Below are 57,671 nucleotides of genomic sequence, written 5' to 3' on the forward strand. Positions count from 1 at the left end.
GTGTCCCTATCAGCTGTCATCGAAAGTCCTGGCACCCGGCGGCAACACCCCCCGGATTATGGAAACTACAGGGCAGGTAAGCCATACCGGGACCAGCGACTATCCCCATTATCGGGGACACTCACAAGGTAACGGGCTAGTGCTCGGCCACGGCCCCTGGCGCTCGGGGCTAGTGCTCAGCCACGCCGCCTCGCGGCTCCGGGGCCGCGCCTGGCAGCTCGGGGACCACCGCTGGCATGGGGCGGCGCTCCGTCCTCAGCGCCCACGCCAGCACCAGCCCGGACATCACGCACACGACCACAGCGAACATCGGTACGCCGGGCCACGGCGCGGCGATGTTGACGTCCAAAACCATGAACACCGCCCCAACACCGTAGGCCACAACGAAACTACCCACCGCAGCAACAACGCACGCCCGCGTCCCCCGCGCACCGGAGACCGCGCCCAGTGCGGTGCCTGCCACCGTGCCCATCAGGAAACTGAGGAACACGCACAGTCCGGTCAGCGCAAACGTCCCCACCGGCATGCCGGGGCCGTCGCTGGCGTAACGCACGCCGTCGGCAACCTCGTAACCATGCGCCTGGACAGTGAAGGAAGCAAAGTCCTGGTAGAAGGTCGGATTCCGATCCGCCACAATAATCATCAGCGTGACCAGGACCGCGGCCAGAAGCGACACCACCACAGCAGACACGGCCGCGGAGCGCACCCAGCGGGTACTGCTCACCCCGAAATCGCGCAGCCGCACCGAACGCGCGGCCGTCACCGCGAACAGCACCGCGAGCACGAGAATCGCGAGCATCGCGTTCTCCGTCCCGCGGGAGACAACCAGGCCGCCGAAGCCGGCGAGCAGAATCGCTCCCGCGCTCACGCCGAGGAAGGTCCGCGGGTTCGTGGCGCTAAAAACTCCGAGTGTCATTGTGCGCTCCTTTCGATATAAGCGCTGGTACTGGCCAGGTCGATCAGTTCCGCGGGGTCGAGGTAGCTCACCTCAACGCCGAGAGTGCGCGCATGCTCGGCAGCCGACGCGCTCAGCGGTGCGGCGAGCACGAGCTCGCTTCGGTCGCCCAGGGTTTTCCGCGAGAAGACGGGCAAGTCCGCGGCGATCCGCCCCACCTGCTCCGTGAGACCCCGCAGCACCGGGTGGCGCGTGCGGAGGTGCTCGACGTCGAATGGGCCGTGCGGCTCGTGGTTATGGATGACGATCAGCGTCTCCACCAGGCCCGCGAGGTCCTGGGAGTGCTGGGAGGTCAGGACGATCGTCCGTTCCGGGGCGGTGGTGGACGGCGCTGCGTCCGTAGGTGGCGCAGCGTCCGGGGACGGGACGACGTCGATGTCGGCGTCGTCGGTGTTGGCGGTGCCGGTCGCGGCGTCGGCGATGATGTCGTCGTCCGCGATGGCGTCGATGAACATGCTGCGCAGACGGTTGCGGAACTCGACGTCGAGGCCGTTGAAGGGCTCGTCGAAGAGGAGGGCCGGTTGGCCGGAGGCGAGGGCCGCGGCGGTGATCACCATCTGGCGTTGCCCAAGGCTGAGGCTCTTCATCGGGGTGGTGGCCGGGAAGTCGAGGAGGGATTCGGCGCGGCCGATATCGAGCTCTGACCAGCCGGTTTTCGCGATGGCGAAGTACTCGCGCGGGGTGGCGCCGTAGAGGGCGGCGTCGGGGGCGGCCTGGGCTAGCGCCGTGCCAGGGTTCTGGCTGAGGGTGCGCAGGTAGTAGGTCTTGCCGGCACCATTCGGGCCGATGACTCCGTAGATGCTCACTTCTCCTCCTTCAGCATGGCGATGATCTCCTCGAGCGAGAGGCCGAGGGCGGCGGCTTCGTTTTTGAGGGGGTCGATGTAGGTGCGTTGGAATGCGCCTTTGCGCTCGCTGCGGATGCGCTCGCGGGCACCCTGGGTGACGAACATGCCGAGCCCTCGTTTCTTTTCGACGAGCTTTTCCTGTGAGAGTTCCGTCATGGCTTTGGCAGCCGTTGTGGGGTTGACCTGGTAGAACTCCGAGAGCTCTTTCGTGGATGGGGCCCGTTGGTCGATGGCGAGCTCCCCGGACAAGATCATGGACTTGAGGTCCTCCGCGATCTGTATGTAGATCGGGCGAGGATCCGCTGGATCAGTCTGCATGACCACCTCCCTGGTTATGGGGTTTACCATGTAGGTCATAAACCTACGGGTAGGTGTGGGCTGGTGTCAAGGTTTTGCGGCAAAACCGCGCGTTGACGCAGGTCGCAGTGAAGCGCAGCGCAGCGGCTCGGGGCCGGGTGGCCTCGTGACCGGGGCAGGCTGGGCTTGCCGGCCCCTATGCCCGTTTTGGGCTGCAGAATGTCACAAAACCCGCGAAAAGTGGCACGCCACAGCCCAAAACCAGATTCGTGGCCACCACCTGTTCCGAACGCATCGCGCAGAGCCCCGTAAAACTCACGCCCCGTGGCCCAATCCCATGACCCAGCGCGGCCGGGGCCGGGGTCTACCCCTGGTGGGGCGTGCTGAACCCCTCCCGGCCCGTTTTGGGCCGCAGAATGTCACGAAACGCGCAAAAAGTGACACGCCACAGCCCAAAACCGGGCTCGCGGCCGGGGTGGGCTCGGGGCTGGGGTGGCCCAGGGCCCCAACGCACGTTTTGCAGAGTGTAATGCCGCTTTTCGCCCGATTTCCGGCATCAAACTCTGCAAAACATGAATGGGTGTGTGGCACCTAGCCCTGGCGGCCCTCGGCCTGCGCCTTGATCTGGCCCTCCAGCGCGCCCTGCATCATGTCGTGCAGCGGCGTCGGCACACCAACGCGCGCAGCCATGCGGCGCACCGCGCCCACCTGCGCATCCAGCTCATTCGGCAGCCCATCGCGGATATCGCGCTGCATCGAGCTCGTCGCGGAATCCGGCTGCTTATCAGTGAGCGCCATCGTCTTTTCCACGATGTCCTCCGGCAGCCCCACGCCGTGCGCCCGCGCGGCCGCCTCGTACTCCCGCATCAGACCCTCGAGCGTGCTACGCAGCCCCGGCTTGCCCTCAGCACCCTCTTCCCGCAGGAAGCCCAGCGGCTGGTGAGCCAGCGCACCCAGCGCACCCGTCGGCGTCACGAACATGGCCTTGGACCAGATCTCCACGAAGATGTCATCCCAGACCTCGGACTTGAAACCCGCCTTGACCAGCGCCTCGCTGAGCTCGCAGGCCACCCGGTAAGCGTGGCTATCCTGCGCACGATCGAAAGTGCCGATGTTCAGCACCTTCATCCCCGGCAGGAACTGCGCGGTCGCCGGCCCCTTGTGCACGAAGTAGCCGCGCACGATGCCCGGAATCACGTTCTCCTCGCCGTACTGCTCCGCGACCAGCTGCGGCACCTCCACCGAGTTGTGCAGGGTCACGATCGGCACCTGCTTACCGTCGGCGGTCTTGATGCCGGAGACGTCCGGGAAGGAGTCGTTGCCCGGCAGGGACTTCGTCGCATTGATAATGACGTCCAGCCCGCCCATCGTCTCCGCAAGTTCCTCGAAGCTTTCCGCAGCGGCGACGTTGGAGACCACCGAGGTCTCCTCATTGTCATCGATGAGCGTTAGGCCCTTGGTGCGTAGCGCGTCGAGGGTTTCGTTGCGGGCGACGAAGCCAACCTCCTGGCCCGTCTCGGCCATGCGACCGCCATAGTATGCGCCCAGCGCACCGGCACCCAGAAAACCAATCTTCAAAGCCACGCCTCCTCAAGGCTCGCGAAAACAGTTGCGAGCCCCACCATACTTCGGTGGCATGAGCGGTGGCGCGGGCGGGCAGCCCCGCCGGCCCAGGCCAGACCCCTGCTCCCAGCCCGGCCGAGGACTCCGGCCCCCTGCGCCCATCCCAGCGAGGCCCCAGCCCAGCCAGCACCCCAGCCGGGCATAGGCTCCTACCCCTCTCGGTCCAAGCTCCTATTCCCGCTCAGCTCGGCAAGTACCCCTAGCTCGTCCAGCCCGGCCGAGGACTCCGGCCCCCTGCACCCAGCCCGGCGAGGCCCCAGCCCAGCCGGGCGCCCAGCCGTGCCTAGGCCCCTAATCCCGCTCAGCCAGGCCCCGACCTAGCCCCCGCGCCCGGCCCAGGCAAGACCCCCTAGTTCTCCACTTCCTTGGTCTCCGCGATGGAGTCCAGGATGTACTGCTTCACACGCTCAGCGTCGTTCGGCAGGTCAACCACGTGGCGGTCAGCGTCCATAATCCCGGCGAAGCGCTCCGGAACCTCAGGGACCTCCCCGATGGCCTCCTCGATGGTCTCCGCGAACTTCACCGGCAGCGCCGTCTCCAGGACCACGATCGGGCCCTCAACCTGGTCACGCCACTGCTGCGCGGCCTTCACACCATCGGCGGTGTGCGGGTCGATGATCACGCCCAGGCGCTCGTGCAGATCCCGAATCGTCGCCACGCGATCCGCATGCGAAGAGGTACCGGACGCGAAACCGTACGTCGCCGCTGCCTCCGGGAACGCCGGATCGTCGGCCAGGGAGAACCCGCCCTCGCGCACCTTCACACCGAACAGGTCCGCCACCCGATCGGCGTCCCGACCCAGCAGGTCGAAAACGAAACGCTCGAAGTTCGAGGCACGGGAAATATCCATCGAAGGGCTGGAGGTCTTCAGCGTCTCCGCGGAGCTGCGCACCCGGTACTCGCCGGTGCGGAAGAACTCATCCAGCACGTCGTTTTCATTCGTCGCGACGATCAACCGCGCGATCGGCAGGCCCATCTGCTTGGCGATGTGGCCTGCGCAGATGTCTCCGAAGTTGCCGGTCGGCACGGAGAAGCTGATCTTCTGGTCATTCGACTCCGTCAGCTTCAGCCAGGAGGAGATGTAGTACACGACCTGGGCCATCAGGCGCGCCCAGTTGATAGAGTTCACCGCACCGATGCGGTTATCCCGCTTGAAATCCGCATCCGCGGACACGGCCTTGACCACGTCCTGGCAGTCATCGAAGACCCCGTCCAGGGCGATGTTGAAGATATTCGGGTCATTCAGGCCGAACATCTGCGCCTGCTGGAAGGGCGTCATGCGCCCGGCCGGGGTCAGCATGAACACGCGGATCCCCTGGCGGCCACGCATGGCGTACTCCGCCGCCGAACCCGTGTCACCGCTGGTTGCGCCCAGGATGTTCAGGGTCTCGCCGCGGCGGGCCAGCTCGTACTCAAACAGCTCGCCGAGCAGCTGCATGGCCATGTCCTTAAAAGCAGCCGTCGGTCCCTCCGAGAGGTGGCCCAGGTACATGCCATCCTCGAGCTCCGTGACGGGGACGATTTCCTCGTGCGCGAAAGCCTTCGTCGTATATGCCCGGGCCGTGATGGCCTCCAGGTCCTCGGCCGGGATGTCGTCCACAAAAATCTTCAGCACCTCGGCAGCCAGCGCGGCATAGCCCTTCTCCGCGAGCAGCTCGCGCCACTCGGTGAGGGTCTCGTCGCTCAGCTGCGGGTACTCGGCGGGCAGGTAGAGGCCGCCGTCCGGGGCCAGGCCGCCCAGCAGGATGTCCGAGAACTTGGCGGGGGTACGGGAAGAATCACGAGTCGAAATGTAGTCCACGTCTCAACATCCTAGAGCACGGTCCCGACATCGGGTGAGACCAGCCGAAACAGGCTAGACTAACCTGCGTGAAACAGCCCCAGCCCACCCCCCGACGCGAATCCTTGCGGGAGACGTCTGCGTCCAACGTGGCGTCCTCCAGCACTTCAGCGACCACCGGGGCGGTGTCCGATGGGGCGCGTTCCGGTGCCACAGCGACCAACGGGGCGGTGTCCGACGGAAGGACGTCCAACGGGGCGACGTCCGGAACAACGACGTCGCGAGCAGTCACGGCGAGTCGGAAGGTCACGGCAGAGCGTCCGGCGACGTCGGGGCGGTCGGTTGCGGAGTCCCGTCCGGCGCGGCCGGTCTACCAGTCCCCCATCGCGGTGTGGGTCTGTTGGCTGCTGGCCAATATCTTCCAGCTGTGGATCGTGGTCACCTACCGCTGGGGCACCGAGGACCTGAGCTACTACCGCAACGGCAGTCTGCTCTCCGGCCCGTTCGGCGAACACATCGTCGGCATCGGCGGCAGCCCCACGCCGTTGAGTGAGTACCCGGACGTCGGCGTGTGGCCCATCCGCGCGGTCAAAGCCGTCGCGGACGTGCTGGCGCCCGGCAGCGAGAGGGCATTCTTCCTGATCTTCGCCCTCGCCTGCTGTCTGCTCGGGGCGCTGTTCACCGGGTATCTGCTGCGTCTGGGGCGTTTCCTCGGGGCGTGGACGTGGGTCGGCGTGAGCTTCGCGATCGGGCCGATCCTGCTGACCCGGCTGGACCTGATCCCCGGGCTCGCGGTCGGTGTGGGGGTGGCTGTGGTGGTCTCCCACCCGCGGGTCGCAGGCGCCTTGTTGGCCTTCGCCACCGCGTCAAAGCTGTGGCCGGGGGTGTTGGCGGTTGCCCTCGTGGATCGGTGGGACGCGCGCGGCACGTGGCAGCGGCTGGGCTTCTTCGCCCTCACGCTCGCCGTGCTGGTGGGTATCACCACCGCCACCGAAGGCTTCGAGCGCGTCATCAGCCCGCTGACGTATCAGGACGTCCGCGGCCTCCAGGTGGAGTCGGTCGCTGCGACGCCGTTTACCTTCCTCTCTGCCTTCGACGATCGCTGGGAGATCAACCTCTCCTCCTCCAAGAGCTACGAGGTCACCGGGCCCGGGGTGGAGTTGGCGATGCACGCCGCCACCGCCGTCATGGCACTGACCCTGCTGCTGGGCGTGTACATCGCGCTGCGGCACTTCCTCCGCGGCGGGTGGAACACCGAACGCGCCCTGGCTGCGGCAACGATGCTCGTGGCCCTGCTACTGCTCGGCAATAAGGTGTTCTCCCCGCAGTACGTGCTGTGGCTGGCGCCCCTGATCTGCTTGGCCATGCCTGCAAGGATTGGGCGGCGCGGTGTGCGCGGCGAGGATGCCCGGTGGCGGGACGTACTACTAGACACCAGCGAGGGCGCTCCCCCGGTACTCGGGGTGCTCATCGTAATCATCGCGGGTCTAAGCTTCCTGGTCTTCCCCATCTCCTATGGTTGGCTGGTTTCCTCCGGCCCGGCGGGGATCCCGGCAAGCATCCTCGTGGTCCGGAACCTGCTGTGCATCCTCGTGGCGGTCATCGCCGTGCGCTGGTGGCTGCGGGTTTCCCGTCCCGGCGCGCGGGTTGCGTAGCCTCAGCCTTCCGCGCTGAAGACACGGCGTCGGCGTTCCCCGGCGCGCGGGCTGTATTTGGTGCGGCTTGGGCGCGTGTCGGCGAGACTACGGCGTTCCCCGGCGCGCGGGCTGCGTAAGCCCCGAGGTCCTTCACACCGACCCGGCATGCCCAGCAGGACGCCGGCTGGTGACGTCCTGAAAAAGAAGAAGGCCTACTCCCCCAGCAGGAAGTCCACGGTCCCGTGGGGATCAGCGAAGAACTCCGCGAGCGCGGTGAAGGCCTCGGTCTGCTCCAGCGCGGTGGTGCGGATGCCGCGGTCACCGATCTCGTAGATCGTGGTGCCGGGGAAGGCCATGAGGATCGGCGAATGCGTGGCGATCACAAACTGCGCGCCCTGGCGAACCTCCTCGGCGATCTGGCCGAGCAACGCCATCTGACGGATAGTGGACAGGCCGGCCTCGGGCTCGTCGAGGAGGTAAAGCCCGGCGCCGTCGATGTACTCGTGGAAGATGTCGAAGATCGACTCCCCATGGGAGCGGGCGGTGATGTCCCAGTCTGCCTCCAGTCGGTTTCGGCCCGCGGCCTCCATCGGCGACTGGTTGTGCAGCACCTGGGTCAGGTGGCTCTCCGCGCGCAGGAAATAGCCTCGGAGCAGCGGCTGCGAAAGATCCGCCACGAGGTCGCGGACCAGCGGCGACTCGGTGCCCGTGCTCGCCTGTTTGAACGGATCGTCCAGGCGGCCCCCGGTGGCCCCGAAGCCCAGTTTGAGGGCGAGCGCCTCCAGGAGCGTGGACTTTCCCACGCCATTTTCCCCAGAGAGCACGGTCACCGGCGAGGGGAACTCCAGCCGGCCGCGCTCACGAAGATCAGCGACGACCGGCATCTGGTGCACCCAGGAGCTGGGCTCGCGCAGCACGTGGCGCAGCCGGATGGAGCGCAGCGGGAGCGTGGATCTCATGGGCTTAAGCTTAGCGGGAGGCGGATGGCGGGCTGCGGGTAGTGGCTAGAGCGCGAGGCTGCGGTGCACCGCCGTCATCGCCTGGCGCACATAGGAACCACCGAACACCGCGACGTGCAGGAAAAGCAGGTGCAGCTGATGCAGTGGCACGCGCTGCCGCCACGAGGAATCCCAGCCCGCGGCCTCCTGATACGCACCCAAGATGAGCTCCTGGTGGGCGATGCCGAACAGCTGCAGGGCGGCCAGGTCCGTCTCCGGGTGCCCGCCGTGTGCGGCCGGGTCGATGAGTACTGCGCCCTCGGGGCTCCACAGGACGTTGCCCGCCCACAGGTCGCCGTGGCAGCGGGCCGGGGCCTGGGTGCCAAGGGCGTCGAAGTCCCCGTCGCGCAGGAGCTCCAGCAGCGTACTGACAGCCTGCTGGTCCTCGTTCGACAGGCCACCCCAGGCGGGCTCGATCAGGGGCTCTAAGAGGTTCGCGTAGAACTCGCCCCAGCTCTCCCACTGCCCCAGCGGCAGCGGCAGAAGGTGCTCGTTCGGGCCTTGGTAGCCGCTCCCCTCCCAGGGCTCGCCAGCGGCGTTCACGGGGCCGGCGCCGAAACACGGGGCGCCCGCGGCGTGCGTGGCGGCTAGTTCGCGACCAAAGGCCTCCGCGGCCTCCGGGGTGGGTCGGGTCTCCTGCACCCGCTCCAGGACGACCATGTCCGGGGTGCGCTCCACGACGCCGACCACCCGGGCGCCCTGAGCGGCACGGGGCCCGTCACCGTCCCGGGCGACTCCGCCACCGTCCTTCGCGGCGGCCCCGCCACCGTCCCGGGCGGCAGCCAGCCACTCCAACCCGGCAGCCTCCCACGCGCCGGTGCGCCCCGGATTGTGCTTGGTGAACGTGCCCATCAAATCACTCCCTGACTCACTGCCCGCTGGCGGGTGTTGTGCTTGCCTAAAGCTTTAGCCGACGACCTTCTCCGGATCCCCCAAGCGGTCGCCTAGCCCCACCAATACCGCGAACACCACACCGAGTGCCAGCGCCAGCCACACCCACACCTTGTGCCAACGCGGCCCCATCTTCACCGCAAAATACGCGCCCAGGAACGCGCCCAGTGTGTTGCACCACCAATCGTCCACCGAGGTACGCCCCACCGAGAACACGTACTGGCAGACCTCGATACCCAGGCTCAGCAGGGCCGCGATCCACACCGCCCGCCACACGGGCCGGTTCACCCCGAAAAACACCACAACCAGCAGCATGCCAAGGGGAACGAAGAAGGCCACGTTGCCCACGTAGTCGAAGACCACCCCGAAGATCGTCGGGGACTGCCCGACCAGCTCAAAAGGAACCAGCAACAGCTCGCGCACCCGCTGATTCTCCGGCTTCCACAGCAAACCGATCTGGTAGAAGCTCTTGCCCACCGTCAGCGCCAGGACGACGGCCACGTAGGCGCCCAGTGCCGTCAGCTGCAGCGCGCGGGCTGGCCGGGCTGGATCGTGGGATGTAGTGCGAGACATGCCACCGAATCCTAGCGACGCGGCCGGGTGGCCACCACTCCAACCAGGCCCAGCGCCCACACGCCGAGCACCACGAACCAGCCGAAGCGGAACTCCGCCCAGGTGTAATCCCCGTTCGGAGCAGCCAGCGTCAGGTAGATCCCCATCGCCTGGTTCGCGGCCATCCCGGCCAGCCAGCCGCCCATGTTCGCCAGCCCCGTCGCGGTAGCCACGAACTCACGCCGGCACTCCTCGCGCACCGAATCGAAACCGATATTCGCCAGCGGCGAAACCACCCCCATCACCACGTTCATCACGAACGCCGCAGCGGCCGTCCGCGGTTCCGGGGAGATGAAGAACAGCAGCCACGCGGCCGCACCCAGCGACGTCCCCACCACGATGGCCTTCCACCGCGACCGCCCCAACCGGGCGGACAGGAAGCCCACCAGCACCCCACAGACCGCCATCGCGAGCGTGGAGGCAGAAATCGCCCACCCCGCGGTGGCCTTATCCATGCCCATGCCCAGCGTCATGATCGGCATGCCCCACAGCAGAGTGAACACCACCAACAGGGACAGCCCCGACCAGTGGATGAAGAAGCCGTGCCAGGCGGTGCGGTTACCCAGCGCGTACTTCACCGCCACCATCGGCGAGGGGCCCGGTCCGTCTTCTTGATTGTCGACGCCGCCGCGTCGGCCGCTCGTCAGCTCACCCGGCGTATCCCACACGACGACGAAGGCCACGATCCCTACGAGCAACCCCACCGCACCCAGGGACACAAAACCGATGCTCCAGCCCGCGGAACCAACCAGCGCGAGGAAAGGCACCGCGGAGAGGAACTGACCCAACTGCCCCACCGCCCCGGTGGCCTGACCGAACAGTGGCGCTGTGCGCAGCGGGAACCAGGCAGGAATGATCCGCATGACGGACAGGAACGCGGTGGCGTCCCCCGCACCGACCAGCACGCGGGCAGCCACGGCCACCGGGAAGCTCGTCGTGAACGCCAGCAGCACCTGGCCCACGGCCATCAGCACCGCCCCGTAGAGCATCATCTTCCGCGGCCCCAGCCGGTCCACCAGCAGGCCGGCGGGGATCTGGGCGAAGGCGTAGGTCGCCAGCTGCACGGTGGTGAACACCGCCAACTGCCCGGCGTTGATCTGGAACTGGTCGAGGGCATCCACGCTGACCACGCCCAGGGAGGTGCGTCCCAGCACCGCCATGACGTAGACGAGAACACCCGTAACCCAAATTCCCACCGCCCGTGGGGTCACGGTGGTGGGAATGGGGCTGTTACTGGCAGAAGTCACGGTTTACGCGTCGCGTTCCTCATTCTCAGCAGCTGCGGCAGCGCCAGCGCCCTGCAGCTCCGGATCGTCCTCTGGAATCTCGATGCCCTTGACCCGCGATGCCAGGCCCTGGACCACACGGCCCACGGCCATATCGCCGGTGACGTTCGCGGCGGTGCCGAAGGAATCCTGCGCCAGGTACAGGGCGATCATCAGGGTCAGCATCGGCTGGTCGAAGCCCAGCATGGACTCCAGCACGCCCAGCGCGGTCATCACCGCACCACCCGGGGCGCCTGGGGCGGCGACCATCATGATGCCCAGCACCAGGATGACCGGGATCATCTGGCCGACGGAGATCATCTCACCGTGAGCCAATGCCCACACGGCCATGGAGCAGGCGGTGATGGTGATGATGGAGCCAGAGAGGTGAATATTCGCGTTCAGCGGGATCAGGAAGTCCGCGAAGCGTGGGTGCAGGCCCGCCTTCTTCGCCGAGCGCAGGGTGACCGGAATGGAGGCCGCAGACGACTGGGTGCCCAGCGCGGTGACATACGCCGGCAGCATCGTGCGCAGCATCGTGAACGGGTTCTTGCTGGAGACCGCACCAGCGATGCAGTACTGGAAGACCAGCATGACCCAGTGCAGGACCAGCACCATGATGAAGACCTTCGCGAAGACCGCGAGGATGTTCGCCACCACACCGGCGTAGGTCAGGTTGCCGAACACGCCCATCACGTGGAACGGCAGCAGCGGGATGACCACGGAGCTCAGCAGGCGCTCGATGATCTGGCGGAAATCATCCGTCAGCTGGTACATCGTGCGGTCGGTCAGGCGGGTCATGCCCAGGCCGACGACGAAGGCGAGGATCAGCGCGGTCATGACGTCCATCACCGGCGGGATCTCGATGCTCGTATACGCCTCGACGAGGGCGTCCTCCGGGTTATCGGTTTCCATCAAGCCCTGGGCGCCGTCCAGCAGGAAGCGGAACAGACCGAAGGAGGTCAGCAGCGCCAGCAGACCCGCGATGACCGTCGAGGTGTAAGCAACGCCCAGGGACAGGCCCAGCAGCTTGCCCGCACCGCGGCCCAGGGAGCCAATGCCTGGAGCGATAAAGCCGAAGATGATCAGCGGGATGACGAAGCTCAGGAAGGTGCCGAAGATCTGGTTGAAGGTGGCTAGCGCGCGGACTGGCCACTCGACATCTGCGGAGCGGCAGATCGCGCCGACCACGATGCCGATCACGATGCCCGCGAGCAGTCTGACAATAAGGGGGATCCGGTTCACGAATACTCCTGCTGGGTTTATGGGGAATCGCCCGGGTAACGGGCGGGATCAGGGCACAGTTTAGGTTTCCATCCCCCAGATGGGTTAATTGACGGTGAACAATCCCCGCATCGGGACGCATCTCATCCCCCGAAGTAGGTAATCCTCGGGGGTATGCGGGGCCTCCGGGGTCCCAGGGGGCTACTTTCGCAGGCAGTCCGGTGCCCGCCCGAGCGGGGCTCAGCGCCCACCCGCCCCTGACCTCATCGTGGTGTCCATCCGGTGCCCGCACGGGCAGGGCCTGGCGGGCGGCGCCCCCACCCCCTACAACCGTGGCCGGCGCCCGCGGAAGGCCCGCACCACCTCGTCGCGGCGGTCAGCCGCCCAATCGCGATCCAACATGTCGCTGTTGAGAACCTTGTCCAGCTCGACGTGGTCGCCAATGCCGAAGGCCCGGGAGTCCTCCGGGTGGTGGTCCGCACCCCAGTCCAGCTGGTCCATGTGGTCGAATTCGCTGCCCTCGGCGTCCTCAACGATGTCCTCGCCCCAGAACACCCGGTCCACGACCGTGCGCGCCCGGCGCGTCTTCTTCAGGTAGTCGTCCAGGAACTCCTGGGACTCCTCGATCGGCCAGCCAGCTGCCGCTGCCACCTGGGCCAGCGGTTTGCCGGACCCCGGCAGCTGGTCCTTACGCTTGCCGCGGACCAGGGCGAGCGCGTTGCGGGCCTTCGTGGCGGTGATCCACGCTTCCCGCATCGTCAGGGCGTCGGCCTCGCTGATCAGCTCTTCGGCTGCCATCTCCTTCAGCACGCCCAGGGTGGAGGTGTTGCGCAGGTGCTCCTTATCGCAGTGCTGCATCGTGAGCAGCTGGGCGGTCCACTCCACGTCCGTAAGCCCGCCGCGGCCGAGCTTGGTGTGCAGGTTTTTATCCGCGCCCTTGGGCAGGCGCTCGGAGTCCACGCGCGCCTTCATGCGGCGGACCTCGCTGACCTGCTTGGCCGTTGCCCCACCCGCCGGGTAGCGGAATTGGTCGATCATCCGCAGAAAGCGCATGCCGAGGTTCTTATCACCGGCGATCCAGGTGGCGCGCAGCAGCGCCTGCAGCTCCCAGGTCTCGCCCCACTCGGAGTAGTAGCGCTCGTAGCTGGCCAGGGTGCGCACCAGCGCCCCGTTGCGGCCCTCCGGACGCAGGTTGCTGTCCACCTCCAGCGGCGGGTCCTGGGAAGGCTTGCCCAGGCGGCGGCGCACGGATTCGCAGATCGTGATCGCCCACTTCAGCGGATCCACCGCCTCGGTGCCACTACCTGCAGCGTCGGCGCTGCCCTCCTGCTTCTGCGCGCCGCTGTCGCCCACGCCCGTCTTCTCGACGTCGACGCCGTCCTTCCCGGCGCCCGCGTCCTTCTTGCCCTCGGCGGCCTCGGCTCCGTTCGTGCCGTCGCCGTCCTGCTCGACGGGTTCGGCGACGAACATGACGTCCGCGTCCGAGCCGTACCCCAGCTCCGCGCCACCCAAGCGCCCCATCCCGATCACCGAGATCGTGGCCGGGGCGTTGGTCTGGTGCTCATCCTCCCAGGCCCGGATCTCGGTCTGCAGGGCCGCCTCCAGCACCGCATCCCAGACCCAGGACAGGGACACGCAGACCTCCTCCACGCTCATCAGGCCGAGCAGATCGGCCGCCGCGATGCGGGAGAGCTCCGCCCGGCGCAGCGCGCGGGCCACGCCAATGGCCTTATCCGGGTCCCGCTGCCGGTTCGCCGCCGCGACCAGCGAGTGAGTCACCACCGCGGGCTCCCGGTCCAGCAGCTTTGGCCCCTTCGCCCCATCCGAGAGCAGCTTGACCGAATCAATGGAATTCAGCAGCAGGTCCGCCAGGAAAGGCGAGGTACCCAGCAGAAACATCAGGCGCTTGCCCACGATGTTCTCGTCGCGCAGCAGGCGCAGGAACCAGGAGCGGTCCATCGCCGCTTCCGAGAGCTTCCGGTAGGCCAGCAACCCAGCATCCGGGTCGACCGTGGCGGACAGCCACTCCAGCAGGCTGGGCAGAATGATCGCCTGCAGCTTGTGCTTGCGGGTCGTGCCATCGGCCAGTGCGCGCAGGTGCTCGAAGGCACGCTGCGGGCTTTCATAACCCAACGCAGCCAGCTGGCGCTTCGCCGCCTCCGGGGACAGGCGGACGGCGTCGGCGTCCATCCCGACCACAGACGACAACAGCGGGCGGTAGAACAGCTTCCGGTGCAGGTTCTGGATCTGCAGCGCGGACTGGCGGACATCCAACTCCAGCTGCTCCACCAGGGAACGCTGGGTCCCCGAAGCGTCCGTGGAGCGCACGCGGCCGGAGGTCTTGGCCAGCCAGCGGCGCTCCTGGACGTCGTCCTCCTCCGGCAGCGTGTGGGTCCGCTTCAGCCGGTGCAGCTGCAGGCGGTGCTCCAGCAGGCGCATGAACTCATAACAGCGGATCAGCACCTGGCCGTCCTCGCGGCCCACGTAGCCGCCGTCCACGAGCTGGCGCAGGGCTGCGACCGTGGCGGAGACGCGCAGGTTCTCGTCGGTGCGGCCGTGGACGAGCTGCAGGAGCTGGACGGCGAACTCCACGTCGCGGAGGCCGCCCTCCCCCAACTTCAGCTCGCGGCCGCGGATGTCAGCGGGCACGTTCTCGATGACGCGGCGGCGCATGGCCTGCACATCTGGGACGAAGTCCTCCCGCTCGGCCGCCGACCACACCATCGGGGCGATGGCCTCGCAGTAGTCTCTGCCGAGCTCCAGGTCCCCGCTCATCGGGCGGGCCTTGAGCAGGGCCTGGAACTCCCAGGTCTTGGCCCAGCGCTGGTAGTAGTTCACGTGGGAATCCAGGGTGCGTACCAGCGCGCCCCGCTTGCCCTCCGGGCGCAGGGCCGCGTCGACCTCGAAGAACACGCGGCTGCCGATGTTGATGAACTCACCCGCCCAGCGCATCGCACGGGCGTCCGCGGGTTCGGCGACGAAGATGACGTCCACGTCCGAGATGTAGTTCAGCTCCTGGGCGCCGCACTTGCCCATCGCCAGCACCGCCAGCCGGGCGGGCTGCTTCTCGTTCTCCGCCCCCGGCTTGCCGTAGACCGTGCTGCAGGCCACCGCGAGGGCTGCGGTGAGCCCTGCGTCTGCCGCATCTGTGAGGGCTAGGGAAAGCGATTCGAAGTCCAGGGCCTTCGGCGGAGTGTGGCCGCGCTCCACCATCGTGGATGCCAGGTCGATGGCCGCCACCCTGGCCAGCAGGTTGCGGTAGGCCACCATCAATGCCGAGTCCGCTTCGCTGCCGGTGATCGCCGCCTTGAAGGTCAACTCGCCGGCCCCGTCGACCGGCGTGGCCCCCACCGCGGCGAGCATCGCGTCCATCATTTCCTGGCGGCTGGGCATCGGGGCGGCCAGATCCACCCAGGTGACGGGGTTGGCCACCACGTGATCGCCCAACGCGGTACTGGCCCCGAGCAGGGCGAAGAGGCGGCGCCGGAAGTTGGGATTCTCCTCCACCGCTGCAAGCAGGGTCTCCGCCTTCACATCCGTGAACTGGGCGACCTGGCCCACCGGCACCCCCACCGCTGGGTCGATCTGGGAGGCGTCGGCCTGCGCGGCGTCCTGCTGGCCGGAACGTGCCGCGCCCTGCCCTGTATCTGTCCCACCCTGGCCCGCATCTGCCCCGGCCTGGGCAGCTGCAGCAGCGGCCACGGACTCCGGATGCGCCGCGCCGGGCACTGGCAGGTCGCCGGCTTCCTCCGCCGCCCGCAGAGCTTCGACCAGGCGCACGAAGTTATTCAGCGCCAGATCCGGGCTGCCGGCGGCCGCGAGCGTCCACAACAGGGAGGTGTGCTCCCGTCCGGTCCAACCCAGCATCTCCAGGTCCTCCACCGCGCGCTCACGGCGCAGACCCAACACCCGCGGGGACGGGACGTCGGAACGGGAGGTGCGGGGAAGCCCCTGCGACCTAGTCATAGAACACTCACTTCTTTAGAAAACGTCGATGGCGGCGGGCTGGGCGCATACCTTTCGGTCTCACCGTGAAACCGGAGGCCGCGCCGGGTAGCCAGGACAGAACCCAGCTACCCGCTGGGGCCTAGAACTCCAGGTGGTGGCGCAGCTCCCACGGGGAGATCTGGGACTGGTAGGCATGCCATTCCTGCCACTTATTACGCAGGAAGAACTCGAAGACATGCTCGCCGAGCGCCTCGGCCACCATCTCCGAACGCTCCATCTTCCGCAGCGCATAATCCAGGTCCGTCGGCAGATCCTTGAAGCCGGCGGCGATGCGCTCGCGGCGCGTCATCAGGGACACATCCTCCTCCGCCGGGGCAGGCAGCTCGTAGCCCTCGCGGATGCCCTTCAGGCCCGCGGCCAACATCACCGCGTAGCCCAGGTACGGGTTCATCGCCGAGTCCGGGGAGCGGATCTCCACCCGGCGCGTCGCCGCCTTGTGCTGCGTGTACATCGGGATGCGCACCATCGCCGAGCGGTTGGACGCGCCCCAGCTCGCCGCACGCGGTGCTTCCTCGCCGTAGGAGATGCGCTTATAGGAGTTCACCCACTGGTTCGTCACCGCGGTGAACTCCGGGGCGTGCTCCAGGATGCCCGCGATGAAGCTCTTCGCGGTGGCAGAGAGCCGGAACTCGTCGTCCGGGTCATGGAAGGCGTTATCCTCCCCCTCGAACAGGGAAATGTGGGTGTGCATCGCGCTGCCCGGGTACTGACTAAAGGGTTTGGGCATGAAGGTCGCCCGCACCCCATTGCGCCGCGCGACCTGCTTGATCAGGTAGCGGAAGGTCATCACGTGGTCCGCCATCGTGAGCGCATCCGCGAAGCGCAGGTCGATCTCCTGCTGGCCAGGGCCGTTCTCGTGGTGGGAGAACTCCACCGGGATGCCCATCCGCTCCAGGGAGTTAATCGCCTCGGCCCTAAAGTTCGGCGCATTATCCGTCACCGCCTGGTCGAAGTAGCCACCATTATCGGCGGGCACCGGCGGCTGGCCATCGGTATCGATGGACTTCACCAGGAAGAACTCGATCTCCGGGTGAACGTTGCAGCTAAAACCGTCCTCCGCGGCCTTCGCCAGCTGGCGGCGCAGCACCTGCCGCGGGTCCGCCCAGGAGGGCTGCCCATCCGGCATCGTGATGTCGCAGAACATGCGGGCGGAGAGGTAGCCATCCTGCTCCGCGCCGAAGGGCAGGATCTGGAAAGTCGAGGGATCCGGCTGGGCGATCGTGTCCGCCTCGAAGGCCCGCGAGAAGCCCTCGATCGCGGAACCATCGAAACCAATCCCCTCCGTGAACGCCCCTTCCAGCTCGGCGGGAGCCACGGCCACGGACTTCAAATAACCCTGAATATCGGTGAACCAGAGGCGGACGAAGCGGATATCGCGTTCTTCAAGGGTGCGGAGGACGAATTCCTGTTGGCTGCTCATGTCCCCCATCTTAGGCACTAGCCCGGACACGCCCAGGGTGCTTCTGGCACAATCACATTCATGGCTCGACAGGATTCCCCGCGTGGGTACATGGTTCCCACCAAGCAAGTTCGTATCTCCGACCTCACGGCGCGCAAGGCCAGCGGCGAGAAATGGGCGATGCTCACCGCATATGACTACTCCACAGCCGCAGCTTTCGCCGAGGCGGGCGTGGAATGCCTCCTGGTCGGCGACTCCGCGGCCAATGTGGTCTTCGGCTATGACCAGACCCAGCAGGTCAGCCTGGAGGAGATGATCTTCCTCGCCGCCGGCGTGGTCCGCGGCGCCGGCAACGCCCTGGTCATCGCCGACCTGCCCTTCGGCACCTACGAGGCCTCCGATGAGCAGTGTGTGAAGAGCGCCGCCGAGATGATGCGCCGCTCCGGTGCCGCAATGATCAAGATCGAGGGTGGCCGCCGCATGGCGCCCCGCATCAAGGCCCTGACCGAGGCCGGTATCCCGGTCTGCGCGCACATCGGTTTCACCCCGCAGTCCGTCAACCAGCTCTCTGGCTTTAAGGTTCAGGGCCGCGGGGATTCCGCCGCCCAGCTGCTGGATGACATGGCCGCCGTCACCGAGGCGGGCGCCGAGATGGTCGTGCTGGAGATGGTGCCCGCGGACGTTGCGAAGCAGGCCACCGAGCAGTTCCCCATCCCCACCATCGGCATCGGCGCTGGTCCGGACACCGACGCCCAGGTGCTGGTCTGGCACGACATGGTCGCCCTGCCAGAACATGGTCACCGCCCGAAGTTCGCCAAGCAGTGGGCCCAGGTCGGCGCGTCCCTGACGGATGCCGCCGCCTCCTATAAGCGCGAGGTCGCCGAGGGCACCTTCCCCGCCGAGGAGCACTGCTTCTAGCTACGCGCTCTTCTTTTAGGACGTCGCCACCTGGGCCAGCCACGGCCCCGGCAGGCGGCGTTTTTGCGTTGCCCAGTCCCCGACCGGGGCAGCGATCCCACACTGCCCAGCCGGATCAGTCAGCGCCGATGTGAAGTGGGGCTCGCGACGTCCTTAATCCTGGCGGAGGAGGAAACGGCGGGCCAGGAACTGGGAGAACTCGATCACCACGGCGCCACACAGCCCCACCACCGCGCCGGTGATCATCAGGCGAGTGTTACCGATATCTAGCAGCACGATCTCGCGGATCGGAGCGATCAGGAAGAGCACCAGGTAACCGCCGATGCAGCCGAACCACAGCGCCCACTTCCACGTTTTCATCGGGCGGGCCACGATGTTCAGCACCCACAGCCCCATGATGATCAGCGCCAGCAGCACCGCCGTGCCCGCCTGACGCTGCTCGGTCACGCTCGCCCCATCACCTGGGTAGATCACCAGCCACATGATCACCGAGCCCAGGCCCACAATTGCCCCGCCCGGGATCGCCAGCGACAGCACGCGGCGGACGAAACCATCCCGCGGCCGTTCCGTATTGGGAGCCAGGGAGAGGATGAACGCGGGGATACCGATGGTGAACCAGCCCGTGATCGTCACGTGAATCGGCTGGAAGGGGAAGGTCACGCCCGCCACGGCCACGACCATCGCCAGCACCACGGAGTAGACGGTCTTCGTGAGGAAGAGGTTCGCCACCCGCTCGATATTGCCGATCACCCGGCGCCCCTCGGCAATGACGTGCGGCATCGAGGAGAAACGGTCGTTGAGCAGCACCAACTGGGCCACACTGCGGGTGGCGGCGGAGCCGGAGCCCATCGCCACGCCGATGTCGGCCTTCTTCAGCGCCAACACGTCGTTGACGCCGTCGCCGGTCATCGCGACGGTGCGGCCGTGGGCGTGGAGGGCCTCGACCATCGCCTGCTTCTGCTCGGGCTTCACACGGCCGAAGACCTCGGATTCCAGAACGGCCTGCTCCATGTCCTCCGGCGCGATCTCGCGGGCGTCGATGGAGCTCAGCTGCTCGCCGGTGGCCTCCTTCGCAACCGCGGCGACGGAGCCGGGGTTATCGCCGGAGATGATCTTGACGTCCACGCCCTCGTGCTCGAAGTACGCCAGGGTCTCGGCCACATCGGGGCGCAGCTTCTGCCGCAGGACGATCAGCACCGGGTCGCCGAGCTCAGGAGTGGTGACGTTCGCGCCGTCCTCGTCCGGGTCCTCGACCTCGTCCAGCGCGCGCCCGAAGGCGAGGACGCGGCGCCCATCGGCCTCCTCCTTCGCCGCGACGTTGGCGGCGGGAGTGTCCTTATCAAGCAGGACGTCGGGCGCTCCCAGCACGAAGGTCGGACCATCCGCCACGCGAAAGCCGGAGAATTTATAGGCCGAGGAGAACGGGATCTCGCTGCCCTCGAAAGCCTGGGGCTGGGAGGACTGGAACTGGGAGGACTGGGGCTGGGAGGAGTCGGCGGCCTCGGAGCCCTCCTCCTCGGCGGGGCGCTCCGCCCACTCGTCGAGGCCCTGAACGATGGCCTCGGCCGTGTTATTCAGATCCGACTGGGAGGCGAAGAGGCGGCGCAGGTCGCGCAAGGTCTCAGCATCAGCGTCGCCGCCGTGTTCGTCGACAACCGCCTCCAACTCCATCTCGTTGCTGGTCAGCGTGCCCGTCTTGTCCGTGCACATCGTGTTCACGCGAGCCAGACCCTCGATGGCGACCAGCTCGTTGACCAGGGCCTTGTACTTGCCCAAGCGCACGATGCCCACCGCGAAGGCGATGGAGGTCATCAGCACCAGCCCCTCGGGGACCATCGGCACCAGTGCCGCGGCCATAGAGAGGATCGACTCCCGGATCGGGGCGTCCGTGCGGGTCAGCTGCGTGAAAATGGTGAGCAGGCCGGTGGGGATCAGCAGCCAGGTAATCACCCGCAGGATGGAGTTGATGCCGCTCATCAGCACCGAGTCAGTCAGCGAAAAGTCGCTGGCCTCTGCAGCCAGGCGGGCGGCGTAGGACTCCCCGCCCACCTTCTCCGCACGGAAGACACCGCTACCGTGTTTGACGAAGGAACCGGAAAGCAGCTCGTCGCCGGGGTTGTGCCGCACCGGGTCGGCCTCCCCGGTGAGCTGGGACTCGTCCATGGACAGCGAACCGGACAGCAGCGGACCATCGACCACGATCTCGTCGCCGGAACCGACGCGGATCAAATCCCCCTCGACGATCTCGCTCTGGGCGACCTCCCGTTCCTCCCCGTCGCGGATGACGCGGGGCCGGGACTCGGAGAGAATCTTGAGATTCTCCAGGGTCCGCTTCGCGCGGAGCTCCTGGATGATGCCCACCGCGGAGTTCGCGATGATCAACAGGCCGAAGGCGGCGTTGATCCAGGAGCCGGTGGCCAACACGATCACGCACAGCACACCCAGCATCGCGTTGATGCGGGTGAAGACGTTCGCGCGGATAATCTCCCAGGTCGTGCGCCCCGTGGTGCGGGTGGCCTTGTTGGTTCTTCCCGCCCGGGTGCGTTCCTCGACCTCGGCTGTGGTGAGTCCGCTCAGGTCCGGTTTTTCTGCGGTTCTGTGCTTGGTGCTGCGGGGCTCGCTGGCGCTGGGCTCGCTGGTGCTGTGTTCGGTGCTGCTCATGAACTATGCGGAAAGCCGGGGCTTAGTCCTCGTTATCCCAATCGTCCTGCTCGTCATAAGCATCGGCGGCCTCGGTGCGCTGCTGCGCGATGCTCAGCGCCTGGCGGGCTGCTTCCTCCGAGTCATAGGGGCCCATGCGGGTATCCCAGCCGCTGGACTTGCCCTTGGTGACCTCACCGGTCTTGGTGTCGAAGTACCACTTTTCTTCTGCCATGGGTTCCACCCATCCTTTCGGGTTGATACTTCCCACCACTGTAGTTGCAAAGTGTGAGTGTCGAGGCGGCCTCTAAGCCGGATTCTGTCTGATGCCACCCACGAGGGGTGGCACGAGGTGACCATCCATCTGGACGCACCATTGCTGGGCGCCTCAAGCAGTCCACCTGTCCTTCATCGGGCGAGCAACCCTCAGACAACGCACGCACGCCCCGCCCTGCGACGGACGGAGCCATACGGCTCCTTGACCTTGCTCCCAGTGGGGTTTACCTAGCCGCGACAGTCGCCTGCCACGCTGGTGCGCTCTTACCGCACCCTTTCACCCTCACCCGCCATACACCGCAAAAACGGTGGGCGGGCGGTCTACTTTCTGTTGCACTTGCCCGCAGGTCACCCTGGGTTGCCGTTAGCAACCACTGTGCTCTGTGGAGTCCGGACTTTCCTCGACGCGGGGCCTGACCCGCCGGCAAAAAACCGGCCGGTGGTTCCACCGCGCCGCAGCCACCCGGCCGCCTCGACAAGGATTAAGTCTAACCCCCAGGCCGCTAGCCGAGGTAATGAGATTCGTTGACCAACCGGACCACGCCCGCCCCGTTCGGCAGGAAATCCGCGACCGAGAGGCTGGCCACGTCCAGGTGCAGGCTGCGGTAGATCTCCCCGCCGGTGCCCAGCGCCCGACGCAGCACCGACTTGATCGGCATCATGTGGGTGACCACCAGCACCGTCTTGCCCGGGTACTCGGCGATGACGCGATCCACGAACTCGGAGACCCTCCGGTAGACCTGTTCCGGGGACTCCCCGCCGTGGGGTGCGGCCGTGGCGTAGTTGAAGCACTCGCGGTGCTCCTCCGGGTGGTCCTCCTGGATCTCGACGAAGCGGCGGCCCTCCCAGGCGCCGAAGTCCATCTCGATGATGGCCTCGTCCGTCGTGATCGCGCCCTTCCCCATGCCCAGCGCCTCAGCGGCGGCTCGTGCGGTCTCCTGACAGCGGCCCAACGGCGAGCTCAGGATGACGTCGACGTCGCCGCGCTCGCTGATGTGGCGGGCAGCGTGCGCGATCTGCTTCTTGCCCAGGTCGGTGAGCTCCGGGTTACCGCGGCCGGAGTACTTGCCGTCGCGGTTGAGCTCGGTCTGGCCGTGGCGCAGCAGAAGCAGGGTCGTCGGCTCCGTCTTGCCCATCCACGCGGTGGGTGAGACCCCGGCCGGCTGTTGCTCGTCCTCGCCTTCGACGGGCTGCTCGGCGCGCTGCGCTGGTCCGCGCTGTGTTTCTGCCTTGGTAGGCTGCGCTGGCTTATCCTGCGTGGTGTCGGCGGCCTCGTCCGACGGCTGGTCGAGGTCGAAGAGCATGTCCGCGCCCTCCGCGTCCTCGGCCGGGGACGCAGCTGCCGCAGCTCCAGCTGTGGCCAGCTCATCGTCGATCCACCGGCCACCCTCGCGGTCGTCCATCGCGCGGTTGGCCAGCTCATCGGCGCGCGCGTTCTGGGCACGCGGCACCCAGGTGTAGCTCACCTGCGCGAGCTGCCCCTCGATGCGCTTGACCTCCTGGGCCAGGGGCTTCATATCCGGATGCTTGATCTTCCACCGGCCGGACATCTGCTCCACCACGAGCTTGGAGTCCATGCGCACATCCACGCTCAGGCTCCCCGGCTTCACGCCCTGCTGCTCCGCGATCTCTCGCGCCAAGTTCAGTCCGTTGATCAGCCCCTGGTATTCGGCGACGTTATTGGTGGCGTGCTTGATGAACTGCCACACACAGCCGACCTCCACCCCCGCGGCGTCCTTGACCGACGAGCCGGTACCCGCCGGCCCCGGATTGCCGCGCGAACCGCCATCGCATTCCACGCTCAAACGCATGTTGCCTCCCATATCTTCCGCTGCCTTGCCTTCCCTACTCCACCGATAACGCTTGCTCGCTGCTCGCCGCCGCACCGCTGACACGCGGGGCACGTCACCTCTCTAACGGCGCTGCTCGAAGCCGCCCGTGCTGGCCTCGTGCACCGTCCACGGGTCCGTGCGCTGCTCCAGCACTTCGGTGTCCACGCCCAGCTTCTGGCCCACCAACGCGGCCGCCGCCGCGCACCACGGGTACTCGCTGGCCCAGTGTGCGGTATCGATCACCGGGCAGCCCCCGGCGCGCAGGTGCTCGTCCACCGGGTGGTGGCGTAGATCGGAGGTGAGAAAGCAGTCCACGTCCATGCGCGCGATGGTGCCCAGGAAGCTATCGCCCGCGCCACTGGCCACCGCGACCGTGCGGATCATCTTCTCCGGGTCCCCAGCCGCACGCACGCCCCAGACCGTCGACGGTAGCCGGTCAGCCACCCGCTGGGTGAACTGGCGCAGCGTCATCGGCTCGTCGAGCTCGCCGACCCGGCCGATGCCCAGGCCCTGCTCCCCCAGATCCCCGGCGTGGCTCTCCACCACGTCATAGGCAACCTCCTCGTAGGGGTGGGCGCGGAGCAGGGCTGCCCGCACCTTCTCCCGCAGGTGGGCTGGAGCGACGAACTCGACGCGCAGCTCGGCCACCCGCTCCAGCTCGCCGCGGGACCCGATGTGCGGATTCGCGGCATCGCCCGGGCGGAACTGCCCGGTGACGCGGAATTCGAAGGAGGCCTCCGAATAGTCCCCGTCCACGCCCGCGCCGGCGTCGAAAATTGCCTGCTTCACAGCCTCCGCGGAATCGACCGGGACCGTGAAGCCCCACTTGTCGATCGGGTTCGGGATCGGGCGCAGCGGGCGCCCCGCGCGTACCCCGAGCAGCTCCGCCAACACATCGTTGACCCCCGGGCGGGCCGAATCAGCGTTCGTGTGCGCGGCGAAGAGCGCGACCCGGTTGCGGATCAGCTTGTGCACAATCCTGCCCTTCGGGTGATCCGCCGGCACCCCGGTGACCCCGCGCAGCAGCAGCGGGTGGTGGACCACCAGCATGTCCGCGCCCGAGTCGATCGCAGCATCCACGACCTCGTCCGTGCAGTCCAGCGCGAAGGCCACCTTGGCCACGGGCTCGGCGCGATCACCGCAGATCAGGCCGACCGCGTCCCAGGACTCCGCCAGTTTCGGCGGGTAGGCCTCCTCCAGGCAGGCGACAACCTGGCCCACCGTCAGCTGCGCAGCATCCGAGGTGGTCTGGGGGTTACTCGCGGTGGTCGTCACGCGGGATCACGCTCCTTGGTGGCTTGAGTGACCCGGGCCGGGCGGCCCGGAATTATTTTCCACTGTATCCCGTCCGAACCCCCGCTGTATCCGGTCTGCTCCCCCATACGATCCACCCATCGCCCCACCGCGCCGGGACGCCCTCCCACCGCTCGCCCCGCACCAGGAACACCGAGCTGGCACAGTGCTTCCACCGAGCTGGCACAGCGGTCACGCTGCGATGGCACAGTGACCACACTGCAATGGCACAGTGGAGGGCATGAGAAAGATCCTGCTTATCGACGTCGACGGCACCCTCATCGACTCCTACCCCGGCATCCGCGCCTCCTTCATCCACGCGCTGAGCACCCACGGGTACGCCATCCCGGACGAGGATTTCCTCCGCGGGCTGCCCGGTCCCCCGATGCGGGACTCCATCGCCGCTGCAGGCGTGCCTGCTGAACAGGTCGACACAGTCATGGCCGATTACAGCGAGCACCAGTCCAACGGCGGCTGGCTGGATTCCGCCCTTTTCCCCGGCATCCCGGAACTGCTGTCCACCTGGCGGGAGGAGGGCCACATCCTGGCCACCGCGACGTCCAAGTCCTACTCCGGTGCCCTACGCGCACTGAAGCACTTCGGGCTGCTGGAGTACTTCGACTACCTCGGAACCGCCGACGATGACGGCGGACCGCGACAGCACAAGGAGGACGTCGTCGCCTACGTCATGGGACTCATCAACGCCGATCACGCAGCGGAGCCCTCCCAGTTCCTCATGATCGGCGACCGCAAACACGACGCGCAGGGTGCTAAGAGCCAGGGCATAGATTGCGTGCTGGTGAACTGGGGTTATGGTAGTCAGCAAGAGTTGGCCCAGGTCCCCCTGATCGCCAACACCCCGGAAGAGCTCAAAAGCATCGTTGAGCAGCGCTGAAGCTCATGAAGAGCGCGGTGAGAATCCGCCACCATGAGCGTGCTGAGCGTGCAGCTCCACGAACCGAGAAGCATCAAAGGAAGCTATGCCTGACCCTGACGCGCCCCACCCGTTGTCCCTGATCACCGTCGTGTGCACCGGCAACATCTGCCGCTCCCCGATGGGAGAAATCATGCTGGCGGACGCGCTCGCGAAGAGCGACGATCCCCGCCTGCACAACATCACCGTCAACTCCTGCGGCCTGGGCGATTGGCACGTCGGGGATGGCGCGGACCCGCGGGCAGTCAAACAGCTGGCCGATCAGGGCTACGACGGCTCCGAGCACGTCGCCGCGACCTTCGGGCCGGAACACGAGGCCGCGGATATCTTCCTCGCGATGGATAAGGGGCACGTCACGGGACTGAAGCGCCAGGGCGTAGACCCGCAGAAGATCCACCTCTACCGAGCCTTCGACCCCGCGAGCGTGACCGTGGATCGCCCACACCCCGAGGTCGCGGACCCCTACTACGGCACTGAAGCGGATTTCGCGAGCGCCGCCGAGGAAATCGAGGCCGCCGTGCCGGGCATCATCGAGTTCATCGAGTCGATCCTCGACGAGCAGGAGAACTAGCGGGGCTTCAAGACGCCGCGGCACCCACGGTGGGCTAGAAACGCTCGCCGTCTCCCGGCTGATTCCAGCCGAAGCCGCGGCGCTGTGTTGTTAGAAACGCTCGCCGTCTCCCGGCTGGCTCCAGCCGAAGCCGCGGCGTTTGGCCGCCTTGCCGTAACGGGCGGCCATCGCGTCCTCCTGCCGTTGTGCCTCCTGGCGCTGAGTCTCCCGCGACGGTTCGGTGAGGACGTCCCCCGCTGCCGCACCAGCGTCCATAGCCTGCTCGGTGCCAGCACCCTCAGCACCGACTGCCGCCTTCTCTCCCTCGCTCAGGGATGCACCCGCAGCAGCGCCTGCCGTGGCCAGCTGCTCGTTTTCCAGCTGCTCGCGGCGGCGCTCCTTGATCTCCGACCAGATAAACCACCCCAGCAGGATCGGGGCGATGATGCCGAAGGCGATCCACTGGATGCCATAAGAAAGATATGGTCCGGACTCGATCTTGGGCAGCGGAATCGGGTGCGGTGCGACGCCTGCGTCCCCGGCGCGATCAGTGATCGCCTCGGTGGACTGCTCGTCGAGCTGCACGTAATCGTGCGCCAGCGCCAGGCCCATCGCCGCGCCGATCTGCTCGGCGTTCACGCTGGTGGTCTGCTTAGCACCCTCCGCGTCGATCACCCCGCGGTCGTTCTTTCCCTCCCCCAGCCGGACGTAGCCGGTCAGCTCCATCTCCGTGCCTGGGGCCTTCGCGATCAGCTCCGGGCGATTATCCCCGCTCTCCGCGGGCACCCACCCGCGGTTGACCAGCACCGTGGTGCCATCCGTGGTCTCGAATGGCGTGATGACCTGGTAGGCGGGCGCGGACTCCACAGGACGGTTGCGCAGCAGCACCTCCTGCTGCGGCAGCAACTTTCCCTGCAGGCTGACGTGGCGCCACTCCTGCGCCTCCTCCACCGGCTTCGCAGGCTCGGTCGGCAGCACCTCCGAGACGGGCACGGGGGCCTGCTCCATCGCGGCCTTGAGCCGGTCGTTGAACTCCGTGCGCTTGGTGTTCTTCCCCAGCTGCCAGGGCGCCAAGGTGTTGAAGGCGAAGTAGGTGAACAACAGCACGAAGACAGCCGAGAGGATCCAGCCCGGCGTCAAAAAAGCCCGAAAGCCGCGCTTCGGCTCCTGGCCGCGCTGTGGATCGACCGCCATCGTTCATTCCTCCCATTGGGCCTGCCTGCTGCCGACAAAGAACCGGCTAGCAAAGGACTCGCTTTACGAGAAACAACTCTAGCCCGCCCTCCCCGGCGCTCAAGAACCCGCGGACGCCGCGCCACTGTGCCCAATACACAGATCCCCCCAAGGATCTCCCGACGACACTGTGACTTTCCAGGCTTTCACCCCACGCAACAGCGTCACATGTGCGTGAAATAAAAAGAAACCCTCGCGAACCTACTGTTCGCAAGGGTTTGACTCGGTGCGCTCTGACGGGTTCGAACCGCCGACCTACTGGGTGTAAACCAGTTGCTCTTCCAGCTGAGCTAAGAGCGCGCAACAGCTAGAGAGATTAGCCCAGCCATCCCGGCGGGGCAAATAGGCCCAGGGCTAACGCTTCGCGCCGCGCGCGACCAGGCACGCAGCCTGCCAATCCCCCAGCCGCTCCGAACCGGTCTGCACCATGCCACCCAGCTGCGCGGACTCCGCAACCTCACCCGGCTGAATGGAGTTCTCCAGCCCTGGTGCCGGGGTCAGCACCCAGACACGACCGTCCTCACTCAGGGAACGGTTGGCGTCCATCAGCCCGTCGACCAGGTCGCCGTCCTCCTCGCGCCACCACAACAGCACCACGTCAACGAGCTCGTCGGTATCCGGGCCCAGCAGTTCCTCGCCGATTGCGTCCTCGAGGGCCTCGCTGATCGAGGAATCGCAGTCCTCATCCCAGCCGAGCTCCTGAATGATCGTACCGCTGGAGACCTCCAGCAGCTCTGCGCAATTCAGTCCCTCCGAGCCTTTCTCGTCGCGGACTGGGGCGCTGGGAGTGTTACCCACTGTTGTGAAAAACCTTTCTGGTGTAGCTCAAGACCAGCTCCTTGCTGATCATCTAATGTGACCCAAGCTAACACAGCAGACCTTAAGGTGGGACACATTTTTCACGATTCTCCCCGCCCATCCTCCCCTCCCCGCGGATAAAGCTCCGCCACGTTGCCTGCGGCACTCCACGCCCACTCATCGCGAGCGCCATGCCAGTACCGTGCCCGTACCTCGCCAAGCCACCTGTCACGCCCTCCCGCCACCGACCCCGAATACGTAGGCTGGGGAGGAAGAACAACCCCTTAAGCGAGGAGGCACGCCATGGCCAACAAGCCGCACCCAGACTCCGAGGACCGCCGCACACCCAGCGCCGGGAAGGACACCCACTTCGGCAACATCCGCGACGGGGTGGCGTCCTACCTTGTCGACAGCGACCCAGAGGAAACCCAGGAGTGGATGGACTCCCTGGACGGGCTGCTCGACAACGCCGGCCCGGACCGCGGCCGCTACCTCATGCTCCGCCTCCTCGAGCGCGCCACCGCCAAGCGCGTGCCCCTGCCGCCGCTGACCTCCACCGACTACGTCAACACCATCCCCACCACCATGGAGCCAGAGTTCCCAGGTGATGAGGAGATGGAGAAGCGCTACCGCCGCTGGACCCGCTGGAACGCGGCGATCATGGTGCACCGCGCCCAACGCTCCGGCATCGGGGTGGGCGGGCACATCTCCACCTACGCCTCCGCCGCACCCCTCTACGAGGTCGGGCTGAACCACTTCTTCCGCGGCAAGGACCACCCCGGCGGCGGCGACCACATCTTCTTCCAGGGCCACGCCTCCCCCGGTATGTACGCCCGCGCCTACCTCGAGGGCCGCCTCAGCGAAGAACAGCTCGACGCCTTCCGCCAGGAGGCCTCCAAGCCCGAGGTCGGGCTGCCCTCCTACCCGCACCCGCACGGCATGCCCGAGTTCTGGGAATTCCCCACCGTCTCCATGGGGCTGGGCCCGCTCAACGCGATCTACCAGGCACGCTTCAACCGCTACCTGCACGACCGCGGCCTGAAGGACACCTCCGAACAGCACGTCTGGGCCTTCCTCGGCGACGGCGAAATGGACGAGCCGGAATCCCGAGGCGCGATCCAGATGGCCGCGCTGCACAACCTGGACAACCTCACCTTCGTCGTGAACTGCAACCTCCAGCGCCTCGACGGGCCAGTTCGCGGCAACACGAAGATCATCCAGGAGCTGGAGAGCTTCTTCCGCGGCGCCGGCTGGAACGTCATCAAGGTCATCTGGGGCCGCGAGTGGGACGAACTGCTCGAAAAGGACCAGGACGGCGCCCTCGTGGACGTCATGAACAACACCACGGACGGTGACTACCAGACCTTCAAGGCCAACGACGGCGCCTACGTCCGCGAGCACTTCTTCAACCGCGACCCCCGCACCAAGAAGCTCGTCGAGGACATGAGCGACGAGGAGATCTGGGCGCTGCCCCGCGGCGGCCATGATTACCGCAAGATCTACGCCGCCTACGCCCGCGCGATGGAGACGAAGGACCAGCCGACCGTCATCCTCGCGCACACGATTAAGGGCTACGGCCTGGGCCACAACTTCGAGGGCCGCAACGCCACCCACCAGATGAAGAGCCTCAGCCTCGAGGACCTGAAGCAGTTCCGCACCAAGCAGGACATCCCCATCAGCGACGAGACGCTGGAGAAGGACCCCGAGCTGCCGCCGTACTACCACCCCGGCGCGGACGCCCCGGAGATCGAGTACATGCTGAACCGCCGCAAGGAGCTCGGTGGCTTCCTGCCGGAGCGCCGTCAGCGCTTCGAGCCGCTCGCCGTGCCCGAGGTGGAGACGATGCGCAGCGCGCTAAAGGGCTCCGGCAAGCAAAAGGTCGCCACCACCATGGCGTTGGTGCGCATCGTGCGTGACTTCATGCGGGACGAGACCATGGCCGAGCGCCTGGTGCCGATCATCCCGGACGAGGCACGCACCTTCGGCCTGGATTCGTGGTTCCCGACGCTGAAGATCTACAACACCCACGGGCAGAACTACACCCCGGTGGACCACGACCTCATGCTGAGCTACCGGGAGGCCAAGGACGGCCAGATCCTCCACGAGGGCATCACCGAGGCCGGCTCAGTGGGCAGCTTCATCGCCGCGGGCAGCAGCTACGCCACCCACGGCAAGGCCATGATCCCGCTGTACATCTTCTACTCGATGTTTGGCTTCCAGCGCACCGGGGATTCCATCTGGGCGGCCGCCGACCAGATGAGCCGTGGTTTCCTGATTGGTGCGACCGCCGGGCGCACCACCCTGACTGGCGAGGGGCTGCAGCACATGGACGGCCACTCCCCTGTTCTGGCGACCACCAACCCGGCCGTCGTGACCTACGACCCGGCGTTCGCCTACGAGATCGCCCACATCCTGCGCGACGGCGTGCAGCGCATGTACGGCGAAGGCTCCGGCCCGGACGGCGACGGCCAGGGCGAGGACGTCATCTACTACCTCACCGTCTACAACGAGCCGATGCACCAGCCTGCCCAGCCAGAGAACCTGGACGTCGAGGGGCTGCTCAAGGGCATCTACCTGTGGAGCCCGGCGGACAAGCTGGTCGGCATCGACGAGGGCATCACCGGGGACGCGGGCGAGGCCGAGGAACTGGAGCACACCGCGAATATCCTCGCCTCCGGCGTGGGCATGGGCCAGGCCATCCGCGCCAAGCAGATGCTCGCCGAGTACGGGGTCAACACCAATATCTTCTCCGTGACCAGCTGGAACGAGCTGGCCCGCGACGGCCAGGAGGCCGGGCTGGAGGAGCTGCGCAACCCGGGCGAGGAGCCGCGCACTCCGTATATCCAGCAGGTGCTGGAGGGCTACGACGGCCCGTTCATCGCGGTCAGCGACTTCGCTACCGCGCTGCACGAGCAGGTGCGCCGCTGGGTGCCGGGTGATTTCATCAACCTGGGTGCCGATGGCTTTGGTTTCTCCGATACCCGCGCCGCCGCCCGCCGGTACTTCAACATCGACGCCGAGTCCATCGTGGTTGCTACTTTGCTCAGCTTGGCTCGCGAGGGGAAGATTGATCGGAAGATCGCCATCAAGGCCGCCGAGGACCTGAACGTCGGCGACCCGACGAAGGCTTAAGGTTCAGGAAGTTTAGGACGTTCAGGAAGGTAAGCAATGCCCGAGAATTCTTCTGCCGCCCCACAATCCGGCCTCTCCGAGGACGCGAAGGCCAAGCTCGCCGCAGCCCTCGGCGGCTCGGTCGGCGCGGCTGGTGAGGAACCCGCCGCGAAGGCTTCGGGGTCCGCTGCGAAAACCAAGGCTGCGGAGGCTCCCGCCGAGGAGGCCGGGGTGGCTGCCGGGCTGGCCCGCATCATCGAGGCTGCCTCTGGCCTGCCCCTGGAGGAGATCACCCCGAACGCCCGGATCGAGGAGGACCTCGCGATCGATTCGCTGTCGCGGATCGACATCATCACCCAGGCCGAGGATAAGTTCGGGGTGCGCATCGACGAGGTGGACCTGCAAGCCAGCATGACGGTGAAGGAATTCGCCGAGCTCATCGAGGCCCGGCAGGCGGGCAACTAGACGGCGACGGGACAGCACCGAGAAAGGACATTTGCGAGTAAGCATGACTGATTCCGCAATCACGGATGTGCTCAACCAGGTCGCGGACTGGCCGGTGAACAACGTGGCGGCCGCGGCCATCACGCTCGGGGGTGGGGGCGACGCCGACGGCACGGGAGGCGAGGCTGACGTCGTTACCCACGGCGACATGGAGCACGTCTTTCAGCTGGCCAGCGTCTCGAAGCTCATCACCGCCTACGCCACCCTAATGGCCGTCGAGGAGGGCGCCTTCGAGCTGGATGACAAGGTTCCGGCCGAGCTGGTGCCTTCCTTCGAGGAGCCCCCGACTGTTCGCGAGCTGCTCTCCCACGCCTCCGGTATCGAGTTCCGGAAGCACCGGCAGATGCGCCCGGCGCACACCCGGCGCATCTACTCCTCGGCGGGCTACGAGGTGCTGGCCAGCTTCATCGAGCAGGCCACCGAGATGCCCTTCGAGGAGTACGTGAGGCTTGGCATTTGCGAGCCGTTGGGCATCGAGATCACCGTCGAGGGCTCCGCTGGCCACGGCTTCAGCGCCTCGGCGTCCGCGGTGACCACCCTGACCGAGGAGTTCCTGCGCCCGAAGCTGCTCGCGGAGCAGACCGTGACCGAGGCGCTGACCGTGCATTTCCCCGACCTGGTGGGCGTGGTGCCTGGCTACGGGCGCCAGACCCCGTGCCCGTGGGGCCTGGGTTTTGAGATTCACGGGGAGAAGCACCCCCACTGGATGGGCGAGAACATGCCCGCCACGGTGGCTGGGCACTTCGGGCAGTCCGGCACCTTCCTGTGGTTCGCCCCGGACCAGGGGCTGGCCGCGGTGGTGCTCACCGACGAGCCTTTCGGCGACTGGTCCAAGGACCGGTGGCCGGAGTTCAACGCCCAGCTGTGGGAGGCGATGGCCGACTAGGCCTGCCCGGGCATTCGTGGCTGGGCCTCGCTTGAACCCACCCGTTCCGGGGCTGGGCGTCGCTTGGGTCCGGTCCTCCCGGGGGCTGGGGCCCGGCAACTCCCAGGAGGCGAGGGCCCGGCGGCTCGACTTCGGCGATTAAGCCCCCGCGGTTACACCCCAGCGCTGAGCTTCTGTGCGATCGCGTTGAGCACCTGCTGGCCGGTCTCGTAAGACCCGTCTGCAGCGCGCACGGCGATCGCGATCGGCACCACAGCGTCCGCTGCGACGGCGCTGCCGTCCCCAGCTCCGCCACCGGCAAACGCACCTGCCGGCACCACGCCGAACTGGCGGACCAAATAGCCCCCGGTTTCGTCCGGCCCCCAACCGCCCTTGAAGGCGGCCCCCGACAGCTGACCGATGCCATAGGCGTGCCCCGGCATGATCTGCCCCATCAGCCGGTAGACCTCACCAGCGGCTGGGTCCTGGCCCGCTGCCTCCGCCAGGCCCGCAGCGAAGGCAGCCTGCTGCGCCAGCGTCCACCGGGTCTGCCCATAGGCGCTGAAGCCCGGGCGGGTGACGGTTGGCTGCACCGAAACCTCCTGCCCGCTGTACTCGCGGATCACCGCCGCGACCTTTCCGGCCGCAGCAGCCCCACCGCCGAGCGAGGCCCACAGCTGCTCCGCCGCGGCATTATCCGAGGACTGAATGGCCCGGGTGGCGGCGGAGCTGTCCCCTCCCGCAGAGCGCAGCGCGGCGATAGCTAGCGGCACCTTGATCGTCGACCACGCGGGCTCGGCACCACCCTGCAGCGGACCGGCCTGCAACGCCCCGGCACCGCTGCCGAGACTCACACCGACCTGTGCACCGAACTGGGCAGAAACCTCCCGGACGATCGCATCGAGTGTCGCCTGGTCGATGGGTGCGCCCTCCGCGGTCTCCTCCCCTGTCGGTTGCGGCCCGCGCCGCTCCCCGTCCCGGCCCGGCTCCGCCCCGCGCGTGGGCTTGGGCCCCACGGCCTCGCGAGGGCCGGTCTGCGCCACGGTCGATTCCTCCTCTTCCCGGTGGTCGGTGGGAATGGTGCAGGACGCCAACCCCAGACCGGTGGCCAGGACGGTTCCCGCGATCGCCGCGCGCCGGTTAAGCGATGTAGACATTGGCGTCGTTTCCACCGGTGCAGTGCACGTACTCGCCGTTATCGCGGCAGCTCATGGTGTAGCTGGTGCCCGTGACATCGCTATAGGCCTCGACCACGTGGTTGAACTCGTCCTCGTCGCCGTCCAGGTAGGCGTCCACGTAGGCATCGCGCACAGCGAGGGCGAAGCTATCGCTGGTCGGGCCGGACTTCCAGACGCTATTCAGGTCGCCGCCCGGGTTCGAGCTCCGCGCCGAGCTGTTCACCGGGGTCGCGTACCCCGGGAGGCGCGGATTCTTCGGACGGGACTCGGCCTCATCGTCGGTGTCTTTGTCATCGTCCCCGCGGTTGGCGTCCTCGTCATCGTCGCGGTCGTCCCCTTGAGCGTCGGCGTCCTCGTCCTCGGTGCCACGGGCATCCGTTGCCTCGGACGAACTCACGGTGGTCTGCTCGGAACTCTTCCCTTCGCCTGGCTTGCCGGTGAACCAGAAGGCAGCGAAGGCCACGGCAGCCAACAGCGCCAGGACCAGCAGCACGATGATCAGGATGTTGCGCCCGTTGGACTTCTCCTCCGGCTGCTCCTGATAGCCCTGGTTCTCGTAACCCTGGCCCTGCCACTCTCCACCCGGGCCCGCGTAGCTCTGCTCCGGGTAGCCCTGGTTGCCGTAGTTCGGCCCACCGTATCCCTGGTTGTTATAGCCCTGTCCCTGCCACTGGCCAGCCTGCCCCTGGGCGCCATAGGGGTTCTGCTGCGCCCACTGCTGGGATGCACCAGCGCCATACCCGGCGCCAGCCTGTCCCCACTGGCCCGGATCCTGCTGCCCCCACTGACCGGAGCCTTGTTGCGCGGACGGGCCAGCGCCCGGTTGAGCCCAAGGGTTGGCGCCCGGCTGTCCGGCACCATCGCCGGCTGGGGTATCCCCGGGGCGGCGGTACTGCGGTGGCTGCGGGCCCGAGGCGTCCCCGCCCTCGGCGCCGGGGTCATCAGAGTGGTGATTCTGTGGCTTCGTCATGCCCCTAAAGTTAGCGCACGGGGCAGACAACGCGATGCACCCAAGCAACCTGACATACCCGCGCCACACCCCCGGCCGTTACACTGGCTTTCACAACAGCTCACCCCGCGCGTTCAGCACCGTGAGACCAGCACTGCGTGATCAACACCGTGAGATTAACGTCGTGTGGTTAACGCCGCTGTTCAGCAGGCCCAGAGGAAGGAGACGATCGTGGCCCACCCAACACCTGCCCGATCCCGGTCCCGCCAGCTACTTTTCCTGGCGTGCACCCTCCCCCTGCTCGCCACCGCGACCGCCTGCGGCTCGGAGGAAGAAGAACCCACCGGGCAGACCTCCGCAACCTCCTCGAGTGCTCAGCCCACGACGACGAGCAGCGACGCCTCCCCCAGCACGTCAAGCAGCGACGCCGCCCCCAACCCCACCACGGCCAGCGATACCGACCCGGCACACGGGGGCACGCCGGAGCCGGCGACGTCGCCCCACAACGGTGCGCCACAACCCGACCGCAGCAACGCGGCGGCAAACACCCCAAGAACGCCGGCGCCGAGCGCGCCGGACTACAACTGCCGCAACCGCAGCGCCCCACCGCTGAACAACACCACCATCCCGATGGCTGGCGGCGGCAGCTTCCACTACACGCTGAAGGCGAACCGCTATAACCCCTGCAAGACGCTGTCCTGGATCCACATCGCCGGCGAGCACGACGGGCCAAAGGAAGCCGTGCTGTTCTATCACAACGGCAACCCGGTAAACTCCCCGCAACCGCGGCTGATCACCGCCGTCACCGGAATTCAACGCCTCGGGGACGACGCCGTCCAGGTCACCTACCGCACCGCGCAGGGTACGACCGGCTCCGTCACCACCCGGGCGACCAGCAATGGCGTCCAGGAGGAATCCACCCTCCCGCCAAGTGTGGACAGCAGCGCGCCGCGACTGGCCGGGGCGCATAGCTAAGCTCAGCCACGGTAGCCCCGGCCCGGCGCCGCGAAACCCAGGCCGCGATGACCCGGCGCGCCCGCACCGCCCTGGCGCAGGCCTCCAGCGGTGAGCGCTCCATCCACCTGGCACTGATCCCGGGCATCGACGTCGAAAAACACCGACGCGGAGTTCAAGACCAACAAGCCGGTCTTCGCCGTGGCACTCCTCGCCGCCGCCATCTCCGTGCTGGAGAAGGCCAGCGAGCAGATCGAGCGCGAGGCGTTCGAGAAGGCCGTCGCTGACGCTGAGGCCCGGGCCGAGGCAGAGGCGGAGATCGCCAACGATGCCCGAGCGATGGAGGCGTACTGGACTGAACGTGTCTCCGGATCTAATTCTGATTCGGACGCGGAGGAACACTCCAAGGAAGACGCGGACAGCGAAGACGATAGTTCCCGCTAGCTCCGGTTAGCGCGGTGGCGCGTACCCCTCCCAGCATGCGCCCCGGCTGTGGAAAGAAATATGGCCCAGGCTTTAAAGCCTGGGCCTTTTGCTCCCCCAGCTGGATTCGAACCAGCAACCGCTCGATTAACAGTCGAGTGCTCTGCCATTGAGCTATGGGGGAATGCTCAGGAGGAAGCTTACTAAGGCTTAACCCGTCCACCAAATCTTGGCACCACCCCCAGCCCGGTACTGGGAATAGGGGGTTAAGTAAAGAAAAGTGTGCCCGCATGCCACCATAACCCCAGACCACACACCACAAATCACCAAAGAATAGCTCCCCGAAAGCTATTACCCACACCATCCCGCACCTCCGGCCACATTTGTGCTAACCGCACACCGGTTGGATTAAAGGATGACCACCAACCGCCCCAGCTGCCCACTATGCGGCAACAACACAAAGAAAAACGGCACCACCAGCAAATCAACCACCCGTTGGCGCTGCACCCACTGCGGACACTCCTTTACCCGCAATACCCAAACTCACAACAAAAACACCGCCACCATGGCTTTGTTCATCCAATGGGCCACCGGCACCCAATCTCTAACCACCTTCGCCGCACACCATGGCGTAACCAGGCAAACCATGCACCACCGATTCCGATGGTGCTGGTGGATCATCCCCACACCCACCATCGACCATTCCGCATCCATGACCAAATCTTCCTCGACGCGACCTATCTAAAGTCCGGATGCCTCCTGATCGCAGCCAGTAAAACCCACGTCATCAACTGGACCTGGGCCAGACACGAAACCACCGCCGCCTACACCGAACTCCTACGCCCCATTGCCGCACCACTAATCGCAGTCACAGACGGCGGACAAGGTGCCCAATCAGCCATCCACCACTGCTGGCCAACAACACGCATCCAACGCTGCCTCGTCCACGCCCAACGAACAGTCCGCCGCCACACCACCAGCAACCCCCGCACCGATGCCGGCAAAACCCTCTACCGCCTAGCCCTGAAACTCACTCGCATCACCGACCTTGACCAAGCCTCCACATGGGTCGCCCACCTGCACGAATTCGACCACACCTACCGGGAATGGATGAACGAGAAAACCACCATCAAAGACCCCGCTACCGGCGCCTACACCAAGGTCTACACCCACCAACGCGTCCGAGCGGCCTATCAATCATTGCTATCTCTGCACCGCAGAGACCTGCTGTTTACCTACCTGCAACCCCCACCAACAACCATCGACCCCGACAACCTTGCAGCAACAACAAACAGCCTCGAAGGTGGCATCAACGCCCCCATAAAAGAACTAGCCCGCAGACACCGCGGACTATCACTACCGCATCAACGCACAGTGATGGATTGGTGGCTGTATCTACATACAGAAGTCCCTAACGATCCGGTCAAGATCGCCAGGGACCAACGATGGGGTCAAGACGCACTTTCCACAGCAACAGACCTGATCACCCACGACTGAAGCGTCCTGGGTTTAGTTCCGCTTCTTTTACGCCCCTGTGTTGATGGGCTGGGTGAGATAGTACTCGGTTTCTACTTCCTGTGGGGTGGCGTAGTCCAAAGCTTCGTGAAGCCGCTTAGTGTTCCACCAATGCACCCACCGCAAGGTGGCCAGTTCGACTTCTCCGACCGACGTCCACGGGCCTTGGGCATGAATCAGTTCCGCCTTGTAGAGACCGTTGACGGCCTCAGCTAGAGCATTGTCATAAGAATCGCCGACTGTTCCCACACTCGGCCGGATTCCTGAATCCGCGAGAGCGGTGGAATACTTCAGTGACACGTACTGGCTGCCCCGATCACTGTGGTGAATCAGCTGGTTTCCATGGATTCGCCCTGCAGTCGTTAACGCATGCTCCAAGGCCTCCATAGGCAGCGCATCGGTGCGCATCGTCGAGCGTGTAGCAACACCAACAATCTTTCGACTGTAGACATCCACGACAAACGCGGTGTAGGCGAATCCTGACAGGGTGCGAACGTAAGTAATGTCGGCAACCCACAACCTTCCTGGTGCTTGTGCACGAAAGTTTCGCTGCACTAGGTCCGGGCGATGATCCGGTGCCTTCGGGCTAGTCGTTGTCACGGGGGTTCGTCCACGTCTGCGGCCGGAAACACCAGCTAGCTTCATCAGACGTGCAGTCTTGTCGCGGCCGATATGAAAGCCTTCACGGTTCATCGCGTGCCACATTTTGCGGATACCGTAAACCGAGAAATTCTGCGCATGCACACGCTGTATCTCTGGGATGAGAAGGCTATCGCTTAAGGTCCTTGCACTGGGAACACGTGTGGTGGCTTTGCGGTAGCCGCGTGAAGTAATGAATCCACGATCTGCTTGTTTAAGGACTCGGCAGATGGCCTCGACCCCAAACTGATCCTTATACGCGTCGATGTAAGAGATCATTTGGTCGTGGGTCGGTCGAGTTCCGCTGCGAAAAAAGCCGAAGCAGTCTTAAGAATCCCGTTTGCTCGCTTCAGCTCACGGTTTTCGCGGCGCAAACGCTTGAGCTCTTCTTCCATCGTTTCGCCGCCTGAAGCGTCAGAGTCATCACGTACTGAAGCGCTGTCACGATACCAAGCCCGCAACGTGTGGTGAGATACTCCAAGCAGCTCACCGACCTCCGTGTAGGCGCGTTGCAGTGAGCAGGACTCCAAGCGGACCATTTCGATGATCTGATGGACCGCCTTCTCCTTGAACTCGACGGAATACTTTCTAGGCATAGTTCAATCCTTCCTTAGCTGAGGTAGGAACTAAACCCAGGACGCTTCACGACACCACAGCCACTACCAATGACATCGGTGCACCAGCAGAATACGACACCGCCATCGACACCAGCTACCAACACAACCTCGGCATCCAAAAAGGCTGGATCAAATAACCGCAACACGCCCGGAAAAGACACACTTTTCTTTACTTAACCCGGAATAGGTTCACAGGTCGGTAGAAAAGAAGAAAACCCAGGGCTTTGGACCCTGGGTTGTGGTGTTGCTCCCCCAGCTGGATTCGAACCAGCAACCACTCGATTAACAGTCGAGTGCTCTGCCATTGAGCTATGGGGGAATATGCCATCTTGGCAACGAATAGACACTCTACCCAGCAAGCCTATAAGCACCAAATCAGCAGGTCAGACCCGGAATATCGGCTTTAAGGCTACGGTATGGTTCAATGACCTGGTGGCGGGACCATAGCTCAGTCGGTTAGAGCCGCGAACTCATAATTCGCTGGTCGCGGGTTCGAGCCCCGCTGGTCCCACAAAGATCATTCGCCGCCCGACGCGGGGCGGCTCCCCGGCGGGCCGGCAGCTTGGAAAGAGCACCAGCCCCGCCGGGGTTTTCGTATCCTTCACCCCGCCCTTAGGCAGTTAGCGAGTGAAGCGCGCGATCGCCTGCGACACTTCCTCCAGTTTCTCCTCCACAGCCTGATCCGAGGTGCGGGCGGCCTGCACCACGCAGTGGGCCATGTGCTCCTCCAGCAGCACCAGGCCCACCCCCTTCAGTGCGGACTGCAGTGCCGCGATCTGGGTGAGAACGTCGATGCAGTACTCCTCCTCGGCAACCATCCGCTGCACACCGCGCACCTGGCCTTCGATGCGCTTCAGCCGCGCGATCAGCTTGGCCCGGTCGCCGTGGCCGCTGAGTGGCTTCTCGCTGTGATCAACCTTGCCGTCGGCCGCGGGCTCGCCGTGCTGTGGCGCGTGGCAGTCGCTCTTGGTTGCTGGCTTCGCATTATCCATGGTGACTACTTCTCCTCAACCTCAGGCTGGATGGACTTGAAGCCACGCAGTCGCAGGCTATTCGAGACCACGAACACACTGGACAGTGCCATGGCCGCACCCGCCAGCATCGGGTTCAGCAGGCCGAAGGCGGCCAGCGGGATCGCCGCGACGTTATAGGCAAAGGCCCAGAACAGGTTCATCTTGATGGTGCGCAGGGTCTTGCGCGACAAGCGGATGGAGTCCACCACCGCGCTCATCTCGGCGCGCACGAGGGTGATGTCCGCGGCCTCGATAGCCACGTCCGTCCCCGTGCCCATGGCGATACCGAGGTCCGCCTGGGCCAGCGCGGCGGCATCGTTGACGCCATCGCCAACCATCGCCACGCGCTTGCCGTCGGCCTGCAGATCCTTGACCGCGGTGACCTTATCGGCGGGCATCACGCCTGCCCGCACGTTCTCGGGGTTAATCCCCACGACGCCGGCGACCTCACGTGCGACCTGCTCGTTGTCACCGGTGACCAGCATCGGTTCCAGGCCCAGCTCCTTGAGCTGAGCGATGGCCTCCGCGCTGTCCGGCTTCACCGCGTCCTCGACGGCGACCGCACCAGCCAGCTGACCGGCGACGAGCACCGGAACCACGGTGCCGCCCAGCCCGCTGCGCTCGACGATCTCGGCGCCAACGGTGGTGCCGTCGGAGGTCTCGAAGCCGCGTCCGACCTGAACGGTCACGCCGTCGACGGTGGCGGTCACGCCGCGACCCGGGACGGACTCGAAGTCCTCCGCTTCGGGCAGTTCGCCGCCGATTTCCTTGCGGGCACGCTCGGCGATCGCCTGGGCGATCGGGTGCTCGGAGTGATTCTCCACCGCTCCGGCGATGCGCCACAGGTCCGCCTCGCTGAACCCGGCCTTGCCGGAACCATCCGCGATCGAGTCCGCAGCCGGCGCGAGCCAGGCCTCGGTGGCCGTCATCTCGCCGGTCGTGATGGTGCCGGTTTTATCCAGAATGATGGCATCCACGCCACGGGTCTGCTCCAGGGTCTCCGGCCCGCGGATCAGCACGCCCATCGAAGCGCCCCGGCCCGTACCGACCAGCAGCGCGGTCGGGGTGGCAAGGCCCAGCGCACACGGGCAGGCGATGATCAGCACCGCCACGGACGAGGCCATCGCGGCACCCACATCACCCGTGATCAGGAGCCAGGCGACCAACGTGATGACTGCAAGGGCGATGACCACGGGCACGAACACCGCGGACACGCGGTCGGCCAGCCGCTGCACATCAGCCTTCCCGGACTGTGCCTGCTCCACCAGCTTGGCCATCTGCGCCAGCTGGGTATCGGAGCCCACGCGGGTGGCCTCAACGATCAGCCGGCCCGATGCGTTGACGGTCGCGCCCGTCACCATGTCACCCGGGGCGACCTCCACCGGCACGGATTCGCCGGTCAGCATGGACTCGTCCACTGCGGAGCTTCCTGCCACCACTCGCCCGTCCGTGGCGATCTTTTCGCCCGGGCGCACCACAAAGTACATGCCCTCGGCCAGCTGGCCGATCGGGATGCGGCGCTCGTTACCGCCCTGGGCGTCGTCAACGACGGCGACGTCCTTTGCACCCAGCTCACTCAGCGCACGCAGCGCCTCGCCAGCACGATGCTTCGCGCGCTTCTCGTAGTAGCGCCCCGCCAGGACGAACATGATCACGCCCGCGGCGACCTCGAGGTAAATATCCCCCATCGGGTCGCTGTGGACATTAAACAGGTTCCAGGTGTGACTCATGCCTGGCTCGCCGGCGGTGCCAAAGAATAGCGCGACCAGCGACCACAGGAAGGCCGCCCCGGTACCCACGGTGATCAGGGTGTCCATCGTCACCGCGCCGTGCTTGATGTTCAGCCAGGTTGCGCGGTGGAACGGGTAGCCGGCCCACACGATCACGGGCGCGGCCAGCGTCAGTGAGAGCCACTGCCAGTTCGTGAACTGCAGGTTCGGAATCATGGCCAGCACGATCACCGGGATCGCCAGCCACAGGGAGCCGATCAGGCGGTTTCGCAGGCCCTCCAGCTCACGCTCTGCCGCCTGCTCCGCCGAGGTTTGGGACGTCGGTTCGGCCCCAGGCTGGGCCGCGTCCGCCGCCCCTTGTTCGCCGGCCCCGCCCTGCGGGTCACCGGCGGCCGGGCGGGAAGCCAGCGGCTGCGAGAGCTGGGCCTCGTAGCCCATGTCCGCGATGATCTCCCGGATCTGCTCATCCGTCACTGCCTCGGCGGCGCCGTCCTGCTCGACGTGCGCTTTCTCCGTGGCGTAGTTGACGGAGGCGGTCACCCCGTCCAGCTTGTTGAGTTTGCGCTCGATCCGGTTCGCGCACGAAGCGCAGGTCATGCCAGTGATCTGGTAGTCCAGGTCGAGAACTGGCTGGGCTGCCCCGATGGCGCCCACCTCGGTGGCCGAGCTGTCTTGGTGTTGAGACAAGTTTTCCATCCCCTTTCCACCACCGACCCTATACCCCCTGGGGGTATATGGCAAGGGGCTCCACGGTGGCACGGTAAAACGCAAAAAGATGCACCAAAGACGAGGAAAAGGGGCCGCGGGAAAACTCCCACAGCCCCTCGACCGAGACCCCTGAGGCCCCGATCCAGCGCACTAGTAGCCGCGCTTAATCCACTCGTCCAGGTGCGGGGCCTCGTCCCCGATGGTGGTGGAATCGCCGTGGCCGGTGAGCACCTTCGTCTCCGTCGGCAGCGTCAGCAGCTTCGTCTTGATCGACTCGATGATCGTGTCGAAGTCCGAGAAAGACCGCCCCGTCGCACCCGGACCACCGTTGAACAGCGTGTCGCCGGAGAACAGCACGTCCGCGTCCGGCACGTAGAACACGCAGCAGCCCGGCGAGTGACCCGGGGTGTTCATCGTCTTGAGCTCCACACCGGCAACCTCGAAGACGTCGCCGTCGGCCAGTTCCTTCGGCTCCAAGTCCGGGTAGCTCTGGTCCCAGAGCACGCGGTCCGCCGGGTGGACGTAGATGTCCGCGCCGAAGATCTGGGAAAGCTCCGGCGCCACAGTGATGTGGTCATTGTGCGCGTGGGTGCACAGGATGGCCTTGACCTCGCGGCCGTCGACCGCCTCCTGGATCGGGTCCAGCTCGTGGGCGGCGTCGATGATGTAGCACTCCTTATCATCGCCGATGACCCAGATGTTGTTCTCCACGTCCCACTCGCCGCCATCCAGGGCGAAGGTGCCGTTGGTGATCACGCGGGTCACCCGCAGCTTCTTGGCCGCGCCAGAAAGCTGGCCTGGGGAAATGATGTCCGTCATCGCGTTATCGCTCATTATTCTTCTCCTTCATTGGGGTGCCAATACCCCGGCAACTCAGCGCCGCGAGCCCCGCAGCGAGGGGTTTTAAGAAAACTCCACCACGGAGCGCATGACCTCGCCGCCCCGCATCTTCTCGAAGGCGGCCTCCACGTCCTCGATGCCGATACGCTCGTCCACGAAGCGGTCGAGCGGGAAACGGCCCTGACGGTAGAGGTCGATATAGGTCGGGAAGTCTCGCTCCGGCAGGCAGTCGCCGTACCAGCTGGACTTCAGCGCGCCACCGCGCGAGAACACGTCCAAAAACGGCAGCTCCAGCGTCATCTCTGGGGTCGGCACGCCCACCAGCACCACACGGCCGGCCAGGTCGCGGATGTAGAAAGCCTGCTTGAAGGTCTCCGGGATTCCCACCGCGTCCACGGCGACGTCCACACCAAAACCGCCGGTCAGCTCCTGCACCTTTTCCACCAGTTCATCGGTGGTGAGGCCGCGGGAGTTGATGGTGTGGGTCGCGCCGAATTCTTCCTTCGCGCGCGTGAGCTTGTCCTCGGAGATGTCGATCGCAATGATCGTGCTAGCTCCGGCGACCTCGGCACCAGCGACGGCGGCCATGCCCACGCCACCCAGGCCGATGACGGCGATGGACTCGCCGCGCTGGATCTCACCGGTATTCACCGCGGCACCCAGGCCTGCCATCACGCCACAGCCCATCAGACCCGCAGCCGCCGGGTCCGCTTCCGGATCCACCTTGGTGCACTGACGCTCATGGACCAGGGTCTTCTCCGCGAACGCACCAATGCCCAGGGCGGGCTCCAGCTCGGTGCCGTCAGTGAGAGTCATCTTCTTCGAGGCATTGAAGGTATCGAAGCAGTAGTGCGGCTGACCCTTCTTGCAAGCACGGCACTCGCCGCACACCGCGCGCCAGTTCAGGACCACGTAATCGCCGACGGCGACGTGGGTGACGTCCTCACCGACCTCCGAAACCACACCCGCGGCCTCATGGCCCAGCAGGAAGGGGTAATCGTCCGTAATGCCACCATCGCGGTATGCCAGGTCGGTGTGGCACACGCCGCAGGCCTGCACCTGCACAACCACATCGTTCGCACCCGGGGCGGGGATCTGAATATCCACCAGCTCCACCGGGTCGCCCTTGCCACGCGAGACAACCGCCTTAACGCTCTGTGTCATGCTTTCCTCCTGCTGTGTCTAAATTTTTGGCACCACCGCTGCTCTTCGGTCCGTCCTTTTAGGACGTCAACCCGTTCAGCGGGGCGCTGACTTGCGCTTTCCATGGTGGCATAAGTTCCGCGGGTGCGCCCCGGGGCTGCTGCGCGGGTAGTATGTGGGCCCCTCGCACTCGGGCGAAGCTGATTCCCGTGGCGGGGTTATGACGTAGACTGGGCTTTCACAGCTCCACCGCTAGCCAAACACCCGGGCGGGCGGTGGCCGAGTGCACACCACGTTTGGGAGGGCTTGAACTTCATGATCCAGTTCGTTGTCGGGGCCGCAGCCGGCTACCTGATGGGAACCAAGGCCGGGCGGCGCCGTTACGAGCAGATCCGGCGCGGCTACGAAACCGCGATCAACTCTGAGGTCGCCCAGTCCGCGCTGCGAGCCAGCCGCAAGGCCCTGGCCAATCGCCTGGACCCGGATCCGCGCATGCACGAGGTACGCGACTTGAACGCCAACACCCGCAGCTCGCTGGCCGATGGGCACAGCATCGTCGAGCCGGACGACGCCCACCCCAACGACCGTCCGCTGCGCGCGGACTCCGAATTCAAGCGCCCCCGCTTCCCCAAGAAGCCACGCTAGAGCTCACCCCAACCCGCCTCTCGCCGGCTGCACCACCAGCGACGCTGATCCGCGTGCCGGGGTGCTCGGCATACCGCCCACACAGTCCGTGAGTGGCGGGCAAACTAGTTTCCGAAGGTGAATTCCCCGTAAGCGTTGGCTCGCTCGTTGAGCGAGCGCCGGTACTTCTCCAGCGCGGTGAGGTCGGCGAAGGTGGCCATATAGGCCTCCTTGTCCTCATCCGGGCGCATGCGCTGCATCTGCGCGCGCAGCTCCGCAACCTCGTTGCTCACCCAGCGTTCCTGCATCCGGGCCATGATCGCCGAGGCATAGTACGGCAGCCGCTCCTGCTGGACCTGCAGGTCCTCCACCGCGAGCTCCGAGACCACGGCCTGGCCCATCGCATCCGGCACGTTGTTACTCACCGCGTCCAGCCACCCCGAACCGGACTTGGCCTGGGCGGCACCACCAGCCGCGGCCATCGCATTGACGATCGCGATATACGTCGGGTGCAGGAAACTCTCCGGCGGCATGAGATCGAAGATCTGCCCCGCCAGCTCCGGCTCCTGCAGCCCCAGCTTTAGGACTTCGCGGATACCCAGCAACAACTCGTCCTTCGGGTCCGGGCGCTCCATGCCCGCCACGACCCGCAGGTGACCGCCGGAATCCTCGCCGCCAGACACACCGCCCTGGTTCGCCGCGCCCGGACCTGCTGGAGCGGCACCCTCCGCGAGCCGTTCCCGGCGCGCCGCCCCGCGCTTGAGCTCCAGTTTCGGCTTCTCCGTCCGGCCGCGCCGGGCCTCCTCGCGCACCTGGGCCACGATGTCGTCCGGGTCGTCGAAACCCACCCAACCGGCGGCCTGGCGGGAGTACTCGTCGCGCAGGGCGTCGTCCTTAATCCCGGCGAGCACCGGAATGATCCGCCGCATCGCGTGGATACGGCCGTCCACGGCGGCGGTGTCGTAGCCCTCCAGCAGGGTGCGGATCACGAACTCGAACATGGGGATGCGGTTGGACACCAGCTCCCGCACCGCCTCGTCGCCGCGTTCCAGGCGGATGTCGCAGGGGTCCTGGCCGCCCGGCGCGACGGTGACGTAGCTGCGGCCGGTGAACTGCTGGTCGCCCTCGAAGGCACGCAGCGCGGCCTTCTGGCCGGCCTCGTCGCCGTCGAAGGTGTAGATGATCTCGCCGCGGAAGTAGCGGTCATCCAGCATGAAGCGCCGCAGCATCGCCAGGTGCTCGGAGCCGAAAGCCGTGCCACAAGAGGCCACCGCGGTGTCCACTCCCGCGGCGTGCATGGCCATGACGTCCGTGTAGCCCTCCACCACCACGGCCTGGTGCTTCTGCGCGATGCTGCGCTTGGCTTGGTCAATACCGAAGAGCACCTTGGACTTCTTGTACAACAAGGTTTCCGGGGTGTTCATATACTTGCCCAGCTTGTCGTCCTCGAACAACTTACGGGCGCCAAAACCAATGACGTCACCTGCCACCGAACGGATCGGCCACAGCAGACGGCGATGGAAACGGTCGATCGGCCCCTTGGATCCCATGCGGGATAGGCCAGCGGCCTCCAGCTCCTGGAACTCGAAGCCCTTGCGCAGCAGATGCTTGGTGAGGGTGTCCCAGCCGGGCGGGGCGTAGCCGCAGCCGAACTGATCCGCATGCTCCTGGGTGAAGCCGCGGTCGATGAGGAACTGACGGGCCACATCCGCACCCTGGGCGTCCGAGGCGAACTGTTCCCGATAGAACTCGAAGGCCGCCTTATTCGCCGCGATCAGCCGCTGGCGGGTGCCGGGCTTCTCCCGCCGCCCCGGGCCGCCGCCCTCGTAGTTGATGCGGTAGCCGATGCGCTCAGCGACCTGCTCCACGGCCTCCGGGAAGGTCAGGTGCTCCATCTTCATGAGGAAGCTGAACACGTCCCCGCCCTCGCCGGTGGAAAAGCAGTGGAAGTAGCCCTTATTCGGGCGGACGTGGAAGGACGGGGTCTTCTCATCCTTGAAGGGACTCAAGCCCTTCAAGGAATCGACGCCGCCGGGCGTGAGCTGAACGTACTCCCCCACGATCTCCTCGATCGGCGTCGCCTCGCGAATCGCCTCGATGTCCCGCTCCGGGATCCTGCCCTTACCCATAACGGACATGCTAATACACCCGCCAGACAAGGGCTGTGGCCGAGCGGAACGCCCATTCGCCAGACAAAACCGGCCCGGCTTTTTAACATAGGTTCCCTGACATACTTAACTGCCACGATGTTTACCCATCGCGTGCACCACAGACCCGGGAAGGTAGGTCGCCATGGCCGCAACCCACTACGACGTCCTCATCATCGGCTCCGGCTTCGGCGGTTCCGTCACCGCCCTGCGCCTCGTCGAGAAGGGATACAAGGTCGGTGTTCTGGAGGCCGGCAAGCGCTATGCGGATAAGGACTTCGCGAAGAACTCCTGGCACCTCAAGCAGTTCCTCTGGGCACCCGCGATCGGCTGCTACGGCATCCAGCGCATCCACCTGCTGCGCAACGTCATGATCCTCGCCGGCGCCGGTGTGGGCGGTGGCTCTCTGAACTACGCCAACACCCTCTACCAGCCCGAGGACGAGTACTTCCGTAACAAGCAGTGGGCGCACATCACCGACTGGAAGGACGAGCTGACCCCCTACTACGACCAGGCTCGGCGCATGCTGGGTGTGGTCACCAACCCCACCATGACCCCGGCGGACAAGCTGTCGAAGCAGACCGCCGAGGAACTCGGCGTGGGCGATACCTTCCGCATGGCACCGGTGGGCGTATTCTTCGGCGAGAAGGTCGGGCTGAACGGCAAGCCGAAGGAAACCGTGGAGGACCCGTACTTCGGTGGCGCGGGCCCGCAGCGCACCGCCTGCCACGAGTGCGGCGAGTGCATGACCGGCTGCCGCCACGGGGCGAAGAACACCCTGCTGAAAAACTACCTCTACCTCGCCGAGAAGGGCGGGGCCGAGGTCCACCCGCTGACCACGGTCACCGACATCACCCGCACGCCGGGTGGCGACTGGAACGTCGATACGAAGGCCACGGGAGGCCTGCTGGGCAAGAAGAAGACCCGCCGCTTCACCGCGGACAAGGTCGTCGTCGCCGCGGGTGCCTGGGGCACCCAGAACCTGCTGCACCGGCAGAAGGTCAACGGCAACCTGCCACAGCTTCCGGACTCCCTCGGCACGATGACCCGCACGAACTCCGAGGCCCTGCTCGGCGCGCAGTTCAAGAAGTACGACCCGGAGTGGGACTTCTCCGAAGGCGTGGCCATCACCTCCAGCTACTTCCCCGCCCCGGATACCCACATCGAACCAGTCCGCTACGGCAAGGGCTCGAACTCCATGGGCCTGCTGCAGACCCTCATGACCGACGGCGATAAGCTGCGCCCCCGTGTGCTCGAGTTCCTCCGCCAGCTGGTTCTCCAGTTCCGCCAGATCCCTCGCCTGCTGAACCTGCGCCGCTGGTCGCAGCGCACGGTGATTAACCTGGTGATGCAGTCTCGCGATAACTCGCTGACCACCTACCCGCGCACGCTCGGGAAGTTCACCTGGCTGACCTCCAAGCAAGGCACCGGCGAGCCGAACCCGAGCTGGATCCCGGAGGGGAACAAGGCCACCCGCATCCTGGCCTCCCTGCGCAAGGGTGGCCTGGCAGGAGGGGTGTGGTCCGAGGTGGTCGATATTCCGCTGACCGCCCACTTCCTCGGCGGTTGTTCAATCTCCAGCTCCCCGGACGACGGCGTGGTGGATCCCTATCACCGCGTGTGGGGGCTGCCGGATCTCTTTGTGGTCGACGGCTCGTCCATGGCCGCCAACCCCGGCGTGAACCCCTCTCTGTCCATCACCGCCAACGCGGAGCGCGCCGCTGCGATGTGGCCGAACAAGGGCGAGGAGGACCCGCGGCCGGAGCAGTCCGAGGGCTATCAGCGCATCGAGGCCGTGGAGCCGGCCTCCCCGATGGTTCCTGCCACCGCCCCGGCCGCGCTGCGTCTGCCGATCACCCCGGTGGGCAACTAGCCCTACCCCGCCCGGTATAACTGGCTGTTATGGCGCAGAAGAACAACGGTCCTAAAGCGGGTAAGTACGGAACGGTCGGCGGCGTGGTCGTCGCCCTGGCGCTGGCCGGGGCGAGCCAACTCGGTCTCTTCGGCGATGACGATAACGCCGGCGGCGGCCAGGGTGGCAGCTCCCAGTCCGGGCAGTCCTCCAACTCCTCTCAGCAGAACCCGGGCGCGGATAGCGCTGCTGATTCCGAGTGCGCGGTGGACACCCTGCCGGAAGAGGCCCGGGAGCAGATCGAGGACATCCTCACCGGCGCCCCCTCCGACGACGGCCCGCACGACGGCAAGCACTTCGGCAACTACGAGGGCCTCCTGCCGAAGGAGAAGTCCAGCTATTACCGCGAGTACACCGTCAAAACCCCGGGCCTGAACCACCGGGGAGAGCGCCGCCTCGTCGTCGGCGGTGGCACGGAGACCGACCCTGAGGTCTGGTACTACACCTCCGACCACTTCGAAAGCTTCTGCGAGATCCCCGACGCCGAGGATTAACGCGAAGAAACCACTATGCCCACGCCGCGCTGATGCCGGCAGCGGCGGCGTCCAAGCGCTCAAGCCGGGATTCGGTGAGCGAGGCGACCTGGTCAATGACCACGCGCCGGCGCTCCACCTCGGTAGCGGCGTTTTCATACCAGAGCCGGAAGACCGGATCCAGCGCCCCGGCCCCACCCCGGGTCAGGAACTCCGTGACGCGGAAGATGCGCTCCCGCTGGCGATCCTGCTCCGCCAGGTGCAGCTTCTCGTCCATCACATAGAGCACGGCGATGGACTTCAGCAGCGTGACCTCGGCCTTGACCTCCGCGGGAATGACGAGGTTCGCCGCATAGCGGCCCAGCGGTCCTGTGCCGTACTCCCGGCGGGTCGCGGTAACCACGGCCGTCACAAAGCGGCTGACCAACTCCGAAGTCATCGATTTCAGCGCGACCAGGTCCTGGAGGCTGTGGCGGAAATCCGCGGCCCGGGAGACCACCGGCATCTGCCGCAACCGGTCCGCCGCTTCCAGCAGCTCCTCGGGCTCCCCGCCGAAGTGGTGGGCTCCCTTGTCCGCGAGTGCTGCCAGCTCCACCAGGTCCCACAGCACACCCAGGGTGATGCGACCGGAGAGCATGCCATCCTCGACGTCGTGGACGGAGTAAGCAACATCGTCCGACCAGTCCATGATCTGTGCCTCCAGGCACTGCTCCCCCTCGGGTGCGCCCTGACGGATCCATTCCAGGATGTGCAGGTCGGACTCGTAGGCACTGTACTTGCGGCGCGGGGTGCCATCCGGGGCGGTCGGCCCCCAGGGGTATTTGCAGGCCGCATCCAGGGCGGCGCGGGTGAGGTTCAGACCATAGGAGGTGCCGTCCTCCCCAAGGGTCTTCGGCTCCAGGCGAGCCAGGATGCGCAGGGTCTGCGCGTTTCCTTCGAAGCCGCCGATGCTAGCCGCAGCCTCGTCCAGCGCGCGCTCACCGTTGTGGCCATAGGGCGGGTGGCCGATGTCGTGGCTCAGCCCCGCCAAGTCCGCGAGGTCGGGGTCCGCGCCCAGGGTCTTGCCGATGCCGCGGGCAATCTGGGCGACCTCCAGGGAGTGTGTGAGCCGGGTGCGCGGAGTGTCCCCCGACCCCGGTCCCACGACCTGCGTCTTATCGGCCAAGCGGCGCAGTGCCGCAGAGTGCAGGACGCGCGCCCGGTCGCGGTCGAAGTCCTCCCGGCCATCCGGGACCGATCCCTCCAGCCCCAGGGTCTTCGGTGCGACGGCATGACGGCGCGCGCAGTCGTGCTCCGTGTACTGATACCGCTGCATCTCGCGCTCCGTTAGTCCTGTCTCCGTCCCCGTGGGAGGTCGTTACCAGGTGCCCCGCACCGGCAGAACCACCCCAGCCCACGGGACGTTTAACCCCTAGACGCTGCCGATGTTGCCCTCGGCGAAGAAGTGGTGGCCCGGGCGGCGCACACGACCCTGCACCGGCGGCAGCATCGAGTACTGGTCGTAGGTCGCGCGGTCGTAGTCACGCTGCCAGTCGTCCGGAGCCTTGCCTTCCAGCAGGCTGCCCGGCTCGAGCCACGGGTAAAGATCCTCGTACGGGCGGGCCTGGGTCTGGTCCACGCGGCGCACCAGGTGGCCGGGGCCCAGCTGGCTGACGTCATGCAGACCCATGGCCCCCAGAATGCGAGTGGTGGACTTCAGCGTATTGCGGTGGTAGTTCGCCACACGCTCGGCCTTGCTGTCCACGTCTAGGCCGCGGGAAAGCCACGGGTTCTGGGTGGCAACACCAGTCGGGCAGGTGTTGTCGTGGCACTTCTTGGCCTGGATGCAGCCTGCGGCCATCATCATGCCGCGGGCGGACATCGTGAAGTCCGCACCGATCGCGAGGCGGCGGATAATGTCCGCGCCACCAACGACCTTGCCGGCCGCGCCGACGGCGACCTGGTCGCGCAGGCCCGTGCCCACCAGGGCATTGTGGACGATCATCAGGCCCTCGGTCAGCGGGGTACCCACGCGGTCCAGGAACTCGAGCGGGGCCGCGCCCGTGCCGCCCTCGGCACCGTCGACGGTGATCCAATCCGGCGCGGTCTTCGCCTTCAGCATCGCCTTACACAGGGAGAGCACCTCGTGGCGGGAACCCACGCAGAACTTGATGCCCACCGGCTTGCCATTGGCCAAGCGGCGCAGCTTCTTGACGAAGTGCATCAGCTCGAGCGGGGTGTCGAACTCGGAGTGCCACGCCGGGGAGAGGCAGTCCTGCCCCTCCTCAATGCCACGGGCCTCGGCGATCTCCGCGGTGACCTTGTGGCCCGGCAGCATGCCGCCCATGCCGGGCTTCGCACCCTGGCTGAGCTTGATGAGGATGCCCTTGACCTCCGGGTAGTTCGCCTTGACGCGGAACTGCTCCGGGTCGAAGTGGCCATCCTCGGTGCGGCACCCGAAGTAGCTGGAGCCGATCTCCCAGATCAGGTCCGCGCCGTACTCCAGGTGGTACTTGGTCAGCCCACCCTCGCCGGTCTCCTGGATGAAGCCGCCCATCGCCGCGCCCTTGTTCATGGCGAGCACGGCGTTGGCGGACAGGGAGCCGAAGGACATCGAGGAGATGTTGAACAGAGAGATGTCGTAGGGCTGGGTGCACTCCGGACCGCCGAGGCGCACGAGTGGCGCATCGGTGCGGGCCGGCACCGGGTGGGTGGAGTGCAGCAGGTGGTCGTGGCCCGGCACGAAGAGGTCGCGCTGGGTACCGAAGGCCTCCTCCGCCGGGATGTTCTTGGCGTTCTGGTAGACCATCGTGCGGGTCACGCGGTCGAACGGGCGGCCGTCAGTGTTGGACTCGACGAAGTACTGCTGGATCTCCGGTCGGATGGATTCCATCAGCCAGCGGGCGCGGCCCAGGACCGGGTAGTTACGGCGAATAGCGTGCTTGGGCTGGACGATGTCCACCGCCGCGACGGCAGAGGCGGCCAGTGCCCCGTACTTCACCGCTTTACGGATGAGTTTGCGACCACTTGGCATTGATGATGCTCCTTAAGAATTTTATTCTTCGGCTAGGTGGTGAACCAGACGACAATCGCGATGACCACGCAAATGGCCAGCGCCATCGTCAACATCCCCGTGGTTCGAACCACTCGAGTTTCCAGGGTACGCCGGGCAACCCAGGATACGAAGACCTGGACATCCAGCGGCAGCTTCTCCCCCGGCCCTTCGAACTCCACGTGGAGGTTGCGCAGGCCCCGGTTGTCGGAACTGTACTGCCCCGCCTTCTCGCCATCGATGTCGAGGACGAAGTTGCGTCGGGATTCAGCAATGATTCCGATTTCGTGGCGGTCCGCGTTGATGGCCACCCGGTCCGCGGTGTGGAACTTATCGCTGTTCCCCTTCGCAGTCCAGGTGCCCGTCGGGGTCTCCGCCTGTGCCTCCGGTCCCTCGTCGGCGGTGAGCCGCCAGGTGTCGCCGCCGAAGCGGATGTGTTGAACCCCGCGCTCGTCGGCGAACTCCGCGATGCGGTCCATGTCATCCGCTGGTCCGGCGTAGATCGGGAAGGTGTGCCCGTCGCTGGGCACGCCCCATCGGATGTCGCTGTTCATTAGCAGCCAGCCAGGCGCTGTGCGAGGTAGCCCTCGAGCTCGTCGATGGAGACGCGCTCCTGCTCCATCGTGTCGCGCTCGCGGACGGTGACGGCGTTATCTTCCAAGGTGTCGAAGTCGACGGTCACGCAGTACGGGGTGCCGATCTCGTCCTGACGACGGTAGCGGCGCCCGATGGCACCGGAGGTGTCGTAGTCGATGTTCCACAGACCGCGCAGCTTGTCGGCGATCTTCTCCGCGGTCGGGGTCAGGGTCTCCTTCTTCGACAGCGGCAGGACGGCGACCTTCACCGGCGACAGGCGCGGGTCCAGCTTCAGGACGGTGCGGGTGTCCGTGCCGCCCTTAGCGTTCGGCACCTCCTCCTCGGTGTAGGCGTCGACGAGGAAGGCCATCAGGGAGCGGCCCAGGCCGGCGGCCGGCTCGATGACGTACGGGATCCAGCGCTCTTCCTTCTGCTGGTCGTAGTAGGACAGGTCCTCGCCGGAGCCCTCGGAGTGGGTCTTCAGGTCGTAGTCCGTGCGGTTGGCGATCCCCTCGAGCTCGCCCCACTTGGAGCCGGTGAAGTGGAAGGCGTACTCGACATCCACGGTGCGCTTGGCGTAGTGGGACAGCTCGTCCTCGGTGTGCTCGCGCAGGCGCAGGTTCTCGCGGTCAATGCCCAGGTTGACGTACCAGTTCAGGCGCTGCTCGATCCAGTACTCCTGCCACTCCTCGTCGGTGCCCGGCTCGACGAAGAACTCCATCTCCATCTGCTCGAACTCGCGGGTACGGAAGATGAAGTTGCCCGGGGTGATCTCGTTGCGGAAGGACTTACCGATCTGGGCGATACCGAACGGCGGCTTCTGGCGGGAGGAGTTCATGACGTTCTTGAACTGGGTGAAAATGCCCTGTGCAGTCTCCGGACGCAGGTAGGCCAGGCCTTCCTTGTCGTCGACCGGGCCCAGGTAGGTCTTCATCAGGCCGGAGAAGGCGCGCGGCTCGGTCCACTTGCCCGGCTGGCCGGTCTCCGGGTCGTTGATGTCAGCCAGGCCGTTTGCCGGCGGGTGGCCGTGCTTCTCCTCGTAGGCTTCCAGCAGGTGGTCGGCGCGGTAGCGCTTGTGGGTGTAGAGGGACTCGACCAGCGGGTCGGTGAAAACGTCCACGTGGCCGGAGACTTCCCACACGCGGCGCGGGAGGATGACGGAGCTGTCCAGGCCGACGACGTCGCCGCGGCTGGTCACCATCGAACGCCACCACTGGCGCTTGATGTTCTCCTTGAGCTCCACGCCCAGCGGGCCGTAATCCCACGCAGAGCGGGTACCGCCGTAAATCTCACCACAGGGGTAAACCAGGCCGCGACGCTTCGCGAGGTTGACAACGGCATCTACTTTTCCTGCCATGCTGGGACGCTCTCCTTTAAAAACGAACTCTGTTCTGCAATTTCTTGCACTGTTGCGCGACGTGCATTCCTGGGCACCAGGGCAGTCGCTTACCAGAGGCCATCTTAACCGATATGGCAATTCGGCGTTTCAGTGCGCCCCCTCCCCGCCGAAGCACCCCCAGACTCACTATTGACAACTTATTGAAAATCAGCGTCGGCAGGGCTAGGCTTCGATTCATGGTCAGCAAGAACTCCACCGGCGGAATCAACATCGGTCAACGCAACACCCGGCAGCGCGCGGCGGTCGTCGCCATGCTCGAACAGGTTGAGGAGTTCGCCAGCGCCCAGGACATCCACGCCCGCCTCGTCGCGGCCGACGAGAAGGTTGGGCTCACCACGGTCTACCGCACCCTGCAGCAGATGTCCGAGATGGGGGCGATCGACACGCTCAACAACGAGTCCGGGGAAACCCTCTACCGGCGCTGCGCCATGGACACCCACCACCATCACCTGGTGTGCAATGACTGCCGCACCACCGTGGAGATCGACGGCGGCCCGGTGGAAGACTGGGCCCGCGACGTCGCCAAGAAGTACGGCTTCCGGAAGACCGGCCACACCGCGGACGTCTTCGGCCTCTGCGCCGACTGCGCCGCCAAGAAGTCCTAAAAGCTTTAGACGCTGACGTCGAAAAGGGACCCCAGCCCGTAGGTCACCGCAGCAGCCCCCGCACCGATAGCCAGCTGGCGGAACGCGCGCTTAGCCGGGGAGGCACCCGAGAGCAGGCCCACGATCCCGCCGGTCAGCAGCAGCGCCAGGCCCACCAGCACGCAGGCGATCACCGCCGCGCTCAACCCCTCCGCACCAAAGAGGTACGGCAGCACGGGCACGATCGCACCTAGGGAGAACAGCAGGAAGCTCGACACCGCGGCGGAGACCGGAGAGCCCGTGGACTCCTCGTCCCCCTTGTCTGCCTCCGCCGAATCCCCGTGGGTCAATCCCACGTCCACGGCCGGGGAGGAAAGAATCTCCTCGAAGACCCGCTGCGCCTTCGCCCGGGCCTCCTCTGGCGCCATGCCGCGGGCGCGGTAGACCAGCTCCAGCTCGTTTTCCCGCACATCCAGCTTGGGCACCGCCCCCGCGGTGTCTTCCGCCGGGGCGTTGGCGGCGAGCAGCTCCTGCTGGCTAGACACCGAAACGTATTCGCCGGCCGCCATGGACAGCGCACCGGCAAGCAGCCCGGCAATGCCGGTCACCAACACCACGTTGGAGGGGGCGCCGGTGCCCACCATGCCGAGCACCAGCGCGAGATTCGACACTAGCCCGTCGTTGGCGCCGAAGATCGCTGCCCGGAAGTCCCCCGACATCCGTGCCCGGCCACGCGCCGCCAGACCGCGGACAACCTCGGCGTGAATGGCCTCGTCCGCGAGGATGGAATCCGCCGCGTCGATATCCGCCACCCCGCTGCGGCGTTCCTCAGCCGACTGCAGCAGCGCAAGCACGAAGACCGAACCGAAGCGCTCCGCCAAGAAGGCATGCATCCGGGTGCTGAAACTGGCCTTCTGCGGCAGGCCAACGTACTCGCCCAGCCGGGCACGCCAATAGGCCTCGTGCCGGACCTCCGCCTCAGCCAGGCCGAGCAGGATCTCGCGCTCCTCCCCCGTCTTCCTGCGCGCCAGCTCGCGGTAGACGGCCCCCTCCGCCCGCTCGTCGGCGAGATAGCGCCGCCACGTGGCGATCTGCTTCTTGGTCGGCTGCTCCACTGGTTGCTCAGCCGGCAGCCCGTCAGGCTGCTCGTTGGGCCGCTGATCCGGCTGATCAACCACGAACCATCACGCCTTCCTCACGCCGCGGCGGCGACGTCCTAAAAAAATCAGAGAAGCAGAAAAGAAAACCAGAGAGCAATCCTACTTCACTCCACCGAAACGGCGATCCCGCGAAGCGAACTCCCAGATCGCCCCGCGCAGGTGAGCCGGGGTGTAGTCCGGGAAGAGCACCTGCTGGTAGACCATCTCCGCGTAGGCCGACTGCCAGATCAAAAAATTGCTGGTCCGCTGCTCCCCCGACGGGCGCAGGAACAGGTCCACGTCCGGCATGTCGGGCTCATCGAGGTAGCGGGAAAAATCCTTCTCCGAGACATCCCGGGGCTTGATCCGCCCCTGATTCGCCTCCGCCACCAGGGCCTTCGCCGCATCCGCGATCTCCGCGCGGCCGCCGTAGTTGATGCACATGTACAGCGTCATCCGGGTGTTGCGCTTCGTCTGCTCCTCCGCGCGCTCCAGCTCGCTAATCACCGAGCGCCACAGACGCGGTCGGCGACCCACCCAACGGATCCGCACCCCGAGGGAGTCCAGGTAATCGCGCTGCTTGCGCAGCACATCGCGGTTGAAGCCCATGAGGAAGCGCACCTCCTCGGCCGAGCGCCGCCAGTTCTCCGTGGAGAAGGCATAGGCGGAGAGCGCCTCGACACCCAGCTCCAGGCACTCCTCGACCAGGCTGATCAGCACCGACTCCCCGCGCTTGTGCCCCTCGGTGCGTGCCAGGCCGCGTTCCTGCGCCCAGCGACCGTTGCCGTCCATGACCAGCGCGATGTGCCGCGGCACAAGTCCAGTAGGCAGGCTGGCGATCTGTTCTCGGGTTGCGGTTTCGTTCTTCACAACAGCCATTGTGCCAGCCCCACCTCGCGGATCCGTTATCCCCTCCCGCGGTCACCCCGTTGTTGTGGGGACGACGCCACCGGCTGGCGGATGATTCTTCCCGGCCGGGTCCGATCGGTTCACAGGGCCGCGTAGGCCGGGCAGGCGACCTCTAGCTGCTGGCGGACGTGTGCCAGCAGCAGTTCGTGGGCCACCCGCACATTGCCGGGATTGGCCGCGACCTGGGCGGCCACTGCCAGCCGATCGTGAGCCAGCAGCCACAGCAGGCGCACCGCCTCGGGCGGCGGGGTGGCCGAACCCGGTGGGCGGCAGAGCACGCACACGCTGCCCCCGGCGCGCGGATGGAAGGCCCGGTGTGGCCCGGGACGGCCGCATTGGGCGCAGTCCACGAGGCTGGGCATCCAGCCAGCTTCTGCGAGCCCGTGGAGGACGAAGCGATCGGCCACGCTCACTGGGGGCAGCTCTGGGGTGGCTGGGTCAGTTCCGGCAAGCAGGGCGAGGCCTGCGTCCAAGCTAGAAAAGACGGCTTCGGAGGACCCTTCCGCGGTGGAGAGGATCTGGGCGAGCTCCAGCATCGCGGCCCCGGCGAAGTATTTGTCCACGTCCGCGACGATGGGGCCGGCGTAACTAGCCAGGGAGGCGGCGTCCGTGATTTTGCCGAGGCTACAGCCCCGGTAGACCTGCACGTTGACCTTCGAGAAACGATCGAGGCGGGCC

General features: G+C 66.2%; 46 protein-coding genes, 4 tRNA genes, 1 other RNA gene and 1 pseudogene (1 of these 52 running past the window's edge). 15 read left to right on the forward strand and 37 right to left on the reverse strand.

Going from position 1 to position 57,671, the window contains the following annotated elements; all coding sequences use genetic code 11:
* Positions 1-169: 169 nt before the first annotated feature.
* From QP997_RS06290 to thrC, 5 genes are all read right to left on the reverse strand, one after another.
* Positions 170-916, reverse strand: a complete 747-nt coding sequence (locus QP997_RS06290) for a hypothetical protein (RefSeq protein WP_284846583.1) — start codon at positions 914-916, stop codon at positions 170-172.
* Entirely contained in the window at positions 913-1,761 is an 849-nt protein-coding gene (locus QP997_RS06295; protein ID WP_284846584.1) for an ATP-binding cassette domain-containing protein, read from the reverse strand. Before QP997_RS06295 ends, QP997_RS06290 begins: the two co-directional genes overlap by 4 nt.
* A complete protein-coding gene (locus tag QP997_RS06300; protein ID WP_070761250.1) occupies positions 1,758-2,120 on the reverse strand; it encodes a GntR family transcriptional regulator in 363 nt (120 codons plus the stop codon). Before QP997_RS06300 ends, QP997_RS06295 begins: the two co-directional genes overlap by 4 nt.
* A 570-nt stretch (positions 2,121-2,690) precedes the next feature.
* A complete protein-coding gene (locus QP997_RS06305) occupies positions 2,691-3,683 on the reverse strand; it encodes a 2-dehydropantoate 2-reductase (RefSeq protein ID WP_284846585.1) in 993 nt (330 codons plus the stop codon).
* A gap of 388 nt (positions 3,684-4,071) precedes the next feature.
* Positions 4,072-5,523 carry a threonine synthase gene (gene thrC / locus QP997_RS06310; RefSeq protein ID WP_284846586.1) on the reverse strand — a complete coding sequence of 484 codons (1,452 nt, stop codon included), beginning with the start codon at positions 5,521-5,523 and terminating at the stop codon, positions 4,072-4,074.
* 68 nt (positions 5,524-5,591) lie between these two features.
* Here thrC and QP997_RS06315 point away from each other — a divergent pair, with 68 nt between their 5' ends.
* Positions 5,592-7,157, forward strand: coding sequence for a glycosyltransferase family protein (locus tag QP997_RS06315; protein ID WP_284846587.1), 1,566 nt, complete (start codon positions 5,592-5,594; stop codon positions 7,155-7,157).
* Between the two features lie 194 nt (positions 7,158-7,351).
* On the opposite strand, the gene QP997_RS06320 is transcribed toward QP997_RS06315, so the two are convergent.
* The 7 genes from QP997_RS06320 to QP997_RS06350 all read right to left on the reverse strand — a co-directional run bounded on the left by QP997_RS06320 (position 7,352) and on the right by QP997_RS06350 (position 17,557).
* Positions 7,352-8,098, reverse strand: coding sequence for an AAA family ATPase (locus QP997_RS06320; RefSeq protein ID WP_148820617.1), 747 nt, complete (start codon positions 8,096-8,098; stop codon positions 7,352-7,354).
* 45 nt (positions 8,099-8,143) lie between these two features.
* Positions 8,144-8,989 (reverse strand): fructosamine kinase family protein, encoded by an 846-nt coding sequence (locus QP997_RS06325; RefSeq protein WP_284757889.1) that lies wholly within the window; start codon positions 8,987-8,989, stop codon positions 8,144-8,146.
* A 54-nt stretch (positions 8,990-9,043) separates the two neighbouring features.
* A complete protein-coding gene (locus QP997_RS06330) occupies positions 9,044-9,601 on the reverse strand; it encodes a VanZ family protein (RefSeq protein ID WP_148812171.1) in 558 nt (185 codons plus the stop codon).
* A gap of 11 nt (positions 9,602-9,612) precedes the next feature.
* Complete coding sequence (locus QP997_RS06335; RefSeq protein ID WP_284846588.1) at positions 9,613-10,887, reverse strand: MFS transporter; 1,275 nt, start codon at positions 10,885-10,887, stop codon at positions 9,613-9,615.
* A 3-nt stretch (positions 10,888-10,890) separates the two neighbouring features.
* Complete coding sequence (locus tag QP997_RS06340) at positions 10,891-12,150, reverse strand: dicarboxylate/amino acid:cation symporter (protein ID WP_284846589.1); 1,260 nt, start codon at positions 12,148-12,150, stop codon at positions 10,891-10,893.
* A 303-nt stretch (positions 12,151-12,453) separates the two neighbouring features.
* Entirely contained in the window at positions 12,454-16,095 is a 3,642-nt protein-coding gene (locus QP997_RS06345; RefSeq protein ID WP_284846590.1) for a bifunctional [glutamine synthetase] adenylyltransferase/[glutamine synthetase]-adenylyl-L-tyrosine phosphorylase, read from the reverse strand.
* 121 nt (positions 16,096-16,216) lie between these two features.
* Positions 16,217-17,557 (reverse strand): glutamine synthetase family protein, encoded by a 1,341-nt coding sequence (locus QP997_RS06350; RefSeq protein WP_070757708.1) that lies wholly within the window; start codon positions 17,555-17,557, stop codon positions 16,217-16,219.
* 60 nt (positions 17,558-17,617) lie between these two features.
* Here QP997_RS06350 and panB point away from each other — a divergent pair, with 60 nt between their 5' ends.
* On the forward strand, positions 17,618-18,454 hold the full coding sequence (panB, locus tag QP997_RS06355) for a 3-methyl-2-oxobutanoate hydroxymethyltransferase (protein WP_012360542.1): 837 nt from the start codon (positions 17,618-17,620) through the stop codon (positions 18,452-18,454).
* Between the two features lie 153 nt (positions 18,455-18,607).
* Here panB and QP997_RS06360 read toward each other — a convergent pair whose 3' ends face one another.
* The 5 genes from QP997_RS06360 to QP997_RS06380 all read right to left on the reverse strand — a co-directional run bounded on the left by QP997_RS06360 (position 18,608) and on the right by QP997_RS06380 (position 24,477).
* Positions 18,608-21,115 carry an HAD-IC family P-type ATPase gene (locus tag QP997_RS06360; RefSeq protein ID WP_284846591.1) on the reverse strand — a complete coding sequence of 836 codons (2,508 nt, stop codon included), beginning with the start codon at positions 21,113-21,115 and terminating at the stop codon, positions 18,608-18,610.
* A 22-nt stretch (positions 21,116-21,137) separates the two neighbouring features.
* Positions 21,138-21,329: a hypothetical protein gene (locus QP997_RS06365; protein WP_070757700.1), complete on the reverse strand. Its 192-nt coding sequence runs from the start codon at positions 21,327-21,329 to the stop codon at positions 21,138-21,140.
* Between the two features lie 57 nt (positions 21,330-21,386).
* Positions 21,387-21,845, reverse strand: an RNA gene (gene rnpB / locus QP997_RS06370) — RNase P RNA component class A.
* A 28-nt stretch (positions 21,846-21,873) separates the two neighbouring features.
* Positions 21,874-23,181, reverse strand: a complete 1,308-nt coding sequence (locus tag QP997_RS06375; protein WP_502870438.1) for a bifunctional RNase H/acid phosphatase — start codon at positions 23,179-23,181, stop codon at positions 21,874-21,876.
* A gap of 102 nt (positions 23,182-23,283) precedes the next feature.
* Positions 23,284-24,477 carry a Nif3-like dinuclear metal center hexameric protein gene (locus QP997_RS06380; RefSeq protein WP_284846593.1) on the reverse strand — a complete coding sequence of 398 codons (1,194 nt, stop codon included), beginning with the start codon at positions 24,475-24,477 and terminating at the stop codon, positions 23,284-23,286.
* Positions 24,478-24,736: 259 nt separating this feature from the next.
* Here QP997_RS06380 and QP997_RS06385 point away from each other — a divergent pair, with 259 nt between their 5' ends.
* Complete coding sequence (locus tag QP997_RS06385) at positions 24,737-25,390, forward strand: HAD hydrolase-like protein (RefSeq protein WP_284846594.1); 654 nt, start codon at positions 24,737-24,739, stop codon at positions 25,388-25,390.
* Between the two features lie 85 nt (positions 25,391-25,475).
* The gene (locus QP997_RS06390) at positions 25,476-26,000 is read left to right on the forward strand and encodes a low molecular weight protein-tyrosine-phosphatase (protein ID WP_284846595.1); all 525 of its coding nucleotides are present in this window, start codon (positions 25,476-25,478) and stop codon (positions 25,998-26,000) included.
* Between the two features lie 90 nt (positions 26,001-26,090).
* On the opposite strand, the gene QP997_RS06395 is transcribed toward QP997_RS06390, so the two are convergent.
* From QP997_RS06395 to QP997_RS06405, 3 genes are all read right to left on the reverse strand, one after another.
* Entirely contained in the window at positions 26,091-27,173 is a 1,083-nt protein-coding gene (locus tag QP997_RS06395) for an SURF1 family cytochrome oxidase biogenesis protein (protein ID WP_284846596.1), read from the reverse strand.
* Positions 27,174-27,439: 266 nt separating this feature from the next.
* Positions 27,440-27,512: transfer RNA gene (locus QP997_RS06400), tRNA-Val, on the reverse strand.
* Between the two features lie 54 nt (positions 27,513-27,566).
* Positions 27,567-28,010, reverse strand: coding sequence for a DUF3052 domain-containing protein (locus tag QP997_RS06405; RefSeq protein ID WP_070761632.1), 444 nt, complete (start codon positions 28,008-28,010; stop codon positions 27,567-27,569).
* Positions 28,011-28,313: 303 nt separating this feature from the next.
* On the opposite strand from QP997_RS06405, the gene aceE reads away from it, so the two are divergent.
* The 3 genes from aceE to QP997_RS06420 are packed head-to-tail and all read left to right on the forward strand — an operon-like array spanning position 28,314 to position 32,511.
* Positions 28,314-31,142 carry a pyruvate dehydrogenase (acetyl-transferring), homodimeric type gene (gene aceE, locus QP997_RS06410; RefSeq protein WP_284846597.1) on the forward strand — a complete coding sequence of 943 codons (2,829 nt, stop codon included), beginning with the start codon at positions 28,314-28,316 and terminating at the stop codon, positions 31,140-31,142.
* Between the two features lie 36 nt (positions 31,143-31,178).
* Positions 31,179-31,586 (forward strand): acyl carrier protein, encoded by a 408-nt coding sequence (locus QP997_RS06415; protein ID WP_284846598.1) that lies wholly within the window; start codon positions 31,179-31,181, stop codon positions 31,584-31,586.
* A 43-nt stretch (positions 31,587-31,629) separates the two neighbouring features.
* Entirely contained in the window at positions 31,630-32,511 is an 882-nt protein-coding gene (locus tag QP997_RS06420; RefSeq protein WP_284846599.1) for a serine hydrolase domain-containing protein, read from the forward strand.
* 152 nt (positions 32,512-32,663) lie between these two features.
* Here the strand turns inward: QP997_RS06420 and QP997_RS06425 are convergent, their stop codons facing one another.
* A complete protein-coding gene (locus tag QP997_RS06425) occupies positions 32,664-33,647 on the reverse strand; it encodes a hypothetical protein (protein ID WP_284846600.1) in 984 nt (327 codons plus the stop codon).
* Positions 33,631-34,638, reverse strand: a complete 1,008-nt coding sequence (locus QP997_RS06430; protein ID WP_246817969.1) for a hypothetical protein — start codon at positions 34,636-34,638, stop codon at positions 33,631-33,633. Before QP997_RS06430 ends, QP997_RS06425 begins: the two co-directional genes overlap by 17 nt.
* Before the next feature lie 210 nt (positions 34,639-34,848).
* On the opposite strand from QP997_RS06430, the gene QP997_RS06435 reads away from it, so the two are divergent.
* Positions 34,849-35,592 carry an LppP/LprE family lipoprotein gene (locus tag QP997_RS06435; protein ID WP_284846601.1) on the forward strand — a complete coding sequence of 248 codons (744 nt, stop codon included), beginning with the start codon at positions 34,849-34,851 and terminating at the stop codon, positions 35,590-35,592.
* 180 nt (positions 35,593-35,772) lie between these two features.
* A complete protein-coding gene (locus QP997_RS06440; protein ID WP_284846602.1) occupies positions 35,773-36,015 on the forward strand; it encodes a hypothetical protein in 243 nt (80 codons plus the stop codon).
* Between the two features lie 91 nt (positions 36,016-36,106).
* Here the strand turns inward: QP997_RS06440 and QP997_RS06445 are convergent.
* A tRNA-Asn gene (locus QP997_RS06445) sits at positions 36,107-36,178 on the reverse strand.
* A 231-nt stretch (positions 36,179-36,409) separates the two neighbouring features.
* Here QP997_RS06445 and QP997_RS06450 point away from each other — a divergent pair.
* Positions 36,410-37,488: pseudogene (locus QP997_RS06450) on the forward strand (IS256-like element IS3503 family transposase); the annotation flags it as partial.
* Positions 37,489-37,518: 30 nt separating this feature from the next.
* Here QP997_RS06450 and QP997_RS06455 read toward each other — a convergent pair.
* Positions 37,519-38,744 (reverse strand): IS3 family transposase gene (locus QP997_RS06455; RefSeq protein WP_148792844.1). Its coding sequence is split into 2 segments (ribosomal slippage): positions 37,519-38,465 and positions 38,465-38,744, totalling 1,227 coding nucleotides; the frame shifts between segments, so codons are not numbered across the junction.
* A 268-nt stretch (positions 38,745-39,012) separates the two neighbouring features.
* Positions 39,013-39,084: transfer RNA gene (locus QP997_RS06460), tRNA-Asn, on the reverse strand.
* A gap of 118 nt (positions 39,085-39,202) precedes the next feature.
* Here QP997_RS06460 and QP997_RS06465 point away from each other — a divergent pair.
* Positions 39,203-39,276: transfer RNA gene (locus QP997_RS06465), tRNA-Ile, on the forward strand.
* Positions 39,277-39,385: 109 nt separating this feature from the next.
* Here QP997_RS06465 and QP997_RS06470 read toward each other — a convergent pair.
* The 4 genes from QP997_RS06470 to QP997_RS06485 form a co-directional block, all read right to left on the reverse strand.
* Positions 39,386-39,757: a metal-sensitive transcriptional regulator gene (locus QP997_RS06470; protein WP_284846603.1), complete on the reverse strand. Its 372-nt coding sequence runs from the start codon at positions 39,755-39,757 to the stop codon at positions 39,386-39,388.
* A 5-nt stretch (positions 39,758-39,762) separates the two neighbouring features.
* Complete coding sequence (locus QP997_RS06475; protein WP_284846604.1) at positions 39,763-42,204, reverse strand: heavy metal translocating P-type ATPase; 2,442 nt, start codon at positions 42,202-42,204, stop codon at positions 39,763-39,765.
* 162 nt (positions 42,205-42,366) lie between these two features.
* A complete protein-coding gene (locus QP997_RS06480; RefSeq protein WP_284846605.1) occupies positions 42,367-43,050 on the reverse strand; it encodes an MBL fold metallo-hydrolase in 684 nt (227 codons plus the stop codon).
* Positions 43,051-43,119: 69 nt separating this feature from the next.
* Positions 43,120-44,220: an S-(hydroxymethyl)mycothiol dehydrogenase gene (locus QP997_RS06485; RefSeq protein ID WP_284846606.1), complete on the reverse strand. Its 1,101-nt coding sequence runs from the start codon at positions 44,218-44,220 to the stop codon at positions 43,120-43,122.
* A 294-nt stretch (positions 44,221-44,514) separates the two neighbouring features.
* Between QP997_RS06485 and QP997_RS06490 the strand changes: the two genes are divergently transcribed.
* Positions 44,515-44,844 carry a hypothetical protein gene (locus QP997_RS06490; RefSeq protein WP_070761644.1) on the forward strand — a complete coding sequence of 110 codons (330 nt, stop codon included), beginning with the start codon at positions 44,515-44,517 and terminating at the stop codon, positions 44,842-44,844.
* 104 nt (positions 44,845-44,948) lie between these two features.
* On the opposite strand, the gene dnaG is transcribed toward QP997_RS06490, so the two are convergent.
* Positions 44,949-46,961, reverse strand: coding sequence for a DNA primase (gene dnaG, locus QP997_RS06495; RefSeq protein ID WP_284846607.1), 2,013 nt, complete (start codon positions 46,959-46,961; stop codon positions 44,949-44,951).
* A gap of 154 nt (positions 46,962-47,115) precedes the next feature.
* On the opposite strand from dnaG, the gene QP997_RS06500 reads away from it, so the two are divergent.
* Both QP997_RS06500 and QP997_RS06505 read left to right on the forward strand, forming a co-directional pair.
* Entirely contained in the window at positions 47,116-48,843 is a 1,728-nt protein-coding gene (locus QP997_RS06500; protein ID WP_284846608.1) for an FAD-dependent oxidoreductase, read from the forward strand.
* Between the two features lie 29 nt (positions 48,844-48,872).
* On the forward strand, positions 48,873-49,376 hold the full coding sequence (locus QP997_RS06505; protein ID WP_284846609.1) for a guanyl-specific ribonuclease: 504 nt from the start codon (positions 48,873-48,875) through the stop codon (positions 49,374-49,376).
* Between the two features lie 13 nt (positions 49,377-49,389).
* Here QP997_RS06505 and QP997_RS06510 read toward each other — a convergent pair whose 3' ends face one another.
* From QP997_RS06510 to QP997_RS06525, 4 genes are all read right to left on the reverse strand, one after another.
* Positions 49,390-50,670, reverse strand: coding sequence for a deoxyguanosinetriphosphate triphosphohydrolase (locus tag QP997_RS06510; protein ID WP_284846610.1), 1,281 nt, complete (start codon positions 50,668-50,670; stop codon positions 49,390-49,392).
* Between the two features lie 96 nt (positions 50,671-50,766).
* Positions 50,767-52,368: an FMN-binding glutamate synthase family protein gene (locus QP997_RS06515; protein WP_070761619.1), complete on the reverse strand. Its 1,602-nt coding sequence runs from the start codon at positions 52,366-52,368 to the stop codon at positions 50,767-50,769.
* A gap of 32 nt (positions 52,369-52,400) precedes the next feature.
* Positions 52,401-52,940 (reverse strand): hypothetical protein, encoded by a 540-nt coding sequence (locus QP997_RS06520; RefSeq protein WP_284846611.1) that lies wholly within the window; start codon positions 52,938-52,940, stop codon positions 52,401-52,403.
* Positions 52,940-54,319, reverse strand: a complete 1,380-nt coding sequence (locus QP997_RS06525; protein WP_012360571.1) for a glycine--tRNA ligase — start codon at positions 54,317-54,319, stop codon at positions 52,940-52,942. Before QP997_RS06525 ends, QP997_RS06520 begins: the two co-directional genes overlap by 1 nt.
* A gap of 113 nt (positions 54,320-54,432) precedes the next feature.
* Here QP997_RS06525 and QP997_RS06530 point away from each other — a divergent pair, with 113 nt between their 5' ends.
* Positions 54,433-54,966, forward strand: a complete 534-nt coding sequence (locus tag QP997_RS06530) for a Fur family transcriptional regulator (protein WP_350309547.1) — start codon at positions 54,433-54,435, stop codon at positions 54,964-54,966.
* A 5-nt stretch (positions 54,967-54,971) separates the two neighbouring features.
* Here QP997_RS06530 and QP997_RS06535 read toward each other — a convergent pair whose 3' ends face one another.
* The 3 genes from QP997_RS06535 to recO all read right to left on the reverse strand — a co-directional run.
* Positions 54,972-56,123: a VIT1/CCC1 transporter family protein gene (locus QP997_RS06535; RefSeq protein WP_284846613.1), complete on the reverse strand. Its 1,152-nt coding sequence runs from the start codon at positions 56,121-56,123 to the stop codon at positions 54,972-54,974.
* Positions 56,124-56,204: 81 nt separating this feature from the next.
* Positions 56,205-56,963, reverse strand: coding sequence for an isoprenyl transferase (locus QP997_RS06540; RefSeq protein WP_284846614.1), 759 nt, complete (start codon positions 56,961-56,963; stop codon positions 56,205-56,207).
* A 110-nt stretch (positions 56,964-57,073) separates the two neighbouring features.
* A protein-coding gene (recO, locus tag QP997_RS06545) for a DNA repair protein RecO (RefSeq protein WP_284846615.1) crosses the window boundary here: on the reverse strand, positions 57,074-57,671 show its 3' portion. It continues 161 nt past the right edge of the window; the window shows 598 of its 759 coding nt (coding positions 162-759); its start codon lies beyond the right edge, outside the window; it ends in the stop codon at positions 57,074-57,076.

The sequence above is a fragment of the Corynebacterium sp. MSK039 genome (genome assembly GCF_030232315.1).
Lineage (GTDB): Bacteria > Actinomycetota > Actinomycetes > Mycobacteriales > Mycobacteriaceae > Corynebacterium.

What these genes read in the sequence shown, in the direction of transcription:
- QP997_RS06540 (WP_284846614.1), bottom strand. Translation starts at nt 56,963, where the DNA reads ATGGCTGTTGTGAAGAACGAAACCGCAACCCGAGAACAGATCGCCAGC.
- QP997_RS06475 (WP_284846604.1), bottom strand. Translation starts at nt 42,204, where the DNA reads ATGGAAAACTTGTCTCAACACCAAGACAGCTCGGCCACCGAGGTGGGC.
- QP997_RS06390 (WP_284846595.1), top strand. Translation starts at nt 25,476, where the DNA reads ATGCCTGACCCTGACGCGCCCCACCCGTTGTCCCTGATCACCGTCGTG.
- QP997_RS06320 (WP_148820617.1), bottom strand. Translation starts at nt 8,098, where the DNA reads ATGAGATCCACGCTCCCGCTGCGCTCCATCCGGCTGCGCCACGTGCTG.
- QP997_RS06510 (WP_284846610.1), bottom strand. Translation starts at nt 50,670, where the DNA reads ATGCAGCGGTATCAGTACACGGAGCACGACTGCGCGCGCCGTCATGCC.
- QP997_RS06345 (WP_284846590.1), bottom strand. Translation starts at nt 16,095, where the DNA reads ATGACTAGGTCGCAGGGGCTTCCCCGCACCTCCCGTTCCGACGTCCCG.
- QP997_RS06300 (WP_070761250.1), bottom strand. Translation starts at nt 2,120, where the DNA reads ATGCAGACTGATCCAGCGGATCCTCGCCCGATCTACATACAGATCGCG.
- QP997_RS06420 (WP_284846599.1), top strand. Translation starts at nt 31,630, where the DNA reads ATGACTGATTCCGCAATCACGGATGTGCTCAACCAGGTCGCGGACTGG.
- QP997_RS06485 (WP_284846606.1), bottom strand. Translation starts at nt 44,220, where the DNA reads ATGACACAGAGCGTTAAGGCGGTTGTCTCGCGTGGCAAGGGCGACCCG.
- QP997_RS06360 (WP_284846591.1), bottom strand. Translation starts at nt 21,115, where the DNA reads ATGAGCAGCACCGAACACAGCACCAGCGAGCCCAGCGCCAGCGAGCCC.
- aceE (WP_284846597.1), top strand. Translation starts at nt 28,314, where the DNA reads ATGGCCAACAAGCCGCACCCAGACTCCGAGGACCGCCGCACACCCAGC.
- QP997_RS06430 (WP_246817969.1), bottom strand. Translation starts at nt 34,638, where the DNA reads ATGACGAAGCCACAGAATCACCACTCTGATGACCCCGGCGCCGAGGGC.
- QP997_RS06500 (WP_284846608.1), top strand. Translation starts at nt 47,116, where the DNA reads ATGGCCGCAACCCACTACGACGTCCTCATCATCGGCTCCGGCTTCGGC.
- QP997_RS06515 (WP_070761619.1), bottom strand. Translation starts at nt 52,368, where the DNA reads ATGCCAAGTGGTCGCAAACTCATCCGTAAAGCGGTGAAGTACGGGGCA.
- QP997_RS06425 (WP_284846600.1), bottom strand. Translation starts at nt 33,647, where the DNA reads ATGTCTACATCGCTTAACCGGCGCGCGGCGATCGCGGGAACCGTCCTG.
- QP997_RS06350 (WP_070757708.1), bottom strand. Translation starts at nt 17,557, where the DNA reads ATGAGCAGCCAACAGGAATTCGTCCTCCGCACCCTTGAAGAACGCGAT.
- QP997_RS06325 (WP_284757889.1), bottom strand. Translation starts at nt 8,989, where the DNA reads ATGGGCACGTTCACCAAGCACAATCCGGGGCGCACCGGCGCGTGGGAG.
- QP997_RS06385 (WP_284846594.1), top strand. Translation starts at nt 24,737, where the DNA reads ATGAGAAAGATCCTGCTTATCGACGTCGACGGCACCCTCATCGACTCC.
- QP997_RS06505 (WP_284846609.1), top strand. Translation starts at nt 48,873, where the DNA reads ATGGCGCAGAAGAACAACGGTCCTAAAGCGGGTAAGTACGGAACGGTC.
- QP997_RS06415 (WP_284846598.1), top strand. Translation starts at nt 31,179, where the DNA reads ATGCCCGAGAATTCTTCTGCCGCCCCACAATCCGGCCTCTCCGAGGAC.
- QP997_RS06365 (WP_070757700.1), bottom strand. Translation starts at nt 21,329, where the DNA reads ATGGCAGAAGAAAAGTGGTACTTCGACACCAAGACCGGTGAGGTCACC.
- QP997_RS06520 (WP_284846611.1), bottom strand. Translation starts at nt 52,940, where the DNA reads ATGAACAGCGACATCCGATGGGGCGTGCCCAGCGACGGGCACACCTTC.
- QP997_RS06375 (WP_502870438.1), bottom strand. Translation starts at nt 23,181, where the DNA reads ATGCGTTTGAGCGTGGAATGCGATGGCGGTTCGCGCGGCAATCCGGGG.
- QP997_RS06490 (WP_070761644.1), top strand. Translation starts at nt 44,515, where the DNA reads ATGATCCAGTTCGTTGTCGGGGCCGCAGCCGGCTACCTGATGGGAACC.
- dnaG (WP_284846607.1), bottom strand. Translation starts at nt 46,961, where the DNA reads ATGTCCGTTATGGGTAAGGGCAGGATCCCGGAGCGGGACATCGAGGCG.
- QP997_RS06395 (WP_284846596.1), bottom strand. Translation starts at nt 27,173, where the DNA reads ATGGCGGTCGATCCACAGCGCGGCCAGGAGCCGAAGCGCGGCTTTCGG.
- QP997_RS06290 (WP_284846583.1), bottom strand. Translation starts at nt 916, where the DNA reads ATGACACTCGGAGTTTTTAGCGCCACGAACCCGCGGACCTTCCTCGGC.
- panB (WP_012360542.1), top strand. Translation starts at nt 17,618, where the DNA reads ATGGCTCGACAGGATTCCCCGCGTGGGTACATGGTTCCCACCAAGCAA.
- QP997_RS06525 (WP_012360571.1), bottom strand. Translation starts at nt 54,319, where the DNA reads ATGGCAGGAAAAGTAGATGCCGTTGTCAACCTCGCGAAGCGTCGCGGC.
- QP997_RS06330 (WP_148812171.1), bottom strand. Translation starts at nt 9,601, where the DNA reads ATGTCTCGCACTACATCCCACGATCCAGCCCGGCCAGCCCGCGCGCTG.
- QP997_RS06470 (WP_284846603.1), bottom strand. Translation starts at nt 39,757, where the DNA reads ATGGATAATGCGAAGCCAGCAACCAAGAGCGACTGCCACGCGCCACAG.
- QP997_RS06530 (WP_350309547.1), top strand. Translation starts at nt 54,433, where the DNA reads ATGGCAATTCGGCGTTTCAGTGCGCCCCCTCCCCGCCGAAGCACCCCC.
- QP997_RS06480 (WP_284846605.1), bottom strand. Translation starts at nt 43,050, where the DNA reads ATGAGCGATAACGCGATGACGGACATCATTTCCCCAGGCCAGCTTTCT.